The sequence below is a fragment of the Paenibacillus sp. UNC499MF genome, assembly GCF_900107975.1.
Taxonomy (GTDB): Bacteria; Bacillota; Bacilli; order Paenibacillales; family NBRC-103111; genus Paenibacillus_F.
In genome coordinates this window covers 57,672-115,342 of the sequence record NZ_FNVF01000004.1, presented here as the reverse complement: position 1 = coordinate 115,342, position 57,671 = coordinate 57,672, and the positions used below count along the sequence as shown (strand labels likewise).

General features: G+C 48.6%; 51 protein-coding genes (2 of these 51 cut by a window edge). 19 read left to right on the top strand and 32 right to left on the bottom strand.

Annotated elements, in window-relative coordinates; translation table 11 throughout:
* Positions 1 to 1,454: the 5' portion of an SAM-dependent methyltransferase gene (locus C4S74_RS11310; RefSeq protein ID WP_103995434.1), read on the bottom strand. The gene continues 106 nt to the left of window position 1, outside the view; only the first 1,454 of its 1,560 coding nucleotides appear in the window; its start codon is at positions 1,452 to 1,454; the stop codon falls past the left edge of the window.
* Between the two features lie 291 nt (positions 1,455 to 1,745).
* Here C4S74_RS11310 and C4S74_RS11305 point away from each other — a divergent pair, with 291 nt between their 5' ends.
* Positions 1,746 to 2,384: a pentapeptide repeat-containing protein gene (locus C4S74_RS11305; RefSeq protein ID WP_103995433.1), complete on the top strand. Its 639-nt coding sequence runs from the start codon at positions 1,746 to 1,748 to the stop codon at positions 2,382 to 2,384.
* Between the two features lie 318 nt (positions 2,385 to 2,702).
* Here the strand turns inward: C4S74_RS11305 and C4S74_RS11300 are convergent, their stop codons facing one another.
* From C4S74_RS11300 to C4S74_RS11260, 6 genes are all read right to left on the bottom strand, one after another.
* Entirely contained in the window at positions 2,703 to 3,401 is a 699-nt protein-coding gene (locus C4S74_RS11300) for a YitT family protein (RefSeq protein ID WP_103995432.1), read from the bottom strand.
* 215 nt (positions 3,402 to 3,616) lie between these two features.
* A complete protein-coding gene (locus tag C4S74_RS11295; RefSeq protein ID WP_103995431.1) occupies positions 3,617 to 5,344 on the bottom strand; it encodes an amidohydrolase family protein in 1,728 nt (575 codons plus the stop codon).
* Between the two features lie 254 nt (positions 5,345 to 5,598).
* Complete coding sequence (locus C4S74_RS11290) at positions 5,599 to 6,576, bottom strand: LacI family DNA-binding transcriptional regulator (protein ID WP_103995430.1); 978 nt, start codon at positions 6,574 to 6,576, stop codon at positions 5,599 to 5,601.
* Positions 6,577 to 6,838: 262 nt separating this feature from the next.
* Complete coding sequence (locus C4S74_RS26510) at positions 6,839 to 10,414, bottom strand: S-layer homology domain-containing protein (RefSeq protein ID WP_219819053.1); 3,576 nt, start codon at positions 10,412 to 10,414, stop codon at positions 6,839 to 6,841.
* Between the two features lie 217 nt (positions 10,415 to 10,631).
* Positions 10,632 to 11,825 (bottom strand): macrolide family glycosyltransferase, encoded by a 1,194-nt coding sequence (locus C4S74_RS11265; protein WP_103995429.1) that lies wholly within the window; start codon positions 11,823 to 11,825, stop codon positions 10,632 to 10,634.
* A gap of 332 nt (positions 11,826 to 12,157) precedes the next feature.
* Positions 12,158 to 14,914: an S-layer homology domain-containing protein gene (locus C4S74_RS11260; RefSeq protein WP_103995428.1), complete on the bottom strand. Its 2,757-nt coding sequence runs from the start codon at positions 14,912 to 14,914 to the stop codon at positions 12,158 to 12,160.
* A 298-nt stretch (positions 14,915 to 15,212) separates the two neighbouring features.
* On the opposite strand from C4S74_RS11260, the gene C4S74_RS11255 reads away from it, so the two are divergent.
* Positions 15,213 to 16,283 (top strand): hypothetical protein, encoded by a 1,071-nt coding sequence (locus tag C4S74_RS11255; RefSeq protein ID WP_103995427.1) that lies wholly within the window; start codon positions 15,213 to 15,215, stop codon positions 16,281 to 16,283.
* A gap of 189 nt (positions 16,284 to 16,472) precedes the next feature.
* Here C4S74_RS11255 and C4S74_RS11250 read toward each other — a convergent pair whose 3' ends face one another.
* Positions 16,473 to 17,444, bottom strand: a complete 972-nt coding sequence (locus C4S74_RS11250) for an iron-hydroxamate ABC transporter substrate-binding protein (protein WP_103995426.1) — start codon at positions 17,442 to 17,444, stop codon at positions 16,473 to 16,475.
* Positions 17,445 to 17,762: 318 nt separating this feature from the next.
* Here C4S74_RS11250 and C4S74_RS11245 point away from each other — a divergent pair, with 318 nt between their 5' ends.
* The 3 genes from C4S74_RS11245 (at position 17,763) to C4S74_RS11235 (ending at position 20,675) form a co-directional block, all read left to right on the top strand.
* Complete coding sequence (locus C4S74_RS11245) at positions 17,763 to 18,584, top strand: MerR family transcriptional regulator (RefSeq protein WP_103995425.1); 822 nt, start codon at positions 17,763 to 17,765, stop codon at positions 18,582 to 18,584.
* A 127-nt stretch (positions 18,585 to 18,711) separates the two neighbouring features.
* Positions 18,712 to 19,476 carry an SDR family oxidoreductase gene (locus tag C4S74_RS11240; RefSeq protein ID WP_103995424.1) on the top strand — a complete coding sequence of 255 codons (765 nt, stop codon included), beginning with the start codon at positions 18,712 to 18,714 and terminating at the stop codon, positions 19,474 to 19,476.
* A 128-nt stretch (positions 19,477 to 19,604) separates the two neighbouring features.
* Positions 19,605 to 20,675 carry an SDR family oxidoreductase gene (locus tag C4S74_RS11235; protein WP_103995423.1) on the top strand — a complete coding sequence of 357 codons (1,071 nt, stop codon included), beginning with the start codon at positions 19,605 to 19,607 and terminating at the stop codon, positions 20,673 to 20,675.
* A 66-nt stretch (positions 20,676 to 20,741) separates the two neighbouring features.
* Here C4S74_RS11235 and C4S74_RS11230 read toward each other — a convergent pair whose 3' ends face one another.
* Both C4S74_RS11230 and C4S74_RS11225 read right to left on the bottom strand, forming a co-directional pair.
* Entirely contained in the window at positions 20,742 to 21,113 is a 372-nt protein-coding gene (locus C4S74_RS11230) for a helix-turn-helix domain-containing protein (RefSeq protein ID WP_103995422.1), read from the bottom strand.
* A 24-nt stretch (positions 21,114 to 21,137) separates the two neighbouring features.
* Positions 21,138 to 22,931, bottom strand: coding sequence for a hybrid sensor histidine kinase/response regulator transcription factor (locus C4S74_RS11225; RefSeq protein WP_103995421.1), 1,794 nt, complete (start codon positions 22,929 to 22,931; stop codon positions 21,138 to 21,140).
* 296 nt (positions 22,932 to 23,227) lie between these two features.
* On the opposite strand from C4S74_RS11225, the gene C4S74_RS11220 reads away from it, so the two are divergent.
* Positions 23,228 to 25,384, top strand: a complete 2,157-nt coding sequence (locus C4S74_RS11220) for a serine hydrolase (protein ID WP_103995420.1) — start codon at positions 23,228 to 23,230, stop codon at positions 25,382 to 25,384.
* A gap of 58 nt (positions 25,385 to 25,442) precedes the next feature.
* Here C4S74_RS11220 and C4S74_RS11215 read toward each other — a convergent pair whose 3' ends face one another.
* The 3 genes from C4S74_RS11215 to C4S74_RS11205 all read right to left on the bottom strand — a co-directional run bounded on the left by C4S74_RS11215 (position 25,443) and on the right by C4S74_RS11205 (position 27,256).
* Positions 25,443 to 26,054, bottom strand: coding sequence for a DUF4304 domain-containing protein (locus C4S74_RS11215; protein WP_103995419.1), 612 nt, complete (start codon positions 26,052 to 26,054; stop codon positions 25,443 to 25,445).
* A 65-nt stretch (positions 26,055 to 26,119) separates the two neighbouring features.
* Positions 26,120 to 26,617: an SMI1/KNR4 family protein gene (locus C4S74_RS11210; RefSeq protein ID WP_103995418.1), complete on the bottom strand. Its 498-nt coding sequence runs from the start codon at positions 26,615 to 26,617 to the stop codon at positions 26,120 to 26,122.
* 195 nt (positions 26,618 to 26,812) lie between these two features.
* Entirely contained in the window at positions 26,813 to 27,256 is a 444-nt protein-coding gene (locus C4S74_RS11205; RefSeq protein WP_103995417.1) for a cell wall hydrolase, read from the bottom strand.
* 180 nt (positions 27,257 to 27,436) lie between these two features.
* Here C4S74_RS11205 and C4S74_RS11200 point away from each other — a divergent pair, with 180 nt between their 5' ends.
* The 3 genes from C4S74_RS11200 to C4S74_RS11190 all read left to right on the top strand — a co-directional run bounded on the left by C4S74_RS11200 (position 27,437) and on the right by C4S74_RS11190 (position 30,474).
* Positions 27,437 to 28,180: a GntR family transcriptional regulator gene (locus tag C4S74_RS11200; protein ID WP_103995416.1), complete on the top strand. Its 744-nt coding sequence runs from the start codon at positions 27,437 to 27,439 to the stop codon at positions 28,178 to 28,180.
* A gap of 209 nt (positions 28,181 to 28,389) precedes the next feature.
* Positions 28,390 to 29,106 carry a purine-nucleoside phosphorylase gene (gene deoD, locus C4S74_RS11195; RefSeq protein WP_103995415.1) on the top strand — a complete coding sequence of 239 codons (717 nt, stop codon included), beginning with the start codon at positions 28,390 to 28,392 and terminating at the stop codon, positions 29,104 to 29,106.
* A gap of 30 nt (positions 29,107 to 29,136) precedes the next feature.
* On the top strand, positions 29,137 to 30,474 hold the full coding sequence (locus C4S74_RS11190) for an MFS transporter (protein ID WP_103995414.1): 1,338 nt from the start codon (positions 29,137 to 29,139) through the stop codon (positions 30,472 to 30,474).
* 228 nt (positions 30,475 to 30,702) lie between these two features.
* Here C4S74_RS11190 and C4S74_RS11185 read toward each other — a convergent pair whose 3' ends face one another.
* The 12 genes from C4S74_RS11185 to C4S74_RS11130 form a co-directional block, all read right to left on the bottom strand.
* A complete protein-coding gene (locus C4S74_RS11185) occupies positions 30,703 to 31,263 on the bottom strand; it encodes a DUF4303 domain-containing protein (protein ID WP_103995413.1) in 561 nt (186 codons plus the stop codon).
* Between the two features lie 154 nt (positions 31,264 to 31,417).
* Entirely contained in the window at positions 31,418 to 31,876 is a 459-nt protein-coding gene (locus tag C4S74_RS11180; protein WP_103995412.1) for an SMI1/KNR4 family protein, read from the bottom strand.
* Positions 31,877 to 31,903: 27 nt separating this feature from the next.
* Positions 31,904 to 32,179: a hypothetical protein gene (locus tag C4S74_RS11175; RefSeq protein ID WP_146065493.1), complete on the bottom strand. Its 276-nt coding sequence runs from the start codon at positions 32,177 to 32,179 to the stop codon at positions 31,904 to 31,906.
* 97 nt (positions 32,180 to 32,276) lie between these two features.
* Positions 32,277 to 33,287, bottom strand: coding sequence for a hypothetical protein (locus tag C4S74_RS11170; RefSeq protein ID WP_103995410.1), 1,011 nt, complete (start codon positions 33,285 to 33,287; stop codon positions 32,277 to 32,279).
* A 123-nt stretch (positions 33,288 to 33,410) separates the two neighbouring features.
* The gene (locus C4S74_RS11165; protein ID WP_103995409.1) at positions 33,411 to 33,983 is read right to left on the bottom strand and encodes a hypothetical protein; all 573 of its coding nucleotides are present in this window, start codon (positions 33,981 to 33,983) and stop codon (positions 33,411 to 33,413) included.
* A gap of 95 nt (positions 33,984 to 34,078) precedes the next feature.
* Positions 34,079 to 34,507: a hypothetical protein gene (locus C4S74_RS11160; protein WP_258042458.1), complete on the bottom strand. Its 429-nt coding sequence runs from the start codon at positions 34,505 to 34,507 to the stop codon at positions 34,079 to 34,081.
* Positions 34,508 to 34,722: 215 nt separating this feature from the next.
* Positions 34,723 to 35,166, bottom strand: coding sequence for a hypothetical protein (locus C4S74_RS11155; RefSeq protein ID WP_103995407.1), 444 nt, complete (start codon positions 35,164 to 35,166; stop codon positions 34,723 to 34,725).
* Between the two features lie 4 nt (positions 35,167 to 35,170).
* A complete protein-coding gene (locus C4S74_RS11150) occupies positions 35,171 to 38,230 on the bottom strand; it encodes an AAA family ATPase (RefSeq protein ID WP_258042457.1) in 3,060 nt (1,019 codons plus the stop codon).
* An 803-nt stretch (positions 38,231 to 39,033) separates the two neighbouring features.
* Entirely contained in the window at positions 39,034 to 39,693 is a 660-nt protein-coding gene (locus C4S74_RS11145) for a DUF4386 domain-containing protein (protein ID WP_103995405.1), read from the bottom strand.
* A 66-nt stretch (positions 39,694 to 39,759) separates the two neighbouring features.
* Positions 39,760 to 41,808 (bottom strand): LuxR C-terminal-related transcriptional regulator, encoded by a 2,049-nt coding sequence (locus C4S74_RS11140; protein ID WP_258042456.1) that lies wholly within the window; start codon positions 41,806 to 41,808, stop codon positions 39,760 to 39,762.
* 265 nt (positions 41,809 to 42,073) lie between these two features.
* Positions 42,074 to 42,355, bottom strand: coding sequence for a hypothetical protein (locus C4S74_RS11135; protein WP_146065492.1), 282 nt, complete (start codon positions 42,353 to 42,355; stop codon positions 42,074 to 42,076).
* 149 nt (positions 42,356 to 42,504) lie between these two features.
* Positions 42,505 to 42,786: a hypothetical protein gene (locus C4S74_RS11130; RefSeq protein WP_103995402.1), complete on the bottom strand. Its 282-nt coding sequence runs from the start codon at positions 42,784 to 42,786 to the stop codon at positions 42,505 to 42,507.
* A gap of 196 nt (positions 42,787 to 42,982) precedes the next feature.
* On the opposite strand from C4S74_RS11130, the gene C4S74_RS11125 reads away from it, so the two are divergent.
* From C4S74_RS11125 to C4S74_RS11105, 5 genes are read left to right on the top strand one after another with little or no spacing between them, the layout of a single operon-like run.
* Positions 42,983 to 43,225, top strand: a complete 243-nt coding sequence (locus tag C4S74_RS11125) for a spore gernimation protein GerQ (protein WP_103995654.1) — start codon at positions 42,983 to 42,985, stop codon at positions 43,223 to 43,225.
* A 12-nt stretch (positions 43,226 to 43,237) separates the two neighbouring features.
* Entirely contained in the window at positions 43,238 to 43,624 is a 387-nt protein-coding gene (locus C4S74_RS11120) for a spore coat protein (RefSeq protein WP_103995401.1), read from the top strand.
* Complete coding sequence (locus C4S74_RS11115; RefSeq protein ID WP_103995400.1) at positions 43,621 to 44,757, top strand: zinc-dependent alcohol dehydrogenase; 1,137 nt, start codon at positions 43,621 to 43,623, stop codon at positions 44,755 to 44,757. Before C4S74_RS11120 ends, C4S74_RS11115 begins: the two co-directional genes overlap by 4 nt.
* A gap of 31 nt (positions 44,758 to 44,788) precedes the next feature.
* Positions 44,789 to 44,992: a hypothetical protein gene (locus C4S74_RS11110; RefSeq protein WP_103995399.1), complete on the top strand. Its 204-nt coding sequence runs from the start codon at positions 44,789 to 44,791 to the stop codon at positions 44,990 to 44,992.
* Positions 44,993 to 45,006: 14 nt separating this feature from the next.
* Positions 45,007 to 45,303, top strand: coding sequence for a spore coat protein (locus C4S74_RS11105; RefSeq protein ID WP_103995398.1), 297 nt, complete (start codon positions 45,007 to 45,009; stop codon positions 45,301 to 45,303).
* A gap of 146 nt (positions 45,304 to 45,449) precedes the next feature.
* Here the strand turns inward: C4S74_RS11105 and C4S74_RS11100 are convergent, their stop codons facing one another.
* The 3 genes from C4S74_RS11100 to C4S74_RS11090 form a co-directional block, all read right to left on the bottom strand.
* Positions 45,450 to 45,857, bottom strand: a complete 408-nt coding sequence (locus tag C4S74_RS11100; protein WP_103995397.1) for a hypothetical protein — start codon at positions 45,855 to 45,857, stop codon at positions 45,450 to 45,452.
* A gap of 90 nt (positions 45,858 to 45,947) precedes the next feature.
* Entirely contained in the window at positions 45,948 to 46,514 is a 567-nt protein-coding gene (locus C4S74_RS11095; RefSeq protein WP_103995396.1) for a hypothetical protein, read from the bottom strand.
* Between the two features lie 136 nt (positions 46,515 to 46,650).
* Positions 46,651 to 47,004 carry a hypothetical protein gene (locus tag C4S74_RS11090; protein ID WP_103995395.1) on the bottom strand — a complete coding sequence of 118 codons (354 nt, stop codon included), beginning with the start codon at positions 47,002 to 47,004 and terminating at the stop codon, positions 46,651 to 46,653.
* A gap of 701 nt (positions 47,005 to 47,705) precedes the next feature.
* Between C4S74_RS11090 and C4S74_RS11085 the strand changes: the two genes are divergently transcribed.
* Positions 47,706 to 48,128, top strand: a complete 423-nt coding sequence (locus C4S74_RS11085; protein WP_103995394.1) for a tetratricopeptide repeat protein — start codon at positions 47,706 to 47,708, stop codon at positions 48,126 to 48,128.
* 146 nt (positions 48,129 to 48,274) lie between these two features.
* Here C4S74_RS11085 and C4S74_RS11080 read toward each other — a convergent pair whose 3' ends face one another.
* Entirely contained in the window at positions 48,275 to 49,252 is a 978-nt protein-coding gene (locus C4S74_RS11080) for a YafY family protein (protein WP_258042455.1), read from the bottom strand.
* A 179-nt stretch (positions 49,253 to 49,431) separates the two neighbouring features.
* On the opposite strand from C4S74_RS11080, the gene C4S74_RS11075 reads away from it, so the two are divergent.
* Both C4S74_RS11075 and C4S74_RS11070 read left to right on the top strand, forming a co-directional pair.
* Positions 49,432 to 49,911, top strand: a complete 480-nt coding sequence (locus C4S74_RS11075; protein ID WP_103995393.1) for a hypothetical protein — start codon at positions 49,432 to 49,434, stop codon at positions 49,909 to 49,911.
* A gap of 22 nt (positions 49,912 to 49,933) precedes the next feature.
* Positions 49,934 to 50,410: a GyrI-like domain-containing protein gene (locus C4S74_RS11070; RefSeq protein ID WP_103995392.1), complete on the top strand. Its 477-nt coding sequence runs from the start codon at positions 49,934 to 49,936 to the stop codon at positions 50,408 to 50,410.
* A gap of 194 nt (positions 50,411 to 50,604) precedes the next feature.
* On the opposite strand, the gene C4S74_RS11060 is transcribed toward C4S74_RS11070, so the two are convergent.
* The 3 genes from C4S74_RS11060 to C4S74_RS11050 form a co-directional block, all read right to left on the bottom strand.
* Positions 50,605 to 52,179: an ABC-F family ATP-binding cassette domain-containing protein gene (locus C4S74_RS11060; RefSeq protein ID WP_103995391.1), complete on the bottom strand. Its 1,575-nt coding sequence runs from the start codon at positions 52,177 to 52,179 to the stop codon at positions 50,605 to 50,607.
* Positions 52,180 to 52,224: 45 nt separating this feature from the next.
* A complete protein-coding gene (locus C4S74_RS11055; RefSeq protein WP_103995390.1) occupies positions 52,225 to 53,085 on the bottom strand; it encodes a serine protease in 861 nt (286 codons plus the stop codon).
* A gap of 234 nt (positions 53,086 to 53,319) precedes the next feature.
* Positions 53,320 to 55,059 (bottom strand): ABC-F family ATP-binding cassette domain-containing protein, encoded by a 1,740-nt coding sequence (locus tag C4S74_RS11050; RefSeq protein WP_103995389.1) that lies wholly within the window; start codon positions 55,057 to 55,059, stop codon positions 53,320 to 53,322.
* 212 nt (positions 55,060 to 55,271) lie between these two features.
* On the opposite strand from C4S74_RS11050, the gene C4S74_RS11045 reads away from it, so the two are divergent.
* Complete coding sequence (locus C4S74_RS11045; RefSeq protein WP_258042454.1) at positions 55,272 to 56,537, top strand: hypothetical protein; 1,266 nt, start codon at positions 55,272 to 55,274, stop codon at positions 56,535 to 56,537.
* On the top strand, positions 56,534 to 57,671 hold the beginning of the coding sequence (locus C4S74_RS11040; RefSeq protein WP_103995388.1) for a DEAD/DEAH box helicase. Its footprint extends 1,865 nt past the window's final position; the window shows 1,138 of its 3,003 coding nt (coding positions 1–1,138); it begins with the start codon at positions 56,534 to 56,536; its stop codon lies beyond the right edge, outside the window. Before C4S74_RS11045 ends, C4S74_RS11040 begins: the two co-directional genes overlap by 4 nt.

The following is a 57,671-nucleotide window of genomic DNA, read 5'->3' as shown; positions in this document are numbered from 1 at the left end:
AATTCGAAACAACAAATGGCCAGACAATAAAAAACGGTGGATACGACCTCATCCTGCTCTTGTTGTACCGAAATTTCCAAATACCGTTTGGAATGCTCATACATGTCCATCTCAAACAGGATCAATCCGGCATCAAGCGCGAGATCATAACGCTGCTCCATGACGTAATACGATGACCACATCAGCTCTATGCCTCTCAGCAAATCCAGCTTTTCTTCATCGTCCGCATCCGGTAACAGACTGGAGATCTGCTTCGCGCTCTGAATGAAAAATTCCGCATCATATCCGCCCAGACGCCAGAAGCTTAAGATTTGCTCCAGCCTTATGCTTTCCAGATTCCGGTCTACCCAACCCTTCATACTAAAAAACTCATCCGGACCAAAGCGTTCGATGCACCGGCGGTAAGCCAATCTCATATTTGCATAGTCCGTCGGTTTGTCCAAATGGAGGATACAACCGATATTTATATTTTTATAATGGTGGGGAGGAAATAACGCCTCGGCTCCTCTTTGTTCAAAAACATGTATGAACGCATGGTAGTTGGCCGTTAAAGAAAAACTGCCATGCAAGACCAACTCCGGCGGTTCCGCGAATTTCCAGTTATCCAGCAGATGATCTCCTTTGTCTGCCGTTATCAATAGAAAGCCTGCCTGAGATAATGAGTTCAAACGTTGTAAACAAGTTAATCCCGCGGCCGGAAATAAAATATGGGAATCCTCCAGCTGTTCCTGATAAAGGGAGATGACATCGCGGTAAGGATAAGTTTCTTGTTCGTACTCGGGGGCCCGCCGATGCTCATAGTGTAAAGTGATTTGATTTAACCATTCCGACGGTTTAAGGGAATCCTTATGTTCGGGATACTCGACATCGACATCGGCCTCATAAATCTGCCCCTCGCTCACATAAATCAACTCTTGCGGGATGCCGTCAAAAAAGTAGTTGGCCACAATGATTAACGGCTGTTTTAAATCTCCTTTGTCAATGGTGTCACCCGACACAACGAGGTTCAGCACCGTACCATGGACAGCGTCAAACTGCGCAAAATCGAGCAATCCCTCGGTTATGAAAGATTGCAGGGCGGGATGCTCCTTCCAAGCCAGAACATTGCTCATCGCCAAATCCGTCATGACATAGCGGAACGGGGGCAGCGGTATTCCCGCGTAGTCTCTCATCTGACACAACTCATACAGCACATGGTAAGCGAAACGTCCGGCTCCGGCTCCAAGCTCTACAATTGTAACCGGCTCCGAACCATACCCCTTATTCGCCCGGTCTTGAAGAAATCCAAAGATCATTTCCGCATAGGCGGCTCCGATCATCGGATTACTCGTTATGTATTGAGGAACCTGGTCATTGTTCCAGGCCTTCGTTCCCGCTTCTTCATAATATTTCCGCTGGATATTCCATATAGGCGCTTCACTGAAGCGGTACCGCTCTTTCTTATTATCTGTCATTTCATCGTTCCTGCTCTCTGGAAGTCATTGAATTGCCTCTACGTATAACTTACATCAATAAGTCCTTTTTTTATACACCTTGTATCAAAACCCTGGCTATTGCCCGTTCGCGTATGCTCACGGCATCTTCTCCGCCGCTGTTATTCAGGGTAGCACTCATTGTGTTGTCTGTACGTTATTTTTTTTGCCTTCCGGTATTTATGTTACTATTAACTGAACTTATAAAAAAGAGTTGAAATCCGCATTGCTCTTACGCGCCTAAACTTCACCGGTGAAACGGGGGTTATCATTTTGAGTAAAAAGCCATTCATTACAAGGTGGGATGACGAGCAGCTCGCTGAAGCGAACCGGTCCTTGGCCGCCGTTACAGGCAAACAAAACCTGCACAAAAAAGAACGGCCCTTCCCTTCCTCCCCCTTCGGTCAGACAGCTGCCGGATTGGAGGACTTTCGGGGAGTCGAACTCACAGAGACGATTCAGTACCTGACGGTACAGGGCGTCGATCTGTCTTATGCCCGCTTCGTGGAGGCCGCAAGTCTGAACACCTCGACATTTACAAATTGCTGTTTTAACATGGTAAAACTGGATAGCCGGTATGTGACACGTGAATTCAGCGGCTGCTCGTTTCGGGGAGCCAAGCTGAACAATGCCAGGATCAGCGAACGGTTTGAGGACTGTGATTTTACGGGAAGTAATTTAAGCAAAGCTATAGCAAACGACGTGTCGTTTATACGATGCCGTTTTTCCGATGTTAATTTTCGCGGCGCCATGTTTATGCATTGCCGGTTTGAGGAATGCAGCTTCGAAGGGGCTGTTTTTCATAACGGCTCGTTAGCCGGAAGCCGTTTTACGGGAGAGACCGGCCTGCTTCCGGTTTGGGGGAATACGATTCTCGATGGTGTGAGGATCAATGGGGAGAAGCTGACATAACCGCCGGAAACGGGGGCAAATGAGACGAACGCAAGCTCCAACCTCCTGCTTCGGGTACCGGCTCCAGCCTGCCGCGGTCTGAATAGTTCATCCCGGATTCTTTTTGGCGAACACGTACACAGACACAAAAAATCCCGGTTGTCCGGGATTTTCCGCTAGGTGTTCAAGAGAGGCTTGAACATGTATAGGGGGCCGCTTTAATCGCGGGCTGCCTTCTTGTATTGCAAGGGACGGATAAGCTCCCGCACTTTGCCGGTTTGCCTGCGGAACTCCGCAACCGGAGTCCTTGCAGGCAAAGGGCGATGCCGCCGTATCTTTTTAGTGCTTCACAATCTTGGGAGCCAGTCCCTTCTTCGCTCTTGAGCGGTTAAACAGATACGTGTACAACTTGATATATTGCCCGACGAGGATGGCGTTAAGTATCGTCCCCTCGCGAATGAACATGATTTTATGCAGGAAAATCAAACCGATACACGCCGCAAGCAGGAGCAGGGAGCAGTCAAAAACGGTTTTAATGTTGCCCCACTTCTTACCGGTTCTTTTGAAAACCGTGTTAACAAACATGTCGATAGGCATAAGGACCAGGTTCGCCTGAATCATCATGAAGAGACCGAGAGCCAAAGCTGCGTCTCCGAAAACGAGAAGCATTAGCTTTGTATAATACACGTCCAATTTAATAAAGCTGGTGAGCTGCAAATTAAAATCCAGGAAAAAAGCCAGGGCCAAGGCCGGAATCAGGGAAGCAAAGTTCTTTAACTTAAAATCCTTCGGTAAAACCAGATAAGTCAACAGCAGCATGAAGAGTTCCAGAATAAAATTATAAGTACCCTGGCTCAGGTTAGGCTGGATGACCGTCATTACCCGGGTAAGACTGCTTTGGGGCGAGATCCCGATACCGGCTCTTATTGCAAGGCTGACGCCTAAAGTCAGGATATAAATGCCGATTAAGTACAAGATCCAGCGCCTGGTCAAACTGTTGCCTTGCAGCTCTGCGGGTGCCGTATTGGTTGGTTGCATATACCTTCCCTCTTCCTACATGTTTTTTGGTGATCCCGGCTTGCCTGGTCGAACTATTATCTCAGTAACGGAAGCGCTTACACAATATAAAAATCACAGCGGTTTACTCTTGAGCTCATCCCGTCCCCCGGAGAATGCCTCGTCGGCATCCTCGCGTTAGGACATCGGTTCGCCTCTCGATCAAAAACCTCGCTGAACTTCGAATCCTTTCTCTGCTACTCCATGAAGCGGAAGCGGTGCAGGGAAATAAACAGGCTCAGGAGCTTGTTCACGACCGGCTCGCCTTCATTACGGTTGCCGAATTCCTCCAAGGCAGCATCGATCGCATCTGCGCTGGACGTTAGTTCGTTCACGGTCATATCGGCCATCACCCCGTAAATTTCGAGAGGCATGACGGCTTTACTGATTTTGTTCTCCGTTACGATGCAAGCTCCCGAGTACTGATCCACCTCTTTGGCACAGCAGCACATTTCTTCGCTGTCCTGTCCGACAACGACAAAGTATGGCTTCGGAGCCGGCCAGAAAGTGGCGACCGCGCCGCGCTCTATGGACACGCCTTTGAACAGACCGTTGACTACGTGCCGTTTTCCATTGGCATAGCGCTGAATGACCGACAGGCGGCTGTACTTCTCTCCTTCATACTCCGGAATAACTTTGCCGTCTTTCAGCGGAACCCATACTTCATGATAGAATTTGGCATGGCCGCGGCCGTAGACGTCAAATAAATACACTTTTGCCTGCGTCCCGTCTTCCGATATTTCCAGGGGCACGATATCGAGCTGCTCCGGTGACAGGTCATCCAGTCCAGGCTTCCCTTTCGTGCGCATCGAAGAGTAGTCGATATCCGCGTTTTTAAGCATTTTTTTATCCTTCGCGATCAGTTCGCCGTCTTTAAACACATAGAGAGGATTTATTTTAGACAGGCTGTCGGTCAAGACGATATCCGCAAAGCGTCCGGGCGTCAAGGATCCGATCTGATCCTCCATATGGAACGATTTTGCCGTATTGTAGGAAGCCATTTTGATGGCCTTGATAGGAGGAATGCCCATTTCGGTACAGAGGGAGATAATCCAGTCCATATGTCCCATCTTTAACAGCCGTTCGATGGAAATATTGTCCGTGCACAGCATAAAGTTATCCGTCGGGAACTTGCGGTCCACAATCGACCTAAGCAGGGTTTTGATCACTTCGCTGCTGCCTACGCCGAACTTGATTTGAGTGGCCAGGCCGTAGCGGATGCTTTTCTCAATATCGTCCCCCGTCCAGACGTCGTGATTATTCGAAACGCCGATCGCAGGCAAATAGTTCAAGATCATGTCGGAAAGAGCGGTCACTCCCCAATGCCCGTTCATAAAACCGCCTTTTTCCCTGATCCATGCGGCTTTGCGGAAATCGTCCTCGTCGCCCGAGCTGTAGGTGAAGTGCTCAAACTCACCCAGACCGATTACCGGCTCCATGTCCAGGACTGCTTTTGTGACTTCGGCGGCCGTTTTTTTACCCGGTGCAAACGCATACAACCGATAAGGCAGCTTGTCGTAATCTTTGAACAAATCCCGAGCCGCTTGAATGCCGTTATCGCCCGCCGCGCTAAGAAGATCCAGGCATTCCGCATAGATCGTTGTAGTTCCGCACGGAACCATCGCCTCCGCCAGCGCCGTCGGATTTGCTAGCTGAGATTCAAAATGAAGGTGCGCATCAATCAGACCGGGAATGGCGTACAGCCCTTGTCCGTCGAAAATTTCTTTTACTCGAATCAGAGACTCGTCCGGGTTAAGTGCGACGATGCGTTTATCATAGACCAAGATAGAACCCTGGTAGACCGTTTCGCCATGCACATCCAGAATGTTCAGGTTTTTCAGAAGGAGATCGGCTTCTTCTTTGCCGTTTAAAACATCAAAAATGGCATGAACTTTAGCAAGATGATTGACTTCCGTTTGTTTCATAGGTTCGTTCTCCTTTGTAAAAAGAAATGTATAAGCAGAGCTGGGCTCAAGACTTATCCGGACTCAATAACCGTTTCACAACAAGTTAGTTAATCGATTAACTAATTGGGTTTAAAAAAACGATCTTGCAGACTTGCAAAAAAGTTAAGTTAATCGTTTAACTAAATGGGTAGAAGAACGCTCCACTCTAAAATACGAAACCGGCTTTTTCCGCTTACGCGGCTGCCCGATTCGGCTCCTGCCGTTTCCATAAATCAGGTAGAGTTTCGTTCGATAATCAAAGGCTCCAAAACCGTTACCGGTTCAATTTCCTGTTTCCGGATCTGGCCTAAAATCATTTCCGCGCTTCTGACGCCCAGTTCCCGGTTCTGCAAATCCACACAACTAAGCTCCGGCGTAGAGATTTCAGACATCAGGGAATTCCCGAGACTTAATACCGCCATATCCTGCACAATCCGGATATCGGATTTGTTTAAAGCCTTGGTCAAATAAATCGCGCTCAATTCATTCAGTACAAAAACGCCGTCAATCTTATTCTCAAGGAGCGTGGAGACGCAATTGTCAGGCAAATCCCTGCCCTCTTCAATGACCATGATCACCGGTTCGCATGCCCCGTCTCCGGCTTGTCTAAACCCCTCGATAAAGTAATCAAGCAGCGGGTTCGGCAAATGCTTATGAACGATAGCCAGCTTACTTTTTCCTTTTGAGAAAAGATGCTCCGCACCTAGTTTCCCTGCCTTTACCAGATCCGGGTATACCAGCGGAAAACCTTTATAAGGAATGCATCTGTTCGCATACACAACGGGAATTTCCCATTCGAGAACACTCTGAATGCTTTCTTGAAAAGACTTATCCGAAAATAATCCGATAAAGATGATTCCCGCTATCATATTCTCACGCATGAGCTGAAGAATGTCCTCTTCATTCATATTCTGATTGTCTACTTCATAGACAAAAAGATTGTAATGATGACTGCTTAACGTTTGACTGATCCCGGAGGTTATCTCGGAGTAGTACAGATTGTTAATCTTGGGCAAAATGACGGCAACATTAGAAGTTTCATTACGTTTGAGCGCTTTGGCCACTACATTGGGTATATATCCAAGCTCTTTGATGGCCTGCTGAATCCGGGCTTCCGTCGTTTTTTTAACCACGATATTGGAATTTAAATATCTCGAAACCGTACAGGCGCTCACATTCGCATGCTTGGCAATATCCTTTAGAGTTGCCATACAACCTCCCCCCTTAGCAGTTGGTAACGCTTTCGTTAATCGTTTAACTTATTTGAAAACATAGTACCACGGAGAAATGAATTTGACAACAACATTCTGTCTGCTTGTCCCGGACGCCTGCATGACTTGTAAAATTACGGGCAGCCTCAAACGGTTTTCTTTGCCGCCGGCAACGAATTCAACGCAATTTTATTTGATCTATACTGCAGCAAAAAATAAGCTTCCCCTAAATTAATTACGGGGAAGCTTATCTCTCGATCCGTTACATTTTAAGGTATTTCAGCAAAGATACGATCATGGTCACCGATTCGGCCCTCGTAGCCGTGGCTGCCGGTTCGAATTTATTGTCACCCATTCCCTGAACGAGTCCCGCTTTAGCCGCCGCCGCGACATAAGGAGCTCCCCACGCAGGAATCTTGTCCGAATCCGAGAAGGCAGGTTGAGCACTCGGATCAACGGCGATTTTAGAAGCGCGAACGATTAGAGTAACCAACTCCAGCCGGGAAAGTGATTGATTCGGCCGGAGTGTATGGTCCGAAAACCCGTCAATTAACCCTGCACTCACAGCCTGAGAAACGTATGCCTGCGCCCACTCCGGAACTGTGTCCGCATCCGCAAAAGCGACTTCCGTCCCTGTGTTTTTCAATTGAAGCGCCCTGGCAAGCATCGAGATAATCTCAACGCGGTTAATTTGCTTATCCGGCTTGAACGAACCATCGTCGTATCCCGCGATAAATCCTTTTTCAAGCGCTTGGACAATGACGGAATAAGCCCAATGATCTTTAATATCCGTTAATTGCACTTGCGGCTTCGGTACCGGTTTTCCCCCGCCTGCATTAGTGTTCCCGTTACTGCCGTTATTGCCGTTATTGCCACTGTTACCGTTATTGCCATTGCTGCCATTACCGCTGCTGCCATTGTTGCCGACATTGCCGCCGCTGCCGTTGTTTCCGCTGCTGTTGTTGTCGTTACCACTGTTACCGCTGCCGCTGTTGCCGCCGTTACCGGTATTTCCATAAGCAGCGATAACTTCATCCGAGCTGTACTTGCCGCTCAAAGCCTTAATAGCAAATCGATATGTCTTGGACGGGTCAAGATTAGTCAAAGCATACGTCGCAGAGCTTACCGTCGGAACAACACTTGCGTTCCAGTTTGCTCCCAATTGGTCATTTTTTTCATAGATCCGGTAAGCCGTCGGCGCCGGCCCGCCTTGCGGAGCATTCCACGTGAGCGTGGACTGCCCGTTTTGAATGGTACTCATCCGGGCGTCTCTAACCGGGTTAGGTTTGGCACCCGTTTTTTGAACACTGAATTGATCGTACAGATCCGTCGTTCCCGTCTCCGTCGTCGTATACACTTGGAACGACATCGAATTATCCGTGACCGTTATACCCGTGAACATTTCTTTGCCGGGCTGCCCATACTTAGCGGCAAAAGGGAACGGTCCCGCTTTTGGCGTATAACGCTTATCTCCCGCCGCATTGCTCACCAGATACAAGGTCCCTTTCGGGTTGATTATCTGGTTATTCTCGTTGGTCGATGTCTTCTCCGGCACGTTATCAAACATCGGATACGTTCTCGTATAGGTGTGATCATGTCCGCTAAGCACGACATCGATACCCAATTCATCGAACAGAGCCGTCAGCTTTTTACGGAAGAACAGGACATCGCTGTCGTTCGTGTGACTCGCCACGGAGTACGGCGATTTATGGAACATTACGACTTTCCACTTCTTGTCCGTTTTGGCCGCTTCCGCACGTAACCATTCTTCTTGTTTCTTGTAGACGGTATCGATGCCTTTGGCTTCGTTATACTCGGTGTTAATCACCATAAAGTGAGCGGGACCGTAATCGAATGAGTAAACCGATCCGTCCGGCTTCGCTTCCGTGTTTGAAGTGTTGGGCAAATTGAAATGATACGTGAAATTATTGTTTGCCTTACTCTCATGATTACCGAGTGCCGGTACGACCGGCAGCTTGGAGAAGATATCCTTCGGCTGGTTCAGCAGCCACATCCATTGGTTTTCGATATCCCCGTTGTCGACGAGGTCGCCTGTGATGGTTACGAACTTGGAAGTCGGGAACTTGTTAAGGGCTTCCTCTAAAGTGTGCTTCCATGTGACGTATTCACTTTCCGTCGTCCCTTGAGGATCCGTTGTATACAGGAATGTAAACGAATCTCCGGACCCCTCCGTGGCAAAGCTGCGAATGTCGCTCCAATGTCCGTCTTGTCCGTCACCGATCCGGTAGCTGTAAGCCGTTCCCGGCTTGAGACCGGACGCCGTTACCTTATGGCTGGCATAAGTCGTGAGCTTGCCTGAACCCTTGTCCGTACTGGACTGGTAGACGCTGACCGGCAGTGCCGTTCCCTCGAACGTTTGTGCCGTACCGGACGGGAACGCGCCGTTGACGACTTTACCGGATTCCGCAATCTCCAGCTTAGTGCCCGTTATGCTGGGATCCGTATACCAGGCGAATCCTTGCGATGTCTTCGGATCACCGTTAAACGTCAAGGCGACGGCGGACGGAACGACGGGACCTTTAATTGCCCCTCCGCCTGAAGGCGTCTCCTCCGGATTCGCGACGAGTTTCATGTCCCAGTAGAGATCCGAGCTGCTGTCACTGCGCTGATGGACTTCCGCCGCCAGCACGTTGACACCGTTATGTAACACTCCATCTAGCACGGCCGTTAAATCCACCGTTTCTGTCGCGGGCTCGTTGATCGTGGCGGAGCTGAGCGTTTGAAAATTCGGTTCGCCATCCGGCATATTAAAACGGTAAACTTCCTTGCCGTTGACATAGAGGACGGCCCCGTCATCGATGCCGAACGTGCCTGCGATTTTCTTATAATCGTCGAGATTCTTCACGTCTATCGTGGTGCGGAAGTAGGAAGTCCGATACTTCATACTGGCGTTATTCCCGTAGCTGATCGGCTGCTTAACGCTGCCGAATGTGTCTGTCGCCTTTCCTGCGGGATAACCGAAAGGTCCGGTTTGAATGTTCCAGGCGGAGTCGGCGAATTGCTCTCCCCTCCACGCAGATGCCTGATCGGTTCCGTTATCGAGATATTTCCATGCCGCGTTCTGAGGCAGCAAAACGATGTTTTTCCCTTCAGCAGGCCCTGTTCCCGGACCGTTGCCCGTGCCACCGCTGCCGCTCTGCTTGAGCGTTGCGGTCAGCTCCATGTCGAAATACAAATCGGAGCTGGAATCGCTCGAATTGTGAATTTCGGCGGTAATCACGTTGTCGCCGTTTTTCAATGCCGCCTTGAGGTTTACGCTTAAATCCTCCTTGTATACGACCGGATCGGATTTATTCGAAGTCGCATACGTCGTGTACGTCGCTTCCGTTACGGACATCCCCGCCCGGTATACTTCGATTCCGTTCGCGTAAAGAACAACACCGTCGTCTACTCCCAGCGCCGCTTTATACGATTCGTAAGCGTTGATGTCGCTGATCGGCACGGTTTTACTGAAATAAGTCGTAATGTGCTTTTTCTTCTCGTTACCGCCAAAGCTGAGCACGGTTGCGGCTTTGCCGAAATCGGTTTGAGGCCCAACGTCTCCCGTGGCTACCCCGCCCGTCACTTTATAGCCGAAAGGAGCCGAACTTACCTTCCATTTTGAGAAGTCAAAAGGACCTTTCATCGCATATCCATAGTCGAGCCCCTCATCGCTGTAGCTCCAGGAGGAGCCTTTATCGATCAATTTCACGGAAGCCGCATCCGATACCGACGGTTCTCCGGCAGCGCTTACGACAATACCGCTTAAAAATGTTTGAAACACGACCATAATCGTTAGAAAGATGGCTAAGCTTTTTTTAAACCCTTTGATTGACATAAGCAAGTAATCGCCCCATCCACAGTGTAATAGGACTATTGTAGGAATAGATTGTTATGGTAAATCCGGCAATATGTCATTGGATTGTTAAATAAAACTCTCTCCTGGAAAAACGGCTTGGAGTGTAAAATGACCAGTATTCAAAGCCTCAACGGTTGATACGCACAAAAGGCCGTCCCTTTCGGGACAGCCTTATCTCTTCACTGCTTGAAAAATTTTATACCCGGACATGAAACCGGTTTTTGAATTCGAAAATCTCATCAACGGCTTGACGATACCCGCCTGAATTTCGAAAAGATTCGCCGATATGCGCAACGGCTTTTTGAAAAGACGGGAGGCTTAGCACTCTGTCGGCAGCTTCACGCAGTTGAGATGCAGTCAAACCTTGCATCTGTAAGGAGAGACCTGCTCCGATCTTGACGACTTGCCCCGCAACCATCGGCTGGTCGGCGCTTTGCGGGATAACAACGAGCGGAACCCCGTAATAAAGACCTTCATGGGCACTGTTCATGCCCCCGTGTGTGATAAACAACTTCGTGTGGGGCAGAAGCTCCGTTTGCGGAACATAATTTTTGACGATGAAGTTACCGGGTATCTCCCCCAATTCGGAAATCAGGGTGTTGTTTCCTATAGACATGACAATCGTATGCTCCGTGTTCCCGAACGCCTCGAAACAAAGCTTGTAGAAATCAACAGCCTCGTTAAAAACGGTGCCCAATGAAATGTAAATCGGGTTTTTCCCCTTGATTGCAGCCAGGTCGAAATTTTGTTGAACCGCCCGTGAAGAGATAGACGGACCGACAAATTTGTACGTTTGATCGAATACCTCTTCATCCGTTTGAAACTCCCTTGTCGTATACACGATGGTAAACGGAGCAGGGTTATAAAACACCTCGTAAGGGGATCGGATCTCCACCCCATATTTTTCGCTCACCGCTGCCGCCAGGCTTTGAAACCGTCCAACGATTTCTGCGGGGGTTACCGAAGACGGTTCCAGGATCTTATCGAACGTTTCTTTTGTATGCGCAAAAGAAGTGCAGGAACTGATCGCGGGAAGCTTAAGAATCCCGGCAAGGAGCCGCCCGCATCCGAACATGGAATCATGGATCATGTAATCATAATGCTCTCCCCGGGTTTGCTCCAGAACGACCGGGATAACTACATCCGCCGTCAGCAGAAGACCGTTGGCTCTTTCGAGCAGATAATCTCTTCCACCGGAAATAAAGGCTTCTATAAATTTTTGGTCGTCAAATGTCCGTACCGAAGCTCCCGTCTTCTCGATGCGTTCCCGATAAGCTCCATTACAGAAGTACACTACCTCTTCCCCACGCGAAATAAGCTCCTGCACAACGCCGATCGTCGGATTGATATGTCCCTCTGATCCCGCGTTAATAAATAATACACGCGCCATTTCTATCACTCCTTAGGTTACGGTTCTCTAAATCGTGTAAGAGCAACGCCATCTATACATATAATGGTAACATATCTATCATATTACAATTTCCGGAAATCTCAAAACTTTAAGTAAAAAAGCTGCCCCCTCCGGGACAGCCTCGCCTTGTCGCTATCGTGCAAAAACGGTGTCTCTCAATTTCACAATCCGCTCATCTCTATCTCCATAACTCTAATTCTCGGGCTGCCGGTTCCCCTGCACAGCCTCTTAAACATAAAAAACCCCGATCTATTCCATAAGAATACAATCGGGGTGCTCTTCCGAGACTGTAAAATTAGTTGGATGACCTGTTAATCCGCCATGATTTCAAGCATCGTCTTAATACTTGAGTTGAGTTTCAACGTATTCAGGATAAGCTGCAGCGCATCGGCACGACCGGCCGTGCCGCCGGGGTTTAACTTCCCGTCGCCGCTGCCTTCGATAATACCCGCCTGAGCGGCCAAGTCAATCGGATCGGCGTTTGAATCGCCCGTATGACCCGCACCCTGAAGATTAACGATCCTGGACATAATCACGACCATCTCTTCGCGGGTTATGAATCGGTCCGGTTTGAACGTTCCGTCACCAAATCCGCCGATGATTCCCGCTTGCACAAACCTCTCAATCGGCTCTTGTGCCCAGTGTCCTTTTACGTCCTTCAAACCGGTCGGATTCGTGCCTCCGACGTCAAAGATACGGGAAAGAATCGCGACAAATTCCCCGCGGGACATCTCGCGGTTCGGTTTAATGGTGTTGTCCTCGTAGCCATAAATAATATTAAGCTTCAAGAAAATATCGATGGTCTGCTCGGCCCAATGATTCTTCGTATCGGCAGGAGTAAACGCCGGTTTCGGGTTTTTAAGAGCCTCGTTGATTTTGGCCTGTATGTCCTGAACGACATTTTTGCCCGATTTGAAGACATCCTTCTTGAAAATGTCGTCCTCCGGCGCAGGCGTCGGCTTCGGCGGAACCGGTGTCGGTTCCGGCTTCGGCTTCACTTCCGGTGAAGGAGTCGGCGGAACAGGCTCCGGCTTCTGCTCGGCCGGTGGCGGAGACGGCTCATCGTCCTGGTCATGGCCGCCACCCCCACCGCCGCCTGGGTTTGTCGTTCCCTTTACCGTCTGAATAAACGGCGCGGACGTACCTTCGGCGAACTGATTGTCTCCGCTGTATACAGCCGTAAGCGAATGGTCTCCCACGCTTAGAGCGCTTGTCGTGTACGCTGCTATCGCATATCCGTTTGATATTCCTTTGGGCTCCAGCGTCAGAGTATCCAGCAATACCGAACCGTCCATAAGCTTAACCGTTCCGGTTAAAGTGCCGGACGTCTGCGGATGCGAAGTAGTTTTCACCATAAACGTGACCGACTGTCCCTGCTGAGAAGGATTCAGCATATTCGTTATAGTCGTCAACGTCGGAGTTTTGGTGTTTGGCGTCGTTGGCGGTGTCGGGGTAGGCGTCGGCGAAGCTCCTAATGTTTCAAAAAACTTCTCGGCGCCATAGCTCGTCCCGTTTTTGTTGATCGCATAGGCGCGCATGTAATAGGTCTTATTGGGCGTCAAGTTGGTTAAAGGGACGCTGAACTCGCCCGTCGTGCCCGGAGCCGTCACTTTCGTACCCCTACTGACGGTAAGGCTCGGGTCCGTACTGTAAAGCACGCCGCGCTCTGTAACGGCAGCACCGCCGTCCATGGTCACGTTACCGCCAATGGTAGCGGTTGTCGCCGTGACTAGCGAAGCTTCCGGTGTCGTCACCGTCGGAGCTAAGCTTACCGTCGTAAAAGAGACTTCATTGCCGTAGCCGGTCAAACCTTCATCGTTCGTTGCAAAAGAGCGCACATAATACGTCGTTCCTCTGGCTAGCTCCTGCGCCAGCATATACGTTACGAATTCTTTATGCGGTTCTCCGTAACCCGCACGAATCTTCATACCGGATTCAAGCGTCGGATTCGGGTTGGTATCTATAACAAAACCACGGCTGTTATGGCTATCCTTAATCGACGTTACATTGCTGCCGATATACTTGATTTTGCTCGCCAAAACAACGTTCATGTAATCTACGGTAACAACCTCTGTCGTGAGCTCCGGCTCCTTCGGTGTGGTGTCGAAGGCCAGTTCATCCCCGTAGGCATAATCATGGGTTGTCTTTGCGTAGGCTCGCACCGTATAGCGGATGCCCTGCTGTAAATCGGCGAGCGGTACACTGAATTCGCCGGTTGTACCCGCCACCGGATACTTCGTTGTTTTCATCGTCGGATATTGAGTCTTCACTTCGATACCGCGCTCAACAAAGGGCCATATGCCGGTGCTCAGCACATTACCGTATACGGTCGCCGTGACGCTGGTCACCGAAGCGGTGTAGACCGATGTGGTCACCGTCGGCTCGGTGCGCTTCGTGTAGAAAGAAAATTCATCGCTGTAACCCGTTCCTACGCTGTTTGCTGCGTACGCACGGAAATAGTAGTAGTTCTCCCCCGGAAGCAGCCCGGACAAAGCGGCCATGAACACTTCGTTCGTCCCGGCCGTGCCGCTTGAGATAACCTTCGTGCCGTTCTCCGGCGCAAAATTGCGCACCGTGCTGTACACGATTCCGTGTTCGGTCACGGCTGCCCCGCCGTCGTTCGTCACCTTACCGCCGACATCCGCGGTAGTCGTAGTAATCTGGCCCACCGGAGCCAGCTTGACGGTTGGCGGCGACATTCGGGTCAATGTCCGCGTTAGAGTTTGGGAACCGCCATTGATCGTAACGGTTCCCGTTTGTCCCTGATACCCGTCTTTGGATATCGAAAAACCGTAAGTCCCATTAGACAAAGCCGTCACAGTGAGGCCCGAACTGTCTGTTGTATATTCTTTTCCGTCAACGGATACCTTTACCCCTTGTAAGGGAGCTTTTTCGACAACGACGCTCGTTCCGTTGCTGCCGCTGCTGACGATTTCGCTGACAGTCAATGAAAAATCGTATACATCCCCTGTCCCTGCGTCCTTGGCACCGTAGGCGAATTGGGCTGGCAGTAACAGCAGGATCGATAACACCAACGCTAAAACCGGTCTTAACCTTCCTTCTTTCAAGTAACATCCTCCTTATATTATTGGGTTCAGATTTATATATGACACCTTCGGGTGTATATATCTAGCGAGTGGGTTTGTCCACCATTCTTTCTTTTTTGCTATTTTTCGACAAATAAATTCGACATCTAATTATGTACTCCTTTTTAAAATGTTCCATTTATTTCTTGAAAGGATAAAATGTTGTACCGGCAAAAATGTTATTTGAACAAGCGTCAAAGAGCCGCTATGATGGACACAGCATAGAATCCGGAAAAGAGCTGTTTGACCAAAACTCCATCAACAAACGAGGGATCGGACCATGAAACTTCAATTGCTGTACCAGGACTACCTGAATTTAAAATTCAACAGGAAATTACCGCCCGTACTAACGGGAGGCTTCGAATACGGTTTATGTGAAGATGAGAGTATAGAGCTGTTTTTGGCAGGCCGGGAGAGTCTGCCATTCAGCGAATGGATCTCTGAATTACAGCCGAGAGATCCCAATTACACGGCTAACCCGGACTGGAAGCCTGTGCTCTCGACGGCTTTTGCACAGTTGGATGTATACGAAGAACTGATCTTCTATTACCTGCTGTTTACGGTTAACACGACAACGTCAATTGTTAAGGTTAACGCGTACAACGAAATGAATGATTTTATGAAAAACTATTGTTTTTTCCAGTTATCCCAATTGAACGATATCACCGCACTAAGCACAGAACAGCGGGCTCAGCTTAGGGACTTCTTTTTCTTTTTCTACCTTTATTGTCACCCGGTTAACGAGGAAACCCTCTATTCCTTTTCATTCCTTGGGCACAATTTGGTTCATACCAGGACCGGCATTAGCGTGGAACGCTATTTTTCAAACTATCATGACTACTACAGCGAAAATTTCGACAAGTATAAGGACCAAATGGACCTGGCCCCCCATGAAATCCAAACGTGCAAAAATGTCACCCTGGAGCTGTTAAGTGCAATCGAGGGTAAATCCAGGCTGGCGATGCCGCACAAAGAAGGGTTAGAGGATATCCTGCAGGGGATCAATAACGTCGATTGGCTGATCCATAGGTATGCGCAAAATAAAGCCGAGCTGTTTAACGTGATGGCGGACTTTCTCTCTGACCACCACTCCAGCTCTTATCGCGACCATTGTTTCAAAACGCTGCTTCAGAATTATGTCGCGTATATCCTTTATTTTAATTTTGAGGAAATTAACGCCCTGGTAGATTACTTCAAAACTGCCCCTCTATGGTGCGAAAAGATCATCAACGCCATTTTCACCGACACGATCTTTATTCAGAAAATACTGCGGCAGAACCGTATAGACATAGCGGAGTATAGCAATGTAACTGATTTTTTCAACGAGAGAGCAAGGAGTTTTTATTTGTAGGTGGAGACGGAACGAAAAATAACCCCTATACACCCAATTACTTAGCCTGTTATCCATCCGACATTATGGATGTAATTTTGTCCAGTTTCAGCGCTACAAAAATAAAAGGAATCCATGCGTTATAAAAACGCCGGATTCCTGGATAGCGGGGCGGAAAACCCCGCTGCATTCTATGAAATATTTCTCTGATTATTGAAGAAAAGCGGTTTTAAAAATGCCGAGCAAGTACTCAAGCGTCGTCGGATCGCTGTATGTGGACGATTCCGTGTCGATCTCGATGACATGCTTGTTTTTGACAGCCGGGATGTTGTTCCAGGTCGCCGTTTTCATGAACGAATTATCACCCTTGGAGCTTCTGCTCAGAACCAGGAAATCACCGGCGTAATCGCCAAGCACCTCAGATGATAGCGTATAATAGCCGGGGCCCGTTGTTTCGGCTTTGACCTTCTCCGGCATGCCCAGTCCCATCGCCTGATAAAGCACTTCGGTTCCCCGCGCCCATTTGTCGCCGAATACATAGAAACTCTTCGAGTCCGTCTCTATAACGGACACGGACACCTTGTCCCCGAACTTCGCCTTGATCTCCTTGCCTGCCTCGGCGGCCCGCTGTTTGAAGCCGTCGATCCAGGTCTGGGTTTCCTTCTCCTTGTTCAGCAGCTTTCCGATTTCCAATTGCTGGTTCAGATAATCCAGCTTTCCCCATGTATACGCGACGGTTGGTGCGATCTCTTTGAGCTTGTCTATATTTTTGGTCTCGGTACCGGTAATAATGAGGTCCGGATCCAGCTCGATAATCTTTTCCAGATTGTCCGGCGATACGACCTTTACGCCCGACAGCTTGCCGGTGAACAACGGGTTCTTGTTCGTCCATTCGTCGACACCCACCAGCGTACCGTTAAGCGAAAGCACGTTCGGCGCATTCGTCAGTGCGACGATTCGCTTGGGATTGGCCGGAACCTCTATGGGACCGGTCTCGGACTGGTATGTCTTTGTACCGGCATTCGATTTGGACGCCGTGTCGGAGTTCGCTGCGGAATTGGCCGTTTGACCCGCATTTGATGAGGCGGAGCCCGCCTGATTGTCGTTAGCGGCTTTGTTTCCGCACGCGCTAATTACAGTCAGCAGCAGCAGAAACAACGGAAGGAGGAGCTTTTTCTTCATGTTTTATTTATCCCCTTATAATGATAATGATTATCAATCTCACATGAAGTTACTTTATCTTTTCTTTTTCTCGTTGTCAATAGGAAATGCTCTTGTAATCTGGTTAATCTCCGGCCATAGTTTCTGACAGCCAGACGGGATGCCTTTATGAAAGCGGCTATTAGGTAACGGTTCTTTTGTAATGCCGGAATATCCAACGGTTCGGATAAGCCCCACGTTTCACCAACAATCGTTGTATTATAGATGGAACGATTACATGTAGCTGCCTTATAGTATAAATATAGGACATTTGATTATAAGAAAGGAGCCCGTTGTGGAATGCTAAAGATCAGTGAATTTTCCAAGTTGAGCGGTGTTTCTGTCAAAGCATTAAGATTTTACAATAAGTTGAAACTGCTTGAACCGGCCGCCATAGACTCAAATAACGGCTATCGGTACTATACTCAGAAACAGCTTCTGACCGTTAAGCGCATTACCGCCTTTAAAGAACACGGATTCACGCTGGAGCAAATTAAACACTTCCTGGAAGAGCACCCGATACCCGACGTAAAACTGAAGTTGGTTGATAAAAAGAACGAACTGGAGCGTTCCATCCTGGAAGCGCAGCAGCAGCTGAAAGAAATCAATAACCGCATTACCCGTGTCGAACAAGCGGATACGCGCCAGCAGGAAATGCCGATAATCGTTCGTAACGTACAACCGCAGCTTACGGCTTCTATTCGCGATACGGTTCCACGGACGCACCTATGCCTTCTGCTTGATGAGCTCACCCGGTACGTTAATTCGTACGTGGAGGACGAAGGACGAGATTTGACTGTTTTATGGTACGGTCATGACAACTCGGATACGGATCTGGCCGATCTTGAGGTCGCCTTACCGCTAACAAAGTCTATTCCAAGCAGCGGAAGAGTGAACGTACGCCTTATGCCCGAGTTACAAGCGGCCGCTTCCCTTGTGCACCGCTGCAACCCTTATGACAACTCTTGCCTTGCCGCCGATCAGTTAGTCTCGTGGATCTCGTCTCAAGGTTATATCCAGTCCTGTAAAGAGCCGATCCGCGAAATCTATTTAACCTCGGACAAAGATATTTACGGAAAAATGCGATTGGCAGAATTGCTCATTCCTCTTGAGCTCGGATAAAGTCATTGCATCTCCATGCCTCCTTGGAGGTTCTTTTTTTCTGAATAAGATAGGTTCATCTCCTCTTGACTCTCCCCTTTACGGGAAGGTGTACAGTAGTCCTACCCATCATAAAGGAGTGAGAGCTATGAAACGGCTGGAAGGAAAAATCGCATTGGTCACAGGCGGAAGCCGCGGTATCGGAAAGGGAATTTCGCTGCGGCTTGCGGAAGAGGGCGCTCTGGTGATCGTACACTATGGCAGCCGAAGAGCTGCGGGGGAGGAAGTTGTTCGAGCCATTGAAGCCCGAGGCGGAAGGGCTGTGGCTATAGGAGCCAATCTCGAAACCGTTGCCGGGGTAACGGATTTGGTTCAAGTCATGGAGCAAACGCTCCTTCGCCTAACAGGTCAGAACCGGATCGACATTCTCGTGAATAATGCCGGTATAGGAACTTCCAAAACACTGGAGGAGACCACAGAGGAGGATTTTGACGCGATATTTGCCGTGAATGTAAAAGCGCCGTTTTTCCTCGTCCAGCAGTCCTTGCGGCTTCTTCGAGACGGAGGGCGAATTATCAATATCTCTTCAGGCGTGACGCGAATCGCATATCCCCATATTATGGCGTACAACTTGACGAAAGGTGCCGTAAACACGTTTACCTTGCATCTTGCGAAACTGTTAGGACCCCGTGGGATTACCGTTAACGCCGTGCTCCCCGGAATCGTCGATACGGACGTGAATGCGGAATGGCTGCATACACCGGAGGGCCAGCAGCATGCGGCCGAAATGTCTGCCCTCGGCAGGGTCGGCGAGCCTGCGGATATTGCGGACATCGCGGCTTTCCTCTCTTCATCGGACGCTCGTTGGGTTACCGGACAAATGGTCGATGCCACGGGCGGATCGCATTTATAAGTTCGATCAACAGCTCTTCCAGGCCCCCTACGTTACTTTCAAGTGCTTATGTGATTCCAAAGTGCGTACTTCTCAAACTTCCTCTTCCCTCTCATAATAGCGACTATAAGAAGAAGGAGGAGAGCCCTATGAAACCGGAAGCAGCCTTTTCACGTAAAACCGCTCTTGTCATTGGAGCTAACGGAGTAATCGGACGGAACCTCATCGAGCATTTGATGACGCTCCCCGAGTGGGATATTATCGGAGTTTCCCGGCGCGGCGGAAAGGATACGCCCCGGGTACGGTATGTGGCGGCCGATCTGCTAAATGAGGAGGATACCCGGGATAAGCTGGGCAATCTGACCGAAGTCACTCATATCTTCTATGCCGCTTACCAGGACCGCCCTACATGGGCCGAACTGGTTCCGCCCAACTTGGCCATGCTCGTAAACACGGTTAACGCGATCGAACCGATTGCCCCTAAACTGGAGCATATCAGTCTCATGCAAGGTTACAAGGTGTACGGGGCACACCTCGGTCCCTTCAAGACGCCTGCGCGCGAAACGGATGCCCATCATATGCCGCCGGAGTTCAACGTTGACCAGCAGCAATTCCTTGAGCAGCGGCAGCCGGGCAGCAAGTGGACTTGGTCGGCTCTTCGCCCATCGGTCGTTTGCGGATTTGCCTTGGGCAATCCGATGAATCTCGCCATGGTTATCGCGATTTACGCTTCCATGTCTAAAGAGCTTCATCTGCCGCTCCGTTTTCCAGGTAAGCCGGGCGCCTATAACAGCCTGCTGGAAATGACCGATGCAGGTCTGCTGGCCCGGGCGACGGTATGGGCGGCAACCGATGAACGCTGCGCGAATCAGGCATTTAACATCACGAACGGGGACCTTTTCCGCTGGAATGAGCTTTGGCCGAAGATCGCGGCATTTTTCGGGCTGGAGACAGCTCCACCGCTGCCGATGTCTTTGGAAGTCGTTATGGCGGACAAAGAGGCGCTGTGGAACACCATGGTGGAGAAATACGATTTGGCGGATAACAGCTTCCAAGACGTTTCCTCCTGGCGGTTCGGGGACTTTGTATTCTCCTGGGATTACGACTTTTTTGCCGACGGCACCAAAGCCCGCCGTTTCGGCTTCCACGATTTCATCGATACGGAGAAGATGTTTATGGACATCTTTGAGGACTTCCGTAAGCGTAAAGTAATCCCGTAATCTAGGGATAAATGCATAAAACCGGTTCCTCATGTCCAGGAACCGGTTTTATGTGTCTTTTGTACCTCATATGTCGGATTGCGGCGGTACGAATAATACCTTTCCTCTACCCCCGTACACCTTTTCAATATGCGTATCGCCCCATCTGCACATGAGATGAAGAATATCCTTCAGGCCCCAGCCATAGTCCGTCAACTCGTACTCGACTCTCGGCGGCACTTGGTTATAAGAAATACGGGATACTATCCCGTCCTCCACCAATTCCTTTAACTGCTGGGTCAGCACTTTCTGCGTGACCGCGGGCATCAGCTGCATCAGCTCGCCATTGCGCTTTTTACCGAACGTTAGGTGAAACAGAATGACCGGCTTCCACTTGCCTCCAATCACTTCGAGAGTGGCCTCCACAGCAGTATTGTAGGTTTTATCGGGTTCCTGCATAGCCTTGGATCGCCTCCCAGCGTGTCATAAAATACTTTCCGTTCGCGCCAAGCCTACTGCTTCTTCACGCTTGCTGACCCCGAGCTTCGAGTAGAGAATCGAGCAATAATTGCGGATCGTCCCCTCCGACAAACACATTTTGGCGGCGATCGACTTGTAGCGCAGTCCGTTCGAAAGATGCCTTAAAATCTCCATCTCGCGTTTCGTGAGTCCATACGGATAATGCTCCGGACTTGAGCTGTACTTCTCCAACTGCTCACGCTGACGCTTCATCTCTTCGAATAACCGCGTGGCGATCGATTGGTCGATCCACGTACCTCCGTTATAGATCAGCCTCAAGGCTTCCTTCATCTCCCGCGGATGAATCGACTTCAGCATATAGCCTTCCGCCCCGTGCTCCAGTGCGGTTGCCGCCGGTATGGAGTCCTCAAACGTCGTCATAAGCACAACCTTCATGGCGGGCCAGCGGTGCTTGATCTCAATTAAAGCTTCAAGCCCGTTCATTCCCTGCATCCGGATATCCATGAGCACGACATCCGGCTCGGATTGCTCACAGCATTCTAATGCCGCTTGACCGTTCCCCGCCGTACCCACGACAAGAAAATCGGCGTGCTGGTCAAAAACTTGCTTCAAGCCGTCGGCAATGATCTCCTGATCGTCAACAATCAGCAGCCGGATCATACCTTGTACAGGCTCTGTCTGCAGAGGGATGTTACATATAATGACGGTTCCCTGTTCTACTTGAGAGTGAACGGTCAGTGTTCCATGAAGCAGATCAAGCCGTTCCCGGATACCGTTCAAGCCGAACCCGAAGCGGATGTTTTCCGCTCCAACACCGTTATCTTCAATCTGTAACCGGAGCTGTTGGCTATCGAAATGGAGCTGAACGGATATCGCGGTCGCCTGACCGTGACGAACCGCATTGGTAAGAGACTCTTGCAGACAGCGATATAAACAAAAGTTTATTTTTTGCATCAGGCGAATTTCACTTCCAATTACCCGGAAGCTGACCGCCACTCCGGTTGACTTCATAAACTCATCCGACAATTGCCGCAGCGACTCACCTGACGAAGGGCCCGGCGAAACAGGAGAAAGCTGGTGCAGGTGCTTACGAATATCGTCCAGACTTCGCCGTGCAGCACTGACAAGGGAATCGATCCTCTCAATTTCCGAGTCGGGGACGGACGGTCTCAGCGATTCTACCCCGATGATCATCGAAGTTAACGTATGGCCAATCGTGTCATGAAGCTCATGTGACAACCGATTGCGCTCCTCCATTAAGGTAAGCTCCTCAATCCGTGTAATATGCTGCTCCAGCAGTTGCTTCTGCTCTTGAATAATCCGGGCCTGCTTGTTCGACTGAATTAATACGTTAAACGCGAAACCGATGGCAAAACCAAAGCAGCAGCTGAGGATAAACTCAAACGGGGAGCGGTCGGCTATCCAGCCGTTGATAGCAGGAAAAACGATCCCGACCGGGATTCCCGTCCACACGTACGTCCTCCGGTTGCTGCCTAAGCCGATAATCATGACGAGTAAAGTGAAAGTCCAGAGCAATCCCGGCGCCGCGTAGGCTAAATAAAGATGGAAGACGCCCGCCGCTATGACTTCGGCCCCAAGATACCAGCTTTCTTTTCGGAATCGGATGATTAACGGAAGGACATAGACCACAGAGGCCAGGATGACTACCGTCCAGAACGGCATAACGATCAAGGACGGGTTGATAAATCCGGCGCTTAAGATAACGACCAGCCAGAACGTACGTATCGCAAAAACGATCCAATCGTACCAGAACCACTTTTTTATGATGGGCAACACCGATTATATGCACCTGCTTTTATTTTTTGTGGGGGACCATTCCGAGTGTAACTCAAATTTATCATGCCTCATGCTTTCCCGCTTCGTCAAGAAAAGGACAGTTAGAAGAATAGTAATGTCCGGACGAGCACGTCACATCAGACAATTGACAGTTTGTCATAACGAAAATGTGACACGCCTAAGTACAATGTCATTAAAAATCGGGCGGTTTTGCTGCTATCCGTTTTTACAGGACTCCGGGTAAGGTGAAAACGTAAACGAACACACAACATTCCAAATAACAGGAGCGATGCGAGATGAAATCATTTACTATTCAAAAGGGAATTGCCTTAACTTTGTCCGCGATAGTGGCAGGGACGCTAATCTTCCCTAGTTATGGAAGTGCCCGCACGGCGAATCAAACGCCCGTCCAGCAAGCTATCGATAAAGCTGCCAATACGAAGAACATTCCCGGCGTTATTGTTACCGTAAAGAAGGGCGATGCAAGCTGGTCGTATGCTGCCGGCGAAGCCAATATCGAGAAGAATCATAAATTGGATGCGGATTCCGCTTTCCGGATCGGGAGCACAACGAAGACGTTTGTCGCCACGGTTGCCTTGCAGCTTGCCGGCGAGAAAAAAATCAGCCTCGATGATACGGTCGAGAAATGGCTGCCGGGTGTCGTGCAGGGCAATGGGCATGACGGCAATAAAGTGACGATCCGCCAGCTGCTAAATCATACGAGCGGAATTCCGGACTATTTGGACGGATCGCTCAAGGATAGTTTGCTTGCAAATCCGGATCAAAATTTCACAGCCGAACAATTAATAGCCCGCTCTTTAGCGATGAAGCCGGTAACAGGCTTCCAGTATTCGAACACGAACACAGCCCTTGTGGGGCTCATTATCAAGAAGGTCACCGGAGATACGTATGCCGAGCAGATCAAGAAACGAATTATTGAGCCGCTTAAGCTTAAAGAAACATTTTTGCCTGGCAGCTCGGCAGATATTCCGAAAAAAAATGCCCGGGGCTACCTGAACACCGGAGACAAATTAGTGGATATTACTTGGCTTAATCCGTCTTTCACCAATGCCGCCGGGGAAATGATCTCGACCGGGGAAGATTTGACGACATTTTTCCGTGCCTTATTGAGCGGAAAGCTGCTGACGCCGGAAATGCAGAAGGAAATGCTAACCACAGTCGACAGCCCGCTTGGGAATTACGGACTTGGCTTGCATGAAACAAAGCTGCCGAATGGCGTCAGCGTATGGGGACACGGCGGCGGAATTCCCGGATTTACCAATTTTGCAGGCGGAACAGCGGACGGCCAACATGTCATCTCGATCAATTTCAATGTGCTGGGCGGTGCGGAAACCCATATCAACGATATTTTGACACCTGAATTCGCTGTAGAAACCAAGGGAGACCTGACGGAGGAGGAGAAGAAAAAAAAGCAACGCGATGAAGTCAAACTTGTCGTGGATCAAGTGGTAACCAACAAGAACATTCCGAGTGTAACGGCAGGCGGACTTAAGGATGGAGAACGCTGGTCTTATGCCAAAGGCACAGCCAGCTTGGAGGTGCCGCGCCCGGTCCGGCCAGACTTTTCATTCCGCATAGGAAGTATCACGAAGACGTTCACCGCTACGGTCGTCTTACAGCTGGCCGAAGAAAAGCAATTAAACTTGGATGACTCGGTCGAAAAATGGCTGCCGGGTGTCGTACAAGGCAACGGATATGACGGCAATAAAATTACGATTCGTCAGTTATTGAATCATACGAGCGGGCTTGCGAACTACACCGATTTGGATATGCGGGACATTGTCCTGCCTCAAAATCCATTCCGCTATTACAGCGTGGATGAACTCATAGGCAAGTCACTTGCAAAACCGCCTGTATTCGCGCCGGGAGAGGGCTGGAGCTATTCCAACATTAATACCGTGCTGGCCGGTCAAATTATCCGGAAAGTAACCGGGGATACGTATGCGGAGCAGATCAGAAAACGGATCATCGAACCGCTTGGGCTGAAGGGGACCTTCGTTACGGAAGCCAATACCCAGATTCCCGGTAATCACGCCAGGGGATACAACATGGACAGGTCGGGCCATTTGTATGATATGACGGATGTAAATCAATCCTGGGCAAATGCAGCCGGAGATATGGTTTCGACAATCGATGACCTGACCACCTTTTTCAGCGCCCTTTTAGGCGGAAAGCTCCTTAATAAGGAGATGATGGACCAGATGCTCACAACAGTAGACAGCCCAATCGGTAAAGTCGGACTAGGCGTATATGAAGAGAAAACACCGGACGGGCAATCTTATTGGGGACATGCCGGAGGCACTTTCGGATTTGAGTCGAGAGCCGGCGGCCCTCTGGGCGGGGATCACATTTTGGTAACGGTTATCAACGCGGTTGGTCCGGATGTTATCACGGGCAGGGACAAAATATTCAACAAGGAATTTAGCCGTTAATTTAAAATCCGGCATCGTACCCTTTGTTCGAGGGCGATGCCGGTTTTTTCGTCTGAGCTTAATGCTTATCGAATTCCACTCCGTATTTATCGAAGATGGTCTTGTACTTATTTTCGAATATGGTCCATCGACTTTCCGCTCCGTATTTTTCATGCAATGCCTTCAAATAACGTTTAGCCGCTGCCGCATCGTCGGATTTCAACAGCAAATGAAAGCTCTCTTCGCCCAGATGCAGAAACGGACCCGCCATATAATAATCTGCAATGGATCTCGCACTCGTCATCGTCTCATAGAAATGAATAACTTCTTCCAATCCGCTTAGCAGCGTTTTTCTCAAATCATCCATATTCGTATCGGGAGTGATTGCGAATCGGTCCGGCACAGCCCGGGCAATTTCCCCGATTCTTGCTCTGAAGTGACAATCCGTTTCCTGAGGCGTCGTCACAATCTCTTTCGATTGGATCTGCGCTAACTCCGCCGAATAAATGCCGCAATTCACATAGAACATGACATTGTCCGCCGCATTTCCGGACGATTTTTGGAAATTGATTATGTAGATGAGACCTTCTGTTGTTTTACTGAAAGTCAAACTCTTCTTTGCGAAGCCATGCTTAGCAAGGAACGGCTTTACATCGTGCTTAATCAGATCTTTAAAGAGCTGCTGCAACATGATCCCTCCTTAGAAGATTGCTATACAAGTGAGATGATATTGACCATTTAATATACCTTTATGTATCACTGGAATCTTATTGAATTCGACATAATTAATGCCAAAAATTCTTCAAGAGTATTTGCCGCTTTTTCAACTTCTTCGAATTCGGGTTCACACCCATGTACAATAGCACCTTTATCGTTTGTTAAATCAATCGCATAGAAGGAATATCCACCATCAACGGACATAACTATGGGCAAGTAACTATGCCACCACGTAGTTATTTCCGATTTCCAGTTACTATCATCCATTGCCGCTTCTAAACTGAGCAACTCAACTTCATTCCATTTAAAAGCACCATCCGAGCTATTGTTGAACTCATCCTCACAAATAAACCAAGTCTTCTCATCGGGTGTCACACATTTATCAACCACACTTAAAAAATCCAAATATTCCTTTGGGATTTCTTTGTATCTAGTTATAATGCTGCTATCTAAATTTAATGGAGATCCGGATTTTTCGGTTATATCCCAACCGTTTTCTTTAGCCCAACTAATAAATTCGCCGATTTTTTTATTCATGTTCATCACCTTCCAACCGTTTTCTAACCACTTCCTTTACCTTCTAATACCACACGTAGTTACAAGGAAGCAACATTAATAATTCCATCCTTTGTCGACTAACCCTTATTTCCCCTCTCACGTGTTGAACTTCCTTGTTATACGAAACTCAAAAAAGCCGCGATGTACGCGGCATTAAATGAGATAGATTATAAATTAAAACGTGTTATAGATATTTTCACATTCTCCCGCGGTCGGTTCATAAAAACAGTGCTTCTTCCATCGTCCTGCGAGCGGCTGATTATACCAAGTCGGCGGACATGGTCCGGGATTTTCGAACGTTCCCGGACGGAAATACCACAGGGAGAATTTCCCCGGCCAATTCCGCTCCCCGTTCACAGCCCGCCGCGCCAGACGGCGTTCCCTGTCTCTTGCTTTTTGATAGTACAAACCGTGCTGCAATGCTTCGAACGCATGCGCCTGGTTGATCATTTGGGGAATGGTCCGGATGCCTTTAAAATCGGAGCAATTCGCTCTGATCCGGTTAATGCCGACATTTCCGACAAGGAGCATGCCCTTTTCGCCTTCGGTCTCAGCTTCGGCTCGAAGCAACCTCGCCAACATATCAACATCCTGGTCTCTGGCTTTTACGACTGCCATTCGGCTCACCTCTTTAGATTTCTAGACTCATCATATTGCAGGTGAAGCGGATGTGTTCCTTTGGGCAGGCCATTTAATAAAATGAACAAGTCTGGCAGCAAGATCCGTTTAAACTCAACGATTACAGGTGTGATATAATAAGCCCTAACGGATGAATTTAGAGAACAGGTGTGTGGACCGATGGAAATAAAGCCGGAACCTCCAGCCAAAGTAAAACAACCGCTATACCTTACCGTATACAATGAACTTTTCAATAAAATCATGAACGGTGTGTTCCCCTCCAACAGTCAATTGCCTACTGAACCTGAACTTGCCAAAATGTTCGACGTAAGCAGAATGACGTTAAGACAGGCATTAGCTCTCTTGCAGGATGACGGGCTGGTAAAAAGTATTCACGGTAAAGGAAACTTTGTTACCCAATCTCGGATGGTGCAGAGAAACGACGGGCTGGATAAAATCGGAAACCCTATTTATAAGTGCCATACAGAAGACATTGACCATGTCGACATCCAGTTCAGACTGGACTTGGAAAGTGACTACACCAAAGAGGTCCTGAAAAGGAAAGCCACGGCCGTGGTAGCCGTTGAGCGCTGGTATATGAGTAAAGGACAGGCGGTGGCTTTCGGCTTTACCTTTATGGCAATTGAGGCCGTTACCGAACTGAACCTGGACCTCCAAAATGAAAAGCAGCTGTTGGACATGCTGGAGAATAAAGTATATGAGTTGGCTAATTCCGCAACGGTGGAGGTCAAACATTCCACGGTGATGAATACCTCCTCTCAAAAATTTGAACTTAATGCCTCCGAGGGGTGTGACTTGCTGCTGGAAAGTCTGTATGTAAATGAACAATACCCTATCGTATACAATAAATATTATATTCCTAAAGAATTTAGCCGGATTGTGATCAACGCTTCGAGGAAATAGGACGTATCCAACTGCAGGGCAGTGGTTTCTCCATAAAGGAGAGATCACTGCCCTTTTTGCATAACAGACTCCCTAAAGAATAGAATATTCGAAATTTATCCAGAAAAAATAAGTTGATAAAAGAATGCGATGTATGGTACTTTATCTGTGTACAAATTAGACAACTTAATATACAACTATACCATTTTGTAAAGAAAGGGAGATTTAAAATGAGTATATCCCCTAAAGAAACGCCGCATATCCAACCTGGAGGAGCGGAGATCGCCGAGACGATTCTATTGCCGGGCGATCCCTTAAGAGCGAAGTTTATTGCAGAGAACTTTTTGGAGAATGTCGTCCAGTTCAATGAAGTCCGCGGTATGCTGGGCTACACGGGAACTTTCAAGGGCAGAAAAATATCCGTGATGGGAACCGGAATGGGAACTCCAAGCATGAGCCTGTATTCATGGGAGCTGATTCATGTATTCGGTGTTAAGAATCTCATCCGAATCGGTTCCGCCGGGGCGATTCAAGATCATTTGAACCTGTATGACATCGTTTTCGCAATGGGTTCTGCAACCGATTCCAATTATGGACACCAGTACAATCTTCCCGGTCACTATTCGATTACGGCCTCATTTGAGCTGTTGGAAAAAGCCAAGAAAATAGCGGATGCGCAGGGACAGAAGGTTCATGTAGGCAATGTGCTCTCCAGTGACATCTTCTATAATGCGGACCCAACGGCGCTGAAGAAATGGAGTGAAATGGGCATTCTATGCGCCGAGATGGAATCCGCCGGCTTGTATATGAACGCGGCTCATGCGGGCGTTAACGCACTCTGCATCTTGACGATCAGCGATCATATTTTCAGACATGAATCCACGACGCCTGAAGAGAGACAGACAGCTTTCACTAAAATGATGGAAATTGCACTGGAACTTGCTTAATCCTTCCATCCCAAGAAAGGAATGTGGCTAATGGCTGCAATAACTGAACAAACACCGCAAACTACCCCATCCTTTCACGCGAAAAGGGCTGTGCCTGTCATTTTGCTCTTTTTCGTTTTTGCCTTGATCGTCGATAACTCATTCAAGCTGGTTTCGGTAGCTATAGCCGAAGATCTGGGAATCTCGGCGGCTGCGGTCAGCTGGCAAGCCTCATTGGCCGGACTTGTGATTGGAATCGGCGCTGTCATCTATGCCTCTTTGGCGGACACGATCAGTATCAGAAAGCTGCTAAGTGCAGGGATTATCTTAATCTGCATCGGCTCTGTTATCGGTTTTATTTTTCAACACTCTTATCTGCTCGTTATTATTGCCCGTTTGATCCAGACAGCAGGGCTGGCCGCGGCTGAAACTTTATATGTGATCTATGTAACGAAACACCTGCCCAAAGAGGAGCAGAAAAAGTTCCTCGGACTCAGCACAAGCAGCTATTCGCTTTCTCTTGTTATCGGTTCCATTACGGGAGGTTACGTGTCCACCTATTTAAATTGGTCCACGTTATTCTTAATCCCGCTGCTGTCCTTAATCCTGCTTCCCTTCATTCTTAAATATTTGCCGAAGGAACAATCCCGGAAGAGTCATGTTGATTTTATCGGACTGCTTCTAATATCCGCCATTACTACTTCAGTCATGATGTATTTAACGGATTTCAACTGGATTTTTATTGTGATTTTCATAGCCGCAGCCGCACTATTTCTTGGCTATATCAGCAAGAGCAAGAAGTCGTTTATCGGAATTTCCTTTTTCCAAAATAAACGATTTGCGGCGGTTCTTGCCATCGCCTTTGTGATTTATTCCGTTCAACTGGGCTACATCTTTATTTTCCCGTTCCTGCTTCAGAAAATGTATAATCTCCAGCTCGACACGATCTCACTGCTGCTGATACCCGGTTATGTAACGGCGATACTGGTCGGATCTCTGTCAGGAAAAATAGCAAAAGTATTGACCAATAAGCAAGCGGTTTCCATCGCTATGATCATTATCGTATGCAGCCTGGCTTTACCCGGCCTTATCGGAGGCTCAGTTCTTGTATATGTTCTCTCCATGCTGCTGTTCTCGGGGTCCTTCGCTTTCATGTACGCGCCTATGCTGGATTCGTGTATCCGCTCCATTCCCGTAGAAAGATCGGGAACCGCCATCGGGTTCTATAACCTGGTGTTGAATGTGGCCGTTTCCATCGGCATCACCTACACCGCGTCCCTCATGGATGCAGTCTCTTTCGGAACGGTGTTATGGATCCTTGCTGCAATTACCTTGTTCGCTCTATTGATGTATGGGCTGCTTGTAGGCCGGCTCACGGAGTCTAAGTAAGTAACATACCTTTAGCTTAAAAAGTCAAAACACCTCCTTTTGGGAGGTGTTTTGGGCGTTTTAGGTATCTCCTGCGCTCATGAAGTCGCTCTCCTTGAACGGTTCTTCTTAAACGTTCTTCTTGAGGAAACGAAAAGCATGTTCCCTAGAGCTGCAAGGCTTAAACTCTGCTTAAGCATCATATTAGTCGAAACGTAATAGACGCCAGAGTTCCCGAAGCGGATGCTTCTACTCCGCCGCTTCCGCCAGCCATACCTGCATAGCCTGAGAGTCCGCCCGGTTCAGACGCAGGGCGATTTCAGTATTGATCTCATCCGGCGGCATGACTTCGACAAGGACGCATACTGACTCCCGCGGTTGATTCAAGGCAAACACGCCTTCATCATCGAGCATTTTCATCGCCATTTCCATGGCCTTCAGCCTCAAATCAAACTCGCGGTTCCCCTCGTCATTTGCAAGATCCCCAAGGATAGGACGCTCCATAAATCGTTGTTTAACGTGATCGAAGTTCTCATCCCCGAAACAACAATAGGGCGAATCGGCATAGGACCATTTGATGAGTTCCGCAATCGTCGATCCCGGTGTGCCACTTTCGTCTCCTTGTCTGGCCGATTCCATTTCCAAAGCTTCCCACGACCAGGCAGAGATGCTTGGCGCATGTCCCTCGCCTGTAGTATAGAGCGTACAGTAATAATAACGTTCACCATTTTCAAAAAGAGCGCGAAAAGACGTTCTGGCAGCATCGGCGATCTCTATCGCCAGCCTCTCTATTTCTTGCATCGGCTTCATGAAAGGCCCTCCTTTCCGTTGGTCGATCAGCTCAAGCCGTCTTCTAGTTGCGCCAGCCTTATTTCGCCTTCAATCGAGCCAAGATCGCCCGGGCGCGGCGGATCTCAAATCCAGCCGGCGGCAGCGCGCAGCTTCCAGCCTGCTTATCATTTATTTAAGAACGCTCGTCAATCAGCCGTTCCAGAAACTCCGCAAACGTGGAAGCATACTTGTCGATCATATCATTCATAAGATCATAACACATGATCGGAAATTCTCCCTGTTCATCTCTAGTAGACGTATCAAAATAGTAAAGCTCGTCGCTATCCGGCACGAACAAGTCCAGTCTGTGGGGAAACCGGTCTACCCACCACTCCTCGGCTTTATTCAGTCTATGGATGTAAAGAAGGTCGCCGTCATAGTCCTCTCTGTATTCCGGAGGAGCGATCGTTAGAATATTCCCGCCACTTAACCGGGCATTACCGTAATGAACCAGCCACCAGCGATAAGATGGCGGCAGGGGAAATCCTAATTCTTCCTCGACTTCCGCTATCCAGCTCTCTTCCGCACCACGGTTAGGAAACCATTTTAGTGCGGAAGTCGTTTTCAGTTTTTCTGCCAAACGCTCATACATAAGTTCGGTCCTCTCTTCCTATACGAATCATTTGCCTCTTTTATACGCATTAGCCACTTGGACTAGGTACCAGACAGCCACACCCACAAGGGCAGTAAGCACAAGATTTATGCAGCCGAAAACGATCAGCGACTTCGCTTGGCCGGGGCCGATCCGAAAAGCGGCCGCGAACTGGAAGACGGCGGGAAGCAGAAACGCCAGCCAAGAGACCGTTATAAGCTTTTCTGTTCTGAAGCTCCACCATACCGCCGAACATGATGCAACGAGCAATATCCAGGTACAGATAAACTTTAACGCAACCATGATTTCGGCCCCCATCTTCCTTAGTTATACTTAAGTCAACTTAACCGGAAAGCACAGGGATTCCGGAGAAACGAAGCGGCCGCCAAGACTAATCCTTTTATTGATAACCCAATTTTAATAGAGATTGTTGTATTTCCCGGTCTGCTTTACTTTTGAAAGTCGCAAACTCCACTGAAGATAAGGAATTCGGAAGTTTCTGATTGATAAAGGAATCAAAATCGATTGCCGTTTTTAAAAGGCGAAGCTTGTGCAGCACAGGCAGTCGCTCCAATCCCGTCAAGCGAGACAAGCCTTTACAATTCCGGATAGACAGCTCCTCCAGTGCCTTCATTTCCTGATCAAAGCTGATTTCTTGCAGTTGGATCTGATCCTCAATAACCAGCCTATTCAGCGCTTGAAAGGCCGTAATATTGGTCAGGTCATGAAAACCGCGGACTCTAACGATCTCCAGATCCCCGATTTCATTCTCTTCAATTTCCTGAATATGCTCCCGGCCTCCAAGCAAAATGCGAAGGTGCTTCAGCTTCCTCAGCCGGTTAATAAAATGTAACGGCAGTTTGCTGATCGAATGCAGCGCGAGATAATTCAAATCCTCCAGATAACCGATGGCATCAAGGTTTTTAACCTTGCCCCCTACATGCAGCTCTTCCAGACAAGAGAATTCTTTAAAATATTGCAGGTTAAGGGTCTTTTTATCGAAGATAACGTTTAAAATTTTAAGAGAACGCAGCGTATCCATCCCGAGAATTTCCGAATTCTCCAGCTCGTATATCTCCAAACTTAAACTGGACAGGTTGTCCAGCTTGGCCAATGCTTCTGTGTTATGTGCCTGAACGAGACTATTAAGCTGCAGCATTTTGACATGAGGAATCCGCAAGAGAGTATGGCAATCGAAAGACAGAGAATAGTGGGCGTAGAAACGTACTCCGAAATCCTCATTCCAGCGCGCGCAGAGCTCATCCACTTCTTCCAGGATGGAGCCATAAAAATCCGGGTGAGAGAACTGGACAATCACTTGGTTGCCGCTGTGCAAGTCCTGCTCGATCTGAACCCGGTCCAGCGCAGCAGGGTTATCGATCAGAATCCTTCTTTTCCATATCTTACGCATTCATAAACCCTCCCTAATTGCCATCGATCACAAGTTCATATTTGCTGAAAATCCACGATTTGCTCAAATCGTAAATCGCATCTTGGCTTATACGCACAGACGGTTTTGTTCCTTCAGAGCATCTTAAAATATATATTTCTCAAATTGTTCTCTGAGAGTTTCTTCGTGCGGTATCCACTCCGAATCACTCCATAAAGACACTCCCACGAGTTCGGACAGCTTATCTACGGCTTGGGCCGGACTCGTAATGCTAATTAAGTCGTCAAAATCCTCATTAGAAATATCCAACGCTTTCCGCAGGTAGTCATCATTCATGCGCTCTTCTTTCAGTTGTTCATATTCTTCCCTCGTCCACTGCTCACAAAAGATTCTTTCACCCACTATCTCTCCATTCTCGAAAATCGACAACTCGAATATTTCCTCATTCATGTATGAGGCGGTCATTACCGGCCCCTCGATAAGCTGGGACAACGCTTTGCCGGCCTTCTTCACCGTACCCCATACAAAATAGTCGTGGAGCACGCTGATCCAGTTCTCGTTGCTTTTGCTTATATACATGACATCTTTGGTCGCTTGAGCCTCATTATTTCGTTTGCCTAAAACATGGCCATGCGCTTTGCTCAGCTCTCTTAATGCTTCGACAGTCTTCTCAAGGTTTCCCGACTTGATATGCAAATTTGCAAATGATCTTCCCACGTGACGGCCTCCTCGAATGGTCTTTCCCGCTAGTTCTTGTTCATATCCTACGGTGCTATCTATGTCTCTTATTTCCATTATGGTTAGCGCTTTCCCTACTGCCCGGTTATCGTATAGACGTTAGAGGAGCCTACCGGCGCCGCATTGAAATAAGCGTTATTCTGAACGGCTCCGGGGAACTTAACCCCGTATGTAATCCCGCCTCCGCCGTCCTTGACACCTGTAATTTCAACCACGCTTGGAATCGGAATATCAAGCGCCACCGGGCTGTGCATGATAGTTATGTTCGATTGAAGAATATTGCCGTCTACCTTCACCGTAACGACATCGCCGTCTTCCGCGGCGAAATCCCAGATCAGCATGCGGCCTGTCGTCGTATTTTTCTTCATCTCAATGTTGAAATCCCTGGCTTCGAGTCCCGCCGAATCATCGGCCGCGACCAGTTGGATACCCGCCTTCATCCCTTTACCGATACCATTCGATTGAACATCTTTTATACTGCCGTTTGGACCTTGGAAATACATGAACATCCCAAACGTGATAAGCGCCGTAATTCCGATCCAAAATCGTTGCTTATTTCCTTTTTTTCCGTTAGAAGATGACTTACGATTGTCTGACGCCCCTGTAAATTCCTTAGGGACATCCTCATTTTCCGTTTGCCGAAGCTCATATGGGTCGGGCTCGTTTGACTTCGGTCTTTGCTCATCTTGTCGGTGATCTGTCAATTTCCTTCTCCTCACTATTCCTTATATCGATTTGTCCGCCGAACAACCGGGTATTTCCAGTACAGCAGAGACATGCATAATCGGATAGCCGTAATCGCAAGCAGCAGAAGCGTAATGGCCCATCCTTTGGAATAAAGCCCCTCGTCCGCCCATTTGTTGAGAATGATAACTCCTACCGATAGAGCGAAGCTGGTATAAATGAGCATTTGCAAGGCTGGAAGCAAGATCGTAATTTTACGATAGGGGATACCTAAAAATTTGACCCTCATGGTCAAATAAATAAAAAAAGCGAAAAGGCTAAGTACGATCACACCGCCACCAGCGACCGGAACCTCGTTTACCAGAATATTATTTAGATCGGCATATATCATGAAAGGCATGAGAAACGTAAGGAAAATAACCCCGATCATGAGGGGATGAAAAAATAAGAGAGCAAGCAGCCATTTCAGGACATTCATTCCATCACCCCGTCTTTCCTTGAAAGTCTTCAGGCATCAATGCGGACAATTCCTCGGCTGTGGCATCGGCCTTCATGCTCATACGCAAGGCGTGGCCTCGAATCGCTTTCTCGACCAAATTGCGAACAAGCCGTCCATTGCCTGCGGTCCTATCTCCTTCATAGGTCTCCAAAATGGAGAGCAGCGCGGCTTCCGCTTCAGGGACGATCACATACCCTTGCGCCTTTACCAGGAGACGGGCAATTTGCAGCATTTCTCCGGCTGTATAGTCGGGGAAAGTAATCATATTGGGAAACCTGGAGCGGAGCCCCGCATTGCGGTTCAAGAAACGCTCCATATCTTCGTCGTAGCCGGCCAATATCACGATGAGCCTGTCCCGGTAATCGTCCATGGCCTTGACTAGCGTATCGATCGCTTCCTGTCCGAATTGATCCCCTTCCGCCAGAGCGTAAGCCTCATCCACAAACAGGATTCCGCCCAGAGCGCGCTCGATAACTTCTTTCGTCTTGAGCGCGGTTTGCCCCACATAACCGGCAACCAGGCCGGAACGATCCGTCTCTACCAGCGTGTCGGCCTTGGTCACGCCCAATTCTTTAAATCGCTGGGCCAAAATACGGGCAATGGTCGTTTTGCCGGTTCCCGGATTTCCCTTAAACACCATATGAAGGGCTTGAGCGGAAGCCTTGGGCAGCCCCAACTCTTCACGGCGCTTGGCCACCTCAATTTGAGCCGATAGGCTTCTCACAAATTCCTTAACGGAGGACAGACCGACAACGTCGTCGAGCGCTCCAAGCGCACTCGCCTGCTTCACCGCAAGGTCAACAGGTACCGACAATCCAAAATCCTCTACAGTCAGCTCATTTAACCGATCCGCCGCAATATCGGGGTGATCGGCCAATCGTTCCGCTTGCTTGCGTATCGCTCCCTCCAGCGTATTACGGACGAGCCGGCCGTTGCCCCCGTCCTTTCTGCCCGGGATTTGCTTCCCGTTAAAATAGGGTTCGAGTAAACCCGCTACACCCGGAGCTAAGCTGAAGCCACGCGCCTTCACCATAATCGAAGCGATTTGCTGCATTTCCCCTGCCGTATAATCGGGAAACTCGATTTGCAGCGGGAAGCGCGAGGACAGACCCGGATTTACTTGAACAAACCGCTGCATATCTTCCGTGTATCCCGCCAAAATGACAACTAGGTTGTCTTTATGCAGCTCGATAAGACGAACCAAGGAATCGATCGCTTCTTTACCGAAGCCCCCGCCCTGCACGCCATCCTGCGCAAGCGCATAGGCTTCGTCGATGAAGAGCACGCCGCCGAGAGCAGATTCGACAACCAGCTTGGTCTTATTGGCCGTCTGGCCGACGTATTCCGCTACCAGATCGGACCGGTCCACCTCAACGAGGTGTCCTTTTTTCAAATAGCCCATGGACCGGAGCATCCCTGCCACCAGCCGCGCCATCGTCGTCTTGCCCGTACCGGGATTCCCCGAAAAAATCATGTTGAGAGTCTGCCCGGTGTCGACATGAATCCCGGCTTCCTTCCGCCTTCGATCAACAATAAGCTGTTTCTCTAACGTTCGGACGAATAGTTTGACCTTCTCCAATCCGACAATTCCGGCGAGCTCATTCTCGATATTAAAGGCTTCCTTCTCCCCGATCCCGAAGTCTGCCCCGGTCAATACTTGCAAGTCTGCAGCTGCAGCTGCCCCTGACATCAGCTCTCTAAGCCGGGTCGCCTGCTTGCGGACCGCCTCCTCGAACAAATTGCGGACAAGCCGGCCGTTGCCGCTGTCGTTGCGGCCGGGGATTTGCCGTTGATCGAACAGCTCGATTAAACCCTCGTAAGCGTCCTCTTCTATCCGGAAACCGTTCTTGCTCGCCATCTGAATCATAATGTCCAGCATATCTGCCGCCTTGTAATCCGGGAATTCCACGATGAATGGAAATCTGGAGCGCAAACCCGGATTCGACCGCAGAAAAGTCTCCATCTCCTGGGTATACCCTGCCAGCACGACAACAAGCTGATCCCGGTGGTCCTCCATCGCCTTGACAATCGTGTCGATCGCTTCGATGCCGAACGTATCGTGGTCGTGACGGGCGAGCGTGTATGCCTCGTCGATGAACAATACGCCTCCCAAGGCCTCATTGACTTGTGCCATCGTTTTCGGAGCGGTAGAGCCCACATATTGTCCGACAAGATCCTGTCTTGTCACTTCGATCAATTGACCTTGCGGCAGTAAACCGAGCGCCTTCAGAATGCGTCCGATCAAGCGGGCGACCGTCGTTTTACCGGTTCCCGGATTCCCGGTAAACACCATGTGAAGCGACATTGCCACAGAGCCCTCGCCTTCCCTGGCCCTCAGCCGGTTAACCTGGACCGTTTCCATCAGCTCGTAGACGAACTTTTTAACAGGTTCCAGACCCGTTAGCGCATTTAATTCCTCCAAAACATCGTCAATCGACTCCTGACGAACGAAAGATACGGCTTTGATCGGGATTTCAAACGAATTCGACGCCACAACAAAAGAACCGTTCTTGAAATGGATTCGTACACTCTCATTGCCACGAATCTCATTACGGGCCCGCAGACCAGATAATATGGGGATGAGCTCCTTATCAATCCAGTGCTGCACAGCCTCGCCGAACGTTTTATTGGCTGCGGCTATATCGGCCAGCGCCTCATACGTGGAAGGATGGACGGCAATCTTTGTCTGCATATCCCTTGACAGATCTTCTATCGCTTTCCCGAGTAAGATCTCGGCGATCTGCTTCATCGTCTCCCGCTCTATCGGTGACGATATTGCCGATGCAAGGACAGTTTGTAAGATAGACACGGGGAGAAGCTTTGCCAGCACGGCCGGAACTTGCCCATATTCGCTTTCTCTCTCTGCATGTTCATCGACATAGAACACGATGAAATAATCGGCGGCGCTGATGCGAACCCCTTCTTTGGTTCGGAAGCTGCCTTCCCCGGCAAGCTTGGCGATTAGGCTGATAAAAGCCGGGTCAGCCCCTTTGATCCCGCGGAACAACACCGTGCCCTCGGAATGCTGGAAAGCCTCCGCCATATCACTGATAAAATTTCCTGATAGTTCATCGGCCTCATAACGCTGTAAATCAATTTCCGAAAGATGTGGCCCGGATGTTAGTCCGCGTGCATATATCTCCCGAACCAGCCATTCCAAAGCTGTTTTTTTGCCCGTTCCCGGGGCCCCGGCCAGTAGGATCACGTTCCTTGGCTTATTACTTTGGCGCCCATTCATATATCCCTGCTTATACCCCGCAACCAAATCGTCGACGAACAGCGGCTGTCCCATTACATGACTATTAACGTTCTTTCCTGCTTCCCGGAACAATTGGTCCAATTGCTTGGGAGATAAATCGCTCTGCGCGTCATTCCGGCCTTCTCCATGTGACGCACGGGCTGGGGTCTGAGTAGGGCGGGAAGTCGATGAAGTAACGTTCCGTCCCGCTGCGGTCTGCCCGGAATAGTTCGGACCTGCACTTCTGACTCCCGAGCCTCTATGATAGGGTTGCGTCGGCTGCGCTTGTCTCGTTGGAGCTGGAGGGGCTTCTTTTTTATCGAAAAATCCTTCTTCCCGAATCAGTTCAACAAGTTGATACTCAGGAAAAAGAAATTTGAGCGCTTTCAACATATTTCTTCGGTTGATTCTCATACTTCCCGTTACCCCCTGCGGCCTATTACTCATACTTTTTTCCTATATTATACTATGCCTCTGCTAGTTTTGCTTTCAATCTATGGAATGTGTATGTAATAATTCCAGTCTAGTAGAACATCAAAAGCCCGCCACTGGGCAGGCTTGTTTAGAGTTATGTCTGAGGAAAACTTACTCATTCTCATTTCCACAAATCAGTTTTCCTCCGTGCGCAAATTAAATCCCTTAGCGATAAGCCAGACCGGTAGAACGATTTCGAATATCGCTCCAGGAATATAGAGAACGTTTCCTAAATCCAGGCCGATGATCGACAGAGAGCTGCTTACCAACAGTCCCGTATATCCAATCAGGCCAATGATGGACAATAATCGTGGAACCAGTCTCGATCGAATGAGGATATAACAAAACAACAAGCTGCCTAAACTCAGCGCAATCATGGCCATGTCAAATAACAGGAAATGAACGTCCACCGCTAAATTCCCCATCATTTGCAAATAGGAATCGTCGGAGGTTCCACCCGATATGGATTTATTGCTCAACGCAAGGAGAACAAGCGGTCCTAATAAGCTCAAAATAAGCAAGGCAGACTCCATAACCCGGGAAGCGAAGTACCCCATCGTAAACGTTTCATGATGTTTCTTTAATATCGGGTGCAGCAGCACGGCAATCCCCACAACTGCGATGGCATTGATCAACTCCAAGAGCAACCCCGTAAACACGCTTGTTCGTTCGGAATACATACTGCTGAGTAAATCAGTCCGATGCAAAATAGGATCCAATATCCCGCTTCCAATCAGGAATGCAGCCGTCGACAACAAAAATAACACCCCTGCCGCTCTTTCAGCTTTTCTCATGCCTTATCCCCTCTCTGAGCTATTTATTTGCAGTATAGCTCGAAGAGGAATCGGCCTGTAGACACTTTAGTGTGGTTTAGGGGTGTTCGTGAACAAATTTAACTCACGGGCGCGGGCGATCGCCTCCGTGCGCCGCTGCACGTGAAGCTTTTCGAAAATTCTTCGGTTGTGTCCTTTCACCGTATCCAAGGCCAGGAAAAGCTTCTCGGCGATTTCCCGGTTGGAGAGTCCCTGGGCTATGAGCTCCAGCACTTCGATTTCGCGTTGGCTGAGCGGCTCAATCCGGCTGCCCCTCATTCCGTCCTCAAGGACGCGGTTCACGCGCTCCAAACCCGTTTGAGCTTCTTTAATTACAGGGTGCGGCAGATCACCGGCCAGCTTCAGGGCCGTCCGGTAACGCTCTGCCGCCAGATCGGGCCGCCCTTCCGCTTCCCTGATTTGAGCGAATCCAATCATGGCCGTTACAGCCATCAGTTGATGATCAATCTTTAGGCAGTTCGATATGACTTCGTTATAGGCTTCACATGCACCGGCATAATCTCCCCGTCGCTGGCAAGCCACGCCCAGCATCCAGGCGGATGCCGTCCGGGCAGGCAGGTTATCCGGATGCAGATAGGCAAGCGCGCGGCGTGATTGGGCGATAACATCATCTATTCCGTTGGTTCCTCTTACCTCCGCATTCCGTGCAGACCCAATCAATCCGACAAGCCCCTCGGTCTTGTCTTCAAGCTCCGTGTCTTGCAAAGCCTCTTCGGCTGATTGAAGATTTAGTTCGGCAAGGTCGTGACTATCGGTCAAGCTTAAAGATGCCAGTGTAGCACGGGTCGCCGCAATCCATCCGATCATGTCCCTGATACCGGCGTCTTGTTCCATGCCCTCCATGGCCGCCTCTGCCGCTTGGAGCTTGTGTTCAACCCCTGTCGGCTTACCGGCAATCAATAGAGCGGAACCATAAAACACCCATAATTCGGGTCTGGCATCCAGCTCATTGACAGGCAGCGACTCCAGCCAGTTGAGCGTCATTCTGGCAGCCCCTCGCAGATGCAGCGGCATCCCGCTGCCTTGAAGCAGACGTGAACTTCGTTCTATATCCCCCGCTTCTATGGCATGACGGAACGCATCGAGCTCGAATCCGCTGCCTTCGTACCAGGTGCTCGCTCGTTTGTGCAATTCTGCGATATGGTCCGCACCATAGTTATCCAGCGACTTTTTACGAAGAATATCCGCGAACAAATGATGATAACGATACCAACGCCGTTCTTTATCCAGAGGAATGACGAACAAATTTTTACGTTCCAGATCGATTAACATTTCCTTACCGGCTACCTTAGGATCAAGTAACAGGTCATCGCATAACGGTCCGCAAAGCCGGTCGAGTTGGGAAGTTTGCAATAAAAAAGCCTGTATGTTTTCGGGCTGTCGCTGCAGTACTTCTTCTACCAGATAATCCAACACGAAATGGTGATTGCCTGTGAAAGACTGGAGGAGTTGACCGGCGTCCTGATCTTCCTCTATGGAGATCGCAGCCAAGCGCAGACCCGCAGCCCACCCTTCGGTGAGTGATTGAAACTCGGTTATGTGATCTGTCGAGAGATTGAGGTTCATTACATGATTAAAAAAAGCTTCGGCTTCCGAAAACGTAAATCTAATGTCGGCAGTGCGCAGCTCGGTTATTTGGTCCAGAACCCGTAATCGCGGCAGAGAAATTGCAGGGTCTTCGCGAGTCGTTATCACTAGGTGCATCTGTTTGGGAAGGTGGCTCAGCAGGAACATTAGAGCTTCGTCGACCTCTTTCGAACTCGCCGCATGATAATCGTCAAGGACAAGGATAAAAGGAGACGGCATAGCCGTGAGTTCATCTAGAAGAGCCGTAAGCACCAACTCTGTCGATGCCAATTGAAGTGATTGAAGTACGGAAAGTACGCCTTCTCCTATATTCCCCGATAGGGTCTGAAGAGCGGAGATCATATAAGTCAAAAAACGCGTAAGTTCGTTGTCCCCTTGTTCAAGGGAAAGCCATGCGGCCGGCCGGTCGCAGCCAGCTATCCATTCACAGACTAAAGTCGTTTTGCCGTAGCCCGCGGGGGCCGAAATAAGGGTCAGTTTTCGGTGCAAGCCCTTATTCAGCCTTTCGGTTAATCTTTGGCGCAGTACCGCTTTCGACCGAGGCGCAGGGATATATAACTTGGAGGCGATTATAGGAGTTAACATGGATCTATTATAACAACTCCCGGCAAGGTATGCCTTTTCCTAAGCAAATTTTCGTCACTTAGGATAGGGTTCTCCGCGGCGGAAGGAACGGCAACGGAGTAGGGGTTTGTCTTATGAAGTTATTAAAAAAGACCGGATGAACATCAGCTCTCCAGTCATTTTTCTTATTCTATTTAGTCTTTAATTCAATATCCGCCTTCCCGCCAAAAACGATCATCCCATCTTCAGGCAGTACTATGGAATGATTGTTAGTTGCCTTTGAAAAGTTCACAGGTATTCCGTTCTTGTCATAAACGGCAAATCCCCCACTGTCCCAAAAGAATATAGTGCAGTGGGCCAGTTCCAGAATTATATTGAAGAAGCCTTCAAAACCACTATTAAAGTGGAATTGAAGGCTTCGTTTTGTTAGGGCAAAAAACCAAAAAAACTTTTGGGACAGCCCCTTTCCCATGTCATAATTCGCTGCGCTGGTCCGGTAAATCAAGCGCGTTCGTCGGTGCCTCTCCGTGTATATGGCGACCATACCTCGACATTAGTGAGCTTGATTCCAAGTGTATCCGAAAAAGAAGGAGAATCTCTGCCACTACCAAAGCTACTGTTTTATTGTTGGTCCGGCAGACGTAATGCGTTTGCCGAAGTTTGCGCTTGATCTAAAAATTCCTCTGCTTGGGTCAAATGCTGCCGGGCCGTCTCCAAAGCTTGTGAATTTGTTGCCGCATTAGATTCACTTATTGAGTTTATTGCCTGATTTAAAGCCGTTTGCGCATCAGAAACCGCATTAGATGCATGCTTCTCCAGCGTATTGCCGCTCGAGTGAAGTGTACCTTCTGCCGGTTTTCTTGCATTTTCGGTAGCTAGACCAATTTTGTTTTCATTGGGCAAGATGATTCCTCCTTCCCTGAGCAAAGATCAATAACTTAAACAGAAATAAGTATGCGGTTGAGATTTTGTTTATATTCTTGCGACTGCATGGGAATATTCGGACCTACATTTCCGGCAATCCATTTTAGTATAGGAATCCAATGCGTAGGAAAATCTAACTTTGATGAAAGAAAGCAAGGAAGGGGATAATTTCTCAATGAATAAACCAACGCTAGCGCCACACGAATCGATGGAACTGCATGAAGCCTTAAACTTCAAAACGCTCTGTCTCGCTAAATCAAAACTAATGCAAGGCTTGGTCTTTGACCAAGAGCTGAAAGCGTTAATGCAGAAGGACGTCATATTATCCACGCAACAGATCGCCGAGCTCCAGGCCATCTACGCAAGAGCTCCATTCCAAGCGCCTGTTCCGAATAACCCGACACCTATCACTCATTAAAGGGGAGCGCCAATGAATACCGATTATTTAGATCCGATTAATTCATTAAATATGCCAGAGATGGCAGACATGACATTCGCAATGGATTTCCTTATTCGTGCCAAGGAGGGTGTACGAAATTTGTCCATCGCCCTGACGGAAACGGCTTCTCCCGATGTAAGAGCACTGCTGCGCAATCATCTAATGCAGGGGATTGCACTGCACCAGGAAATCTCGGAGCTTATGATTCGCAAAAAATGGTTTCATCCTTACGAGCTGAACGAACAGTACCAACTCGACCAGCTTTCAGCGAACAATACGGTGATGATCGGGCAGATGAATTTGTTCCCGGAGGATACATCGCGTAAAGGGATGTTTGATCGGACCCCAGATGAACATATTGGAGGACATAAAGCATGAAGGCGGTAACGTATCAAGGGATTAAAAATGTCGTGGTCAAAGAGGTGCCGGATCCGAAGATTGAGAAACCCGACGATATGATCGTAAGAGTGACCAGTTCCGCCATTTGCGGTTCGGACCTTCACCTGATTCACGGGATGATCCCTAACCTTCAGGAAAACTATGTAATCGGGCATGAACCGATGGGGATTGTAGAAGAGGTAGGCTCTGGAGTGACCAAGGTAAAGAAAGGCGACCGAGTGATCATCCCTTTCAACATCGCATGCGGAGACTGCTTCTATTGTAAGAATCAGCTGGAAAGCCAATGCGACAATTCAAACGATAACGGGGATATGGGCGCCTATTTCGGCTACTCCGGAACGACCGGTGGTTACCCCGGGGGGCAAGCTGAGTATTTACGTGTTCCGTTTGCTAATTTTACCCACTTCAAGATTCCTGAAAACTGCGAGCAACCGGACGAAAAGCTAAGCTTGATCGCCGATGCCATGACGACGGCATTCTGGAGCGTAGATAACGCCGGCGTCAAGAACGGAGATACAGTCATCGTGCTGGGCTGCGGTCCGGTCGGACTTCTGGCCCAGAAATTCTGCTGGCTGAAGGGAGCAAAGCGGGTCATCGCCGTAGACTATGTCGATTACCGCTTACAGCATGCGAAGCGAACGAACCATGTGGAAATCGTAAACTTCGAACAGGATAAGAATATCGGCAACAATCTTAAGGAAATGACCAAAGGCGGCGCCGATGTCGTGATTGACGCGGTAGGGATGGATGGCAAGATGAGCGATCTTGAATTTCTGGCCAGCGGTTTGAAACTGCAGGGCGGCACCATGAGCGCATTTATCATTGCGTCTCAGGCTGTCCGTAAAGGCGGGACCATCCAAGTCACTGGGGTATACGGCGGACGCTATAACGGATTCCCGCTCGGCGACATCATGCAGCGCAACGTGAATATCCGTTCCGGACAAGCCCCGGTCATTCACTACATGCCGTATATGTACGAGCTGGTAACATCGGGCAAAGTAGACCCTGGGGATATTGTTACGCATGTCATTCCGCTTAGTGAAGCCAAGCAAGGCTATGAAAAGTTCGATACGAAAACGGACAATTGCATCAAAGTCATCTTAAAGCCCTGAGTACGGGTAAATACAGGGGAGGAAAATCCGAATGAATTCTAATTACGCTTTGCATGAGACGCTGGAGGTTCATGAAATGGCTGCGTTCAAGACCGTCTGCCTGACCAAATCCAAAACCATGCAAGCTCTGGTAACCGACCCGGAGCTCAAGCAAATTTTACAGCAAGACGTGCAATTATCACAGCAGCAGCTTCAGGAGCTCGGTGGAGTGCTGTCTAAAGTGACCCTAACCTAAAGGAGATAGAAACAATGAACATCCTATTAGAACACTTGACAGGGCTTGATACGTTGACCGACGACGTGATCGCAATGGATTTTTTGATGAACGCCAAGAGCGGAGTCAGAAACTATGCCATGGCCGTAACCGAATGTGCCACCCCGGAAATCAAGCAAATTTTGATGAAACAGCTCAACGAAGCTATAGACTCCCATGAAAAGATAACCAACTACATGATGCAGCGGGGCCTATACCACCCCTACCATACTCCGGAGCAAATTCAGCTTGATTTGAAAAATATTCAGACCGCTATGAACATTCCGTCCTGACACCGTATTCGTCCCAACAAAACGCGCAAACCACCCTGGTTCAGGCGCGTTTTTTGATTTTAGCCGAAGACTCTGTAGAATAAAATGTTCCCCGAATTCAATTGGGTTGACCCAAAACAATATTTTTCATATAAAATACGATGTCATTAAAGTACAGTAATCCCACTGTTAAAAATGACTCTCAGAGAGTCACCCTCAAAGTGAAACTCAAAACTCAAAGTCAAATCATTGGGTTCGCCATTTGTCGTCAATGCATATTCGTAAGCAATTCCGCTTCCATCGTTAAAGTAATAGAAGGATTCTTGTTGATAAACACTGCCGTCTTTATAAACAGGCCTAAAGGTACATTCTACATCAAACCTATCGATCTGCCCCAACTCATTATCTTCCTTAAAACTCTCGATGACCTCTTTTAATAGCTCAACGTCCCAATCCTGCATATCATCAACTTTTTGAGCAATTTCCTCATATCGTCCATCTGCGATGGAGTCAACAATCTCTTTTGCGAACGCCCGAATGATATCTTTCTCTTTATCCAATACCCGTTTAAGCATACCACGTGCTCCCTTATCTCCAGAATAGTCTACCTTATGAAGATCGTCCCTTAAATGCTTTACCGATGCGAGGGCTGGCAAACTTTCTATTTAGTAGGTGGTACTTTCAATCTTAAAATCTAAATTGATGTCAATTTCCGCTGTCCCTTTCCTTTCTGTCTTTTGCAAAACAAACTCAAATGTGGGTTCATAATATGAATCCTGCAACGTTTCTCCACCCAATACTTCTATGCTGTACCAGCCGTTTTCAATTTCAATCATCGGCTTTTTGTATTGCCGGTAATGATTAAGTAAAGCGTTGACTCTCTCGTTAGTGAATTGTTCTAGTATTCGCCAAGTAAACAGCATCAGTATGTTGTTTTCAACTTTAAGCGAATAACCACCACGTCTAAATTGTAAATGGCTATCTGATCTCAACAACTCCGGTGTATCACCAGAAAGATTAAATATAATTGTATAGGGATAGTTTTCAATCCCTGCCATTGGAAGTACGATACCATCAAGCACGGCATGATCGCCGCTTTCGTTTGTTGTAAACTCCATGGCTAAGTTGTCCGAAAGATGATTGGACTGTTTCCAGCTCTCCAGCAGCAAAATATCCCCGAGAATGAAATAGTCTATCAGATCATTCAGCACTTCTGTAAATTTGCAGATCATTTAAAGCTCCTTTTTCCTCTTTTATCTCAAAGCTATAAATTCAACTTAATCAAATCATGCAGGAGAATTATAGAATCCTCCTTTTCTAACGGTACCTAAATAAGATCCCTCCATTACTTTGTTGGGAATAAGAGTACTAATATTGTGGCATTTGCCAACCCGTTTCTTCATCCCAAATGGCATCTGTATCATCTAGATGAACATGCCAATCCCCCTTAGAAATACTTCTTCTAATATACGTCAAACAGGTCAACCAATAATACAGCGCATTCAATATCACTTCAAAATCATCTGAAGAGGGCAGCTTTGTCGATCCTGCAAAGATCACGGTTGGTTCATCCTGATCATAGTCATAAACACAAAATGTTTCTCCAATATCCTTCATTTCAAAACCCGCATTGTATTTATCAATGATGGCTGTTATCTCTTGCTCCTCACTGCTGGTAAGGTTATGATTTCTCATACAAGTGTAATAAACAGAAACCCCCATGCTACATTTCCCCTCTTTTTTCAGTATATTGGAACTACCGTTCCCGTTTCCCCTTAATCCGATGCTCACTTTTTGATCCCGTACCATTCTACTTACATTTCATTGCTAATGCCTAACACTTCATCATTCTTCGCCAGCGTATGCTCAACCGGATGTATTCGGCTTGGTCTTCGATGCTGTGCAATGCGGAAGCTCAACTACTTCGTATCCGAGTTCGGTGTAAACGGCTTTCATCGCGTCAATGGTTCGGCCGGCTATTTCCAGGTCCCCTATTTTCGTTCGGTATCATTTCGATAAATGTCCCGCCATAGCAAAGCTCTGCGAAGCGCATTTTGCCTTTCCAATGTAAAGCGGCTGGTTGGTGATGACGAGCAGTGCTGTATGCGGTACATTATATCATGGAAGGTGTATAATAATCCCATATTATGGACTTACAAACATAAGGGACATTCATGAGTTTCGACAAATGTCGAGTGCCAGGCTGCATCTAATTTCCCTGCCAATATCCCTTACCAGACCGAGGGCAAATGCTCCGAGCTACAGATCCAATCAATTCCATCAACAGGGGCTTATTTAGTCCTGCAGAAATTCTAGCAATTGACAATCCCCTTGTTACAACTATGGGATTGTTTGCCTGAAGTCAAAGACTGTGCCGAACGCATTCGTTTATCCAATCAATCAATAGAACAGGAGAGATCACGTTGCAGCTCCCAGATTCCACTTATTCCGCAATTAGGGCTCTATGTAAACAAGGCGATGATTTAGTGAAGACAGGCGATTTTGACGCCGCCAAGCAAAATTATATGGCCGCCCTCCGTTTATTGCCTGAAAATCATCAAGAATGGGAGGCCGCTACCTGGATATATGCAGCTATTGGGGATGTCCACTATCGTTTGAAGAATTACGATAAGGCCTTCAAGTGCTTTTTTAATGCCGTGCAGTGTCCGAACGGGTTGGGGAATCCGTATATTCATCTTCGGTTGGGGCAGTTATATTACGAACTGGAAAACTTTGAAAAGGCAGCTGATGAGTTAACCCGGGCTTACATGGGTGCCGGTATTGAAATTTTTATGGAAGACGACCCCAAGTATCTTGAGTTTTTGGAGACAAACATAGAGATATGAAATTCAGGTTTACCATTCCGAATTCTGCCTCTTGCGAAAGGCAGATAAGAAGAGGCCAGCGGAATTTGACATCAACCCAAATTTTAAGCTTGAAAGTTCCGCCTACTAAAATATAATTGTTAAGGCCATCCTGCAGCAGGATAGCCTTAACTTGTGCCTAGCGTGTATTTTGTTAAAGTGTCCGCACTTCCCCTTAACCGCTCTTCCAAAATCAAACGCAGTTCATCAGGAATCCGTTCATACTCGACTCCTTTCCCCAAAAACAAAAGCCAATCCGCGTAATACTCTAGCGCCTCAACATCGGTCACATTCAGTTGAACATTGAAAATCCCACTCGACTGGAACATCCCCGTAAAGGACAAAATAATCCCCGGCGGATGCAAGCGCTTAAAGCGCTGAACTCCAGTCGTATCAAGCTTTACAACCAGATTGGATTCACGTGCATCAAGCCGTTTTTTGCTTAAAATCTCTTGCTCAGACCGCTTCATCTCCTGCTTAGAAATTGCCGAATCCCGCAGCATCTCAACGGGCAGATAACGAAACTCGTCGGTATCAAGATCATAAACCTCAACCAGCCAATGAGCGTTTGAATTAAAAATATGAATCAAAAAAACGTCCATTAACTGTGGCCACCCAGGACTCGGCTCATAAGTCAAACGCAAGTGCTTATCCCGCGCAGCAAGCGAAATCAACTGGTTCAACTCCGCAGGCGCCGCGTCATCGAGTTCCAACAGATTCGGATTAGCAGGATTTGTATTTTCAAAAAGCAAGATATTATTCAGCTCGATCAACTCGTCGTGCTGGGTTTGCGAAGCGATGCCGATGAGTTTTTCAGTGATGGAACGGCGATTTTGCAAATAGGGCAACTGCGAGTTTTTCGAAGCGATAAAGCTGATAAATATCGCTTTCAGCTCTTCCGGTGTGAAACGGACAGCGGACAGATACTGATTTTGCAGGACATTGTATCCACCCCCGCGCCCAAGCTCGGTCGTCAGCGGAAAACCCATCGCCTGAATCTCGTTAATGTCGCGAATCGCCGTCGCGCGGGAAATCTTGAACTCACGCTGAATCTCTGCAATCGTGAAATGCGCGCGGTTATTGATGAAGCGCATGATCAGGTTCACTCGTTCTATCTTTTTCATGATTTTATTGTATCAGAATTGTAGCATCCATAATGATTTTGGTTCTGGTTTTGATTCTGTTTTTGCACTACTTTTTGATATCGGACAAAAGGTTTCATTTTTTGATACATTTAGCGAATAGTATCAATCTTGTAAGATATGACCCTAAAGGAGAGATTAAAATGTCTACCTACTCCATCCAAACCATCTCGGAAAACTACAAAATGACTGCTTTCGGTGTTTCACTTGAGGACTACAACGACTGGGCAGGTAATGCCGCCAAAACTGCGGCGAAAAAAGCTGAAATCACTGAAAACGGCAAGCTTGCCAAACTTCTCGCACTCGCTGACGGGCAGGAATCTCAAATCAACTACGTTATCGACGGCAAAGCCTGGCGCGGCTTCGGCGTGAAGGGTGCATACGACGTGGAAGACGCGGTCGTCCTCGACTTCCTCGCTGGGGATTACCTCGTGGTGCCTAGCGCAGGCTCTGACAAAGACCGCCTTGCTGACGAAATAACAGGCAAAGTTTTCGGTGGCCTGCTGCAAGAAATCACGGACTACAAATACGTTGGTCCAGGTAACTCGACATTCGTCAAAGCAATTGAAGACGGTAAATTCTACGGAGAAATGTGGCTTCGTGTAAAAAAAGTAGTAGACTAATCTCAGTCAAAGGAGGTCTCTCATGGCAAATTACACAGTTGAACACAAAAAATCATTTACATTGACCGCTTATGGTTTTTCACTTCAATCGAATTTTCAAGACGCCCCAGCTCTGCAAAAGGAAAAAGCAGCGTTTTGGGCAGGACTCAAGGCCGACGGACGTTTTGATAAGCTCAAGGCGGCCGCAAAAGATAATCGCGAATGGTCCGTCAATGAGGTTTATCAAGGCAGACCGTGGAATTATTTCGCGGTAGAAGCCAGCAAATCGGTGGCTGACGCAACACGTATCATCGAATTTCCGGAAAGCGAGTACATCGTGCTCGCAGGAACCGGCGAAAAGGAAACTTTGTTTGATCAGCTGACTTACCGCGCTTTTGGCGAAGTCTTGGCACAAATCACTGACTATGCTTACATCGGCGGTCCAAATGCGACTTATCGCAAAGAAAACGGTAACGGCACTTTCTATGGAGAATTTTGGGTCCCCGTGGTTAAAAAATAATAGGATGGCAAGTGTATACCACCTATTTGAGGACTGACCATCGACAGCGGATTCGGGCTCGACTCTCCGTTATGGGTCGGTTTTATTCTGGCGATCTTGGGCTTAATTTCATTGCTTCCCTACTTAAAGAGAGCTAAAGCGTCAGCCTCATAATGAAGAGTAAGGTTGAGAGGTATCGAGAGAATCATTCTCCCTTATAGACTTTGTTCGGTCACTCCCGTCACCGGATCGAAGGTCAGCATTTTCGTCCCTATCTTATCGATGAAGAAGCGATCATGACTGACCGTAATGACGGCGCCGGGAAAATGGATTAGAGCTTGCTCCATGACCTGAATACTCATGAGATCCAGATGGTTGGTAGGCTCGTCCAAGATGATAACCGCCGAACCCGATAGAAGACACTTGGCCAGCGCCACCCGAGCCTTCTGTCCGCCGGACAGATTGCCGATCTCCTTGCTCAGATCCGCCTCCGAGAATTGCAGCATCGATAGAAATTTGGCCACCTTTTTGCGCGGGGCGTCCAGCCCCAATCCATACGTATTCACCGCGTGGCTAACGGTATCCTTGGGATCAAGCTCCTCCCACATCCGGTTGAAGTAGGCGTAGCTAACGCCCTTCTCCCAGATAACCTCTCCCGACTCCGGCTTCTCCGCCCCGGTAAGCGTCTTGATGAGCGTGGACTTCCCGCTTCCGTTCGGCCCCGCGATGACCAAGCGATCTTCCTTCTGAATATCGAAGCTAACGTTCTCGAAGATCTGCCTGCCCTCGTAGGTCTGTCCGATCTTCTTCACTTCGCATAGCTTATCCGGGAAACGCAGCCTCTCGTAAATATCGGTAATCAGTACGTTAACGGGATGCGGCTCGATCCGCTTCTTGTTATCCGCCAGCTTCCGTGAGAGACGGTCCTTGGAAGCGGATTTCCTGCTCGCGCGGTCGTCGATCGCCTCAGACTCCATGAGCAGCAGCTCTTCCTCCCATTCGAACTGACGGTCCAGCTCCTTCTTGCGCATCTTCTTCTTACGGACGTAATCGGTGTAGTTGCCTTCGTATTCCTGAAAATGATAATTCTCGATCTCGATCGTACGCGTGACGACCTTATCGATGAATTGCCGGTCATGCGACACCAGAATCATGGCTCCCTTGAACCGGTACAGCCACTGCTCCAGCCATGCAATGCCTTCCATATCCAAGTAATTCGTAGGCTCGTCGAGCAGAACGACATCGGGCAGCTCGATTAGTAACTTCGCGAGCGCCGCACGGTTACGCCATCCCCCGGACAACTCATCGATCGGCTGATTGCGAGATCTGTCGTTGAACCCTAGCTTCATGAGCACTGTGTTAATCTCGACGGACACGTTCCAGCCATCGAGATGATCCATTTGCTCGAATAACTCCGCCTGCCTCGCTAGCAGCCCCTCCATTTCGTTATTGTCTGTAACCAAACCCAGCTTATCTCCTACCTCTAGTAGCTCTCGTTCGATAAGGACAACCTGCTCGAAGCACATTTCCAGTTCTTGCTGAACAGACAGGCTTCCGCTCAATTCCGAGAATTGAGAGAAATATCCGATTTTCAACTGAGGATTTATTTCTACTCTGCCGGAAGTCGGCTCCTCTTTGCCCATAATGAGCTTAAATACCGTCGACTTGCCGGCACCGTTTCGTCCGATCAGGCCGATACGTTCCCCTTGCATAACTCGAAAATAAATATCGCGAAAGATCATGGACCCTTCATACTTCTTCGTGACGTTCTCCAAACGTATTACGCTCATGGCTATCACCCTTACTTTAGCAAGATATCGAAACTATTAAAGTTTTTATTCTACTGGCGGCAGCGAAGTTCGCAGCAGGGTCTCCATGTCGGCAATCGGTACGGCCAAACCGGCCTCTATCATTTGGTCTTGATGCTCGACACCGGCAGTAGCGAATACAACGGCGATGGCTTTGCCACGCTTGTTAATAACGGGAGAGCCGCTATTGCCGTTATAGACCGGCGCATCGAGGGCCATGACCGGCGTCTGACGGCCTTGGATCGGGACCAAGCCGATAATAGCCCCTTTGATGGCGATTTGCGTGAGATGAAGCGGATTGCCGATCACGTAGATTTGTTCATCAGGCTCCCACTGTTTGTTGTCTCGCTCGACTTCAATAAACGGCAGCCGTTGATCCCCGATGTCCGCCTTCAGTATGGCGATATCCAGATCGGGATCACTGCCCGACAGCTCCGCTTTATAACTCTGACTTTGCCCCGGGAATTTCACTATAATATAGCGGTTATCTTCGATGACGTGGTAGTTGGTCACAATATAGCCGCCGTTAATGTGAAATCCGGTGCCCTTGCCGTTGTCCGTGCTGACTGTAACAACCGCTTCTTTATAGCTTTGGATTTCAGCTTGGCTGGATAATTCCCTCGACCCGAACAAGAGCGGGAGCGTCTTCATGTTGTAGATTTGCGGCCAGAAGGCCAATATATTTCCGACTAGACCGGCAACGAGCAGAAATATGACCGTATTTCTGATCCACTTCCGTCGGTTGGCCGATGAACCCCCGTCGTCGTCCTCCTCTTCCGACTCAAAGTCCCACTCCTCGTCTGCATATGGGTGGTCATTCTCATGTTCTTGCTTCTCTTCGGAATGAGAAAGAGAGTTCTCTTTGTTTCGACTCGGATTATTTTCCATGCGCATCCCTCCGTATTCGCCGTAATCTTGTCCCGTTATTGTATCATCAAACTGCCTATAATTGGGGGAAGATGGCGGCAACGTCCTGCGTCGCATTGAATACATTATTAGTGCAGTTGGGAATTCAAACAAACCACTTCCGGGAATGGAGTGGTTTATTTGGGTTACATCATTGATATTTTTCCACTATCATCATGTTTTATTGCTAACTGACCTCACTTCGAGGGTTGTCCTTTAAAGCCTTTTAATCAGCTCTTCCAGCTCCTCTACCAATCCTTTTGCAAGTTCAAAATTAGTATCTTTTAAAGCCAATTCTATTTTCATTTCAACTGACTTTTTGTTTTGTTCCGCTTCTAAATAGTCTTTATCAAAATGACTAGCATAAATCATCTGTCTAAATTTTCGCATACTCATTTTTCTAATCGTCTTATCTTCAATGATTAATACATAATCCATACCATTTACAACAGTATAGAAATCATGAGATATCATGAGAATCGCACCTTTATAATCTTCAATGGCTTTTTCCAGTGCAATTTGCGTATAGGTGTCTAAATGGCTTGTAGGTTCATCAAGAAGCAATACGTTTGCCTTACTGGCAGAAACTTTGGCCAATTGGAGTATGTTTTTTTCTCCACCAGATAAAGATCCTATTTTCTGATTAACGATTTCTCCTTCAAAGCCATAGTGAGAGATATACGATCTAACCTCATCATAAGTACTAAACCCAGCCTCAATGAATTCTTCTAGTATTGTATTAGAATCCTTTAACACCTCGCCCTGAAACTGAGATAGATAAGTCACTTTTGCATCCGCATTTATTTCAATGGAATCATGGTTTTTTTTAAAGATATCTCGGAGTAAAGTCGTTTTTCCGGTACCGTTTGGACCGATAATAGCTACTTTATCCGTAGATTTTATCTCAAAGCTAACCTTGTCTAACAGCAGCTCATCAAAAGCAACACTATAATTACTGACCTTTACAACAATGGTGTCTTCAATCTCATGATCAATATCAAAACTAATATTCGGCTGCTTAATATCAACAAATGGCGCTTTAATTCTACGCGCTTCCAATCTCTCTTGAAATCTAACTCTAGCTTTTAACGCCCTCCCTCTGGATGCTTCTGAATTAATAGTTGCGATAGCTCTAAGATTATCAATAATGTTATCGTATCTCTCAATTTCTTCTTGTTCAGCGACTGCGATTTCTTGCAGCTCAATTTTTGTCTGAAGTAATGAGAAATTATACTCAATATATCGCCCATCGAACTCTTGGATCTCCCTATTTTCAAGGTGTATAATTTTGTTGAAACAATGATTGAGTAGATATCGGTTGTGCGTAACAACTAGCAGCATTCCTTTGTGAGAGTTAATAAGTTTTTTAAGCGCATTTAGGTTTTCGAAGTCTAGAAATACATCAGGCTCGTCCATAATCAATATGTCGGGACGATTAAGCATTTCCTTCATCACTTGAATAAGTTTGAATTCCCCGCCGCTCAGGTCGGCTACCTTACTATCTCTTCGCTTCATAAGGTTTGCTACATTTAGCTGCTTATGAATGTTGCTTTCAAAATCATCCCCACCAATAGCATCCAATGCGTCTAAAGCGAATTGATACTTTTCCAGTAACGGCTCTATATCTGTTGAGGTTTCCATTTCCGTGCAAATCGATTGAATTTCATTTTGAAGCTTTATAAATGGTTCTCCTATATATTCAAAAACGGTTGTTTCTTTCGTGTTGTCTAGTTCTGAGAACTGACTTACGTATCCGATTGTACAATCGGGGTCCATCTCTAATTTACCATCGAAAAGATATCTTTCCGGGTCCATCAGTATATCTATCAATGTGCTTTTCCCACTGCCGCTTGTTCCGATAAAAGCACAATGTTGTGCTTCTTCTAACGTAAATGAAATGTTGTTAAATAGTTCTTTTTGCGGAAATGAGAAGGATAAGTTATCGACTTTTATCATAGTATTACCTTTCTTTATCACTAAAATAGTGGCTATTAGATGTATGGCAAACCATGGATTTTGAATTTACCGCTGTTAGAGTAACACTGTTTACAACCAACTTCAATCCCCTTGTATCCCTTGTGGTCCTTATCGGACTAGCTGTCATTGCGGCGGGTGGTCGTTTTTAAGCCGACGTTAATCGGGTCTTAGATCAATGGTCTTTGGGCTGTATGCCATCTTTACCATTTATCGTTATAATGAGGGGAGGGATTTACGAGCGGCCAAAGCTCAAGAAAGGAATGTCCGGCATTATGACGATAACCGAGTCAAATCGACTGAGCGAGCTGAGCATTGAAGAGTGTCAGGGCCTGATCGCAGGCTGCGCCGAGGGAGCGGCGAGCAGCCCGTTTCAAATAAACTACGGTAACGAAGTGCGCTCCAAAGTGCGTCTCTTTCTGTCCGAATTGACACCCGAGGAGGCCTGGCTGCTCGAGCTGAACATCGGGCTGTTTTTGCTTCGCAAGCAATCGACCGACCGCCACTCGGGCTACTTCGCCCAGGTGGCGGCATCCGAGACGATAGATACGATTGAGGCTCACCTCAATAGCGGCTTGCCGCCGGAGATCGCGGTCAAGCATCAAGGGCGCCTGCTGGAGACGGCCGTTTACATCCGCGAAACGGTAAAGGCGAATGCGTGGTTCCCTCCAGCCTATTTGGATATCTATGTGGAGCTGTGGTTGATCCTGGTATCGTCCGATGCGGACAGCCCTCGCCTCTTTAAGGAGGAGCTGTCCCATTTGGCCGATGGATTCGGCAAGGAAAATAAGCTCTTCCCGCTTGTCGCCCGCGCTTGGATTCACTTCTGGCTTCAAGAGGATCAAGCTGCTTGGCGGCTGCTCGAAGCAGCGGAGCGGCATCGGCTGAATCCCGGGCATGTGTTCCGCTTTCTGCGCGTGCTGGAGGAGGCTGGCGAATGGATACGGCTAGAGGCTTGGCTAAGCCATTGCGCCACCGAGCGGGTCGGTCGCAGCCCCGGCAGCCTGGATACATATGGACGCTACTGGGAAGCCGTCGTCGGACAATTGCCGGAGGCCGAGAGGAACATGTGGAGCGCGATTACGAGCCTGCTTCCCTACTCCAGCAGCCTGTACGAGGAGAACCTGATGCGCTTCGGCCGTTGGCGTCAGTGGGTTGATTATCAGCTTAGCCTCGGCAGCGATCCGCTCGACTTCCGGGCGAAGGATCTGCAGCCCATCGAGAAGGAGGCCCCGGAGGCGCTGCTGCCGTTCTACCACCAAGGCACAGAGAAATACGTGTTGTTAAGAAATCGCCACGGCTACAAGCGCGCGGTGAAGCTGCTCAAACGGCTGGCCAAGCTGTACAAGAAGCTAAAGCGTGAGCAGCGGTGGGACGTGTACATAGAGACATTCGTTAGCCGGCATAGCCGGCTGCGGGCCCTCCAGGAAGAGCTGCGGAAAGGAAAGCTGATTCCATGACGACGATCGATAATCTGGATACTATCGCGGTTCGAATGGTGTTGACGTCGCATGGCGACGCGTTGTTCTTCACAGACCCGGATTCGCTGCGGGAGTGGACCGGGGTTCAACTGAAGCATCGCCTGTTCGCCTGGCACGAGCCGTCCTTCTATGGCACCGAGCTGGAGCTCGTCAAGGTCGGGGAGCTCGAAGCCATTGTGCTGCCCGCCGAAGAGGTCATCCCCTTCTTTGCATCTGGACCTCTACTGGCACATACGGAGTGGAAGTGGGAAGACGATGCCGCGCGCTTGGCCGAATTGGCGCCATTGCTGGCCGAATGCCTGGAGAAGCGGCTGTACGCGCCCGATCTTGCGGCTTACCGCAGCGGCTCGCTGCGCTGGAGCTGGGATGCGGCGGCGGTCGGTGCGACCTTCGGACAGGCGCGCCGCGACGAACTGGACCTGAAGAACAGCAGTTGGAGCGATGAGGCGCGCGACGGGCTGAAGGCGGCCTTCTCGGCGGTCGTCATGAGCCGTTTCTACGGAACGGAGCCGGACGAGGCGGATCTGCGCCGCGAATTCCCGGCCCTGTTCGCGCGCGAGAATGCGGCGGCCGCGACGGCGGGACTGGACGACGAGAGCTGGCTCGTGCAAATTGGCTGGAAAGCGGATGTCGCGCCGTTCCGCCCCTTGCTGCAACTATTGGAGCCATGGGAGGGCGACGAGCACTCCCGCTGGCGGCTGCGGTTCGTGCTGCAGGACAAGAGCGATCCGGCTAAGCTCCGCAGAGTACGGCTCGGCGACGACGGCTCGGCGGTCGGCAAGTGGCCTGACGCATGGGCGGAGGCTGTCCGCAGCCGCTCGGACGGTTGGCTGCAACGGCTGCGAGCCAGCCTTCCGCACGATCGGCTGTCGCGCGGCGAGGACGTGCTCGGCAAGCCGCTTGACGACGAGGCGGCCTGGCGGTTTCTGAACGAGGACAGCCGCCGGCTGCTCGAAGCCGGCTGGCAGGTGCTGCTGCCCGCATGGTGGGAAGCCGCAAGCCGCAAGAAACCGCGGCTGCGCGCGGCGGTGCAGTCGGAGGACGAGTCCAAAGAACGTGGCGGCATCAAGTCTTTATTCGGGCTGGAAGCGATTCTGAGCTTCAGCTGGCGCA

Coding starts and splice junctions, on each gene's coding strand:
- C4S74_RS11300 (WP_103995432.1), bottom strand. CDS start 3,401: ATGCAACCAACCAATACGGCACCCGCAGAGCTGCAAGGCAACAGTTTG.
- C4S74_RS11295 (WP_103995431.1), bottom strand. CDS start 5,344: ATGAAACAAACGGAAGTCAATCATCTTGCTAAAGTTCATGCCATTTTT.
- C4S74_RS11290 (WP_103995430.1), bottom strand. CDS start 6,576: ATGGCAACTCTAAAGGATATTGCCAAGCATGCGAATGTGAGCGCCTGT.
- C4S74_RS26510 (WP_219819053.1), bottom strand. CDS start 10,414: ATGTCAATCAAAGGGTTTAAAAAAAGCTTAGCCATCTTTCTAACGATT.
- C4S74_RS11265 (WP_103995429.1), bottom strand. CDS start 11,825: ATGGCGCGTGTATTATTTATTAACGCGGGATCAGAGGGACATATCAAT.
- C4S74_RS11255 (WP_103995427.1), top strand. CDS start 15,213: ATGAAACTTCAATTGCTGTACCAGGACTACCTGAATTTAAAATTCAAC.
- C4S74_RS11250 (WP_103995426.1), bottom strand. CDS start 17,444: ATGAAGAAAAAGCTCCTCCTTCCGTTGTTTCTGCTGCTGCTGACTGTA.
- C4S74_RS11245 (WP_103995425.1), top strand. CDS start 17,763: ATGCTAAAGATCAGTGAATTTTCCAAGTTGAGCGGTGTTTCTGTCAAA.
- C4S74_RS11240 (WP_103995424.1), top strand. CDS start 18,712: ATGAAACGGCTGGAAGGAAAAATCGCATTGGTCACAGGCGGAAGCCGC.
- C4S74_RS11235 (WP_103995423.1), top strand. CDS start 19,605: ATGAAACCGGAAGCAGCCTTTTCACGTAAAACCGCTCTTGTCATTGGA.
- C4S74_RS11230 (WP_103995422.1), bottom strand. CDS start 21,113: ATGCAGGAACCCGATAAAACCTACAATACTGCTGTGGAGGCCACTCTC.
- C4S74_RS11220 (WP_103995420.1), top strand. CDS start 23,228: ATGAAATCATTTACTATTCAAAAGGGAATTGCCTTAACTTTGTCCGCG.
- C4S74_RS11215 (WP_103995419.1), bottom strand. CDS start 26,054: ATGTTGCAGCAGCTCTTTAAAGATCTGATTAAGCACGATGTAAAGCCG.
- C4S74_RS11210 (WP_103995418.1), bottom strand. CDS start 26,617: ATGAATAAAAAAATCGGCGAATTTATTAGTTGGGCTAAAGAAAACGGT.
- C4S74_RS11205 (WP_103995417.1), bottom strand. CDS start 27,256: ATGGCAGTCGTAAAAGCCAGAGACCAGGATGTTGATATGTTGGCGAGG.
- C4S74_RS11200 (WP_103995416.1), top strand. CDS start 27,437: ATGGAAATAAAGCCGGAACCTCCAGCCAAAGTAAAACAACCGCTATAC.
- deoD (WP_103995415.1), top strand. CDS start 28,390: ATGAGTATATCCCCTAAAGAAACGCCGCATATCCAACCTGGAGGAGCG.
- C4S74_RS11190 (WP_103995414.1), top strand. CDS start 29,137: ATGGCTGCAATAACTGAACAAACACCGCAAACTACCCCATCCTTTCAC.
- C4S74_RS11185 (WP_103995413.1), bottom strand. CDS start 31,263: ATGAAGCCGATGCAAGAAATAGAGAGGCTGGCGATAGAGATCGCCGAT.
- C4S74_RS11180 (WP_103995412.1), bottom strand. CDS start 31,876: ATGTATGAGCGTTTGGCAGAAAAACTGAAAACGACTTCCGCACTAAAA.
- C4S74_RS11175 (WP_146065493.1), bottom strand. CDS start 32,179: ATGGTTGCGTTAAAGTTTATCTGTACCTGGATATTGCTCGTTGCATCA.
- C4S74_RS11170 (WP_103995410.1), bottom strand. CDS start 33,287: ATGCGTAAGATATGGAAAAGAAGGATTCTGATCGATAACCCTGCTGCG.
- C4S74_RS11160 (WP_258042458.1), bottom strand. CDS start 34,507: ATGTATTTCCAAGGTCCAAACGGCAGTATAAAAGATGTTCAATCGAAT.
- C4S74_RS11155 (WP_103995407.1), bottom strand. CDS start 35,166: ATGAATGTCCTGAAATGGCTGCTTGCTCTCTTATTTTTTCATCCCCTC.
- C4S74_RS11150 (WP_258042457.1), bottom strand. CDS start 38,230: ATGGCGGAGGCTTTCCAGCATTCCGAGGGCACGGTGTTGTTCCGCGGG.
- C4S74_RS11145 (WP_103995405.1), bottom strand. CDS start 39,693: ATGAGAAAAGCTGAAAGAGCGGCAGGGGTGTTATTTTTGTTGTCGACG.
- C4S74_RS11135 (WP_146065492.1), bottom strand. CDS start 42,355: ATGGGAAAGGGGCTGTCCCAAAAGTTTTTTTGGTTTTTTGCCCTAACA.
- C4S74_RS11125 (WP_103995654.1), top strand. CDS start 42,983: ATGAATAAACCAACGCTAGCGCCACACGAATCGATGGAACTGCATGAA.
- C4S74_RS11120 (WP_103995401.1), top strand. CDS start 43,238: ATGAATACCGATTATTTAGATCCGATTAATTCATTAAATATGCCAGAG.
- C4S74_RS11115 (WP_103995400.1), top strand. CDS start 43,621: ATGAAGGCGGTAACGTATCAAGGGATTAAAAATGTCGTGGTCAAAGAG.
- C4S74_RS11110 (WP_103995399.1), top strand. CDS start 44,789: ATGAATTCTAATTACGCTTTGCATGAGACGCTGGAGGTTCATGAAATG.
- C4S74_RS11105 (WP_103995398.1), top strand. CDS start 45,007: ATGAACATCCTATTAGAACACTTGACAGGGCTTGATACGTTGACCGAC.
- C4S74_RS11100 (WP_103995397.1), bottom strand. CDS start 45,857: ATGCTTAAACGGGTATTGGATAAAGAGAAAGATATCATTCGGGCGTTC.
- C4S74_RS11095 (WP_103995396.1), bottom strand. CDS start 46,514: ATGATCTGCAAATTTACAGAAGTGCTGAATGATCTGATAGACTATTTC.
- C4S74_RS11090 (WP_103995395.1), bottom strand. CDS start 47,004: ATGGGGGTTTCTGTTTATTACACTTGTATGAGAAATCATAACCTTACC.
- C4S74_RS11075 (WP_103995393.1), top strand. CDS start 49,432: ATGTCTACCTACTCCATCCAAACCATCTCGGAAAACTACAAAATGACT.
- C4S74_RS11070 (WP_103995392.1), top strand. CDS start 49,934: ATGGCAAATTACACAGTTGAACACAAAAAATCATTTACATTGACCGCT.
- C4S74_RS11060 (WP_103995391.1), bottom strand. CDS start 52,179: ATGAGCGTAATACGTTTGGAGAACGTCACGAAGAAGTATGAAGGGTCC.
- C4S74_RS11055 (WP_103995390.1), bottom strand. CDS start 53,085: ATGGAAAATAATCCGAGTCGAAACAAAGAGAACTCTCTTTCTCATTCC.
- C4S74_RS11050 (WP_103995389.1), bottom strand. CDS start 55,059: ATGATAAAAGTCGATAACTTATCCTTCTCATTTCCGCAAAAAGAACTA.
- C4S74_RS11045 (WP_258042454.1), top strand. CDS start 55,272: ATGCCATCTTTACCATTTATCGTTATAATGAGGGGAGGGATTTACGAG.